The organism is Rhizobium sp. RU33A (genome assembly GCF_900156055.1).
GTDB lineage: Bacteria > Pseudomonadota > Alphaproteobacteria > Rhizobiales > Rhizobiaceae > Allorhizobium.
This window is the reverse complement of record NZ_FTMQ01000002.1, coordinates 800,495-856,268: the sequence shown is the minus strand read 5'-3', so window position 1 is coordinate 856,268 and position 55,774 is coordinate 800,495. Positions and strand designations below refer to the sequence as shown.

At 61.7% G+C, this 55,774-nt stretch carries 54 protein-coding genes; 22 read left to right on the top strand and 32 right to left on the bottom strand.

What is annotated here, in order from left to right; all coding sequences use genetic code 11:
• The first annotated feature begins 18 nt into the window (after positions 1–18).
• Both BW978_RS10020 and BW978_RS10015 read left to right on the top strand, forming a co-directional pair.
• Positions 19–294: a hypothetical protein gene (locus BW978_RS10020; protein ID WP_076394569.1), complete on the top strand. Its 276-nt coding sequence runs from the start codon at positions 19–21 to the stop codon at positions 292–294.
• Between the two features lie 128 nt (positions 295–422).
• The gene (locus tag BW978_RS10015) at positions 423–623 is read left to right on the top strand and encodes a DUF1059 domain-containing protein (RefSeq protein ID WP_076394567.1); all 201 of its coding nucleotides are present in this window, start codon (positions 423–425) and stop codon (positions 621–623) included.
• 63 nt (positions 624–686) lie between these two features.
• On the opposite strand, the gene BW978_RS10010 is transcribed toward BW978_RS10015, so the two are convergent.
• From BW978_RS10010 to BW978_RS09995, 4 genes are all read right to left on the bottom strand, one after another.
• Entirely contained in the window at positions 687–1,175 is a 489-nt protein-coding gene (locus BW978_RS10010; protein WP_076394975.1) for a fasciclin domain-containing protein, read from the bottom strand.
• Between the two features lie 175 nt (positions 1,176–1,350).
• The gene (locus BW978_RS10005) at positions 1,351–2,607 is read right to left on the bottom strand and encodes a CCA tRNA nucleotidyltransferase (protein WP_076394565.1); all 1,257 of its coding nucleotides are present in this window, start codon (positions 2,605–2,607) and stop codon (positions 1,351–1,353) included.
• A complete protein-coding gene (locus BW978_RS10000) occupies positions 2,604–3,227 on the bottom strand; it encodes a CoA pyrophosphatase (protein ID WP_076394563.1) in 624 nt (207 codons plus the stop codon). Before BW978_RS10000 ends, BW978_RS10005 begins: the two co-directional genes overlap by 4 nt.
• A 5-nt stretch (positions 3,228–3,232) precedes the next feature.
• Positions 3,233–3,856 carry a DUF1285 domain-containing protein gene (locus BW978_RS09995; RefSeq protein ID WP_076394561.1) on the bottom strand — a complete coding sequence of 208 codons (624 nt, stop codon included), beginning with the start codon at positions 3,854–3,856 and terminating at the stop codon, positions 3,233–3,235.
• A 160-nt stretch (positions 3,857–4,016) separates the two neighbouring features.
• Here BW978_RS09995 and BW978_RS09990 point away from each other — a divergent pair, with 160 nt between their 5' ends.
• Genes BW978_RS09990 through BW978_RS09975 form a run of 4 tightly spaced genes read left to right on the top strand, consistent with a single transcriptional unit; the run spans position 4,017 to position 10,860 of the window.
• A complete protein-coding gene (locus tag BW978_RS09990; protein WP_076394559.1) occupies positions 4,017–5,030 on the top strand; it encodes an AAA family ATPase in 1,014 nt (337 codons plus the stop codon).
• Positions 5,031–5,046: 16 nt separating this feature from the next.
• Positions 5,047–5,964, top strand: a complete 918-nt coding sequence (locus tag BW978_RS09985; RefSeq protein WP_076394557.1) for a DUF58 domain-containing protein — start codon at positions 5,047–5,049, stop codon at positions 5,962–5,964.
• A complete protein-coding gene (locus tag BW978_RS09980) occupies positions 5,964–8,786 on the top strand; it encodes a DUF4159 domain-containing protein (RefSeq protein WP_076394555.1) in 2,823 nt (940 codons plus the stop codon). The genes BW978_RS09985 and BW978_RS09980 overlap by 1 nt, the downstream gene beginning before the upstream one ends.
• Before the next feature lie 4 nt (positions 8,787–8,790).
• On the top strand, positions 8,791–10,860 hold the full coding sequence (locus BW978_RS09975; protein WP_076394553.1) for a hypothetical protein: 2,070 nt from the start codon (positions 8,791–8,793) through the stop codon (positions 10,858–10,860).
• Between the two features lie 39 nt (positions 10,861–10,899).
• Here the strand turns inward: BW978_RS09975 and BW978_RS09970 are convergent, their stop codons facing one another.
• Positions 10,900–11,412, bottom strand: a complete 513-nt coding sequence (locus BW978_RS09970; RefSeq protein ID WP_076394551.1) for a GNAT family N-acetyltransferase — start codon at positions 11,410–11,412, stop codon at positions 10,900–10,902.
• A 199-nt stretch (positions 11,413–11,611) separates the two neighbouring features.
• On the opposite strand from BW978_RS09970, the gene BW978_RS09965 reads away from it, so the two are divergent.
• Positions 11,612–12,031, top strand: coding sequence for a GNAT family N-acetyltransferase (locus BW978_RS09965; protein ID WP_076394549.1), 420 nt, complete (start codon positions 11,612–11,614; stop codon positions 12,029–12,031).
• Positions 12,032–12,237: 206 nt separating this feature from the next.
• On the top strand, positions 12,238–13,296 hold the full coding sequence (locus BW978_RS09960) for an AI-2E family transporter (protein WP_244551937.1): 1,059 nt from the start codon (positions 12,238–12,240) through the stop codon (positions 13,294–13,296).
• On the opposite strand, the gene BW978_RS09955 is transcribed toward BW978_RS09960, so the two are convergent.
• Positions 13,281–13,838, bottom strand: coding sequence for a GNAT family N-acetyltransferase (locus BW978_RS09955; RefSeq protein WP_076394973.1), 558 nt, complete (start codon positions 13,836–13,838; stop codon positions 13,281–13,283). The two genes, BW978_RS09960 and BW978_RS09955, sit on opposite strands and share 16 nt — an antisense overlap.
• Before the next feature lie 247 nt (positions 13,839–14,085).
• On the opposite strand from BW978_RS09955, the gene BW978_RS09950 reads away from it, so the two are divergent.
• The gene (locus BW978_RS09950) at positions 14,086–15,069 is read left to right on the top strand and encodes a glutathione S-transferase family protein (protein WP_076394545.1); all 984 of its coding nucleotides are present in this window, start codon (positions 14,086–14,088) and stop codon (positions 15,067–15,069) included.
• Positions 15,070–15,071: 2 nt separating this feature from the next.
• Here BW978_RS09950 and BW978_RS09945 read toward each other — a convergent pair whose 3' ends face one another.
• Positions 15,072–15,578 carry an NUDIX domain-containing protein gene (locus BW978_RS09945; RefSeq protein ID WP_076394543.1) on the bottom strand — a complete coding sequence of 169 codons (507 nt, stop codon included), beginning with the start codon at positions 15,576–15,578 and terminating at the stop codon, positions 15,072–15,074.
• Positions 15,579–15,619: 41 nt separating this feature from the next.
• On the opposite strand from BW978_RS09945, the gene BW978_RS09940 reads away from it, so the two are divergent.
• Positions 15,620–16,528, top strand: a complete 909-nt coding sequence (locus BW978_RS09940) for a metallophosphoesterase family protein (RefSeq protein ID WP_076394541.1) — start codon at positions 15,620–15,622, stop codon at positions 16,526–16,528.
• Positions 16,529–16,531: 3 nt separating this feature from the next.
• Here BW978_RS09940 and BW978_RS09935 read toward each other — a convergent pair whose 3' ends face one another.
• From BW978_RS09935 to BW978_RS09905, 7 genes are all read right to left on the bottom strand, one after another.
• The gene (locus BW978_RS09935; protein WP_076394539.1) at positions 16,532–17,308 is read right to left on the bottom strand and encodes an alpha/beta fold hydrolase; all 777 of its coding nucleotides are present in this window, start codon (positions 17,306–17,308) and stop codon (positions 16,532–16,534) included.
• A gap of 5 nt (positions 17,309–17,313) precedes the next feature.
• Entirely contained in the window at positions 17,314–19,029 is a 1,716-nt protein-coding gene (leuA, locus tag BW978_RS09930; RefSeq protein WP_076394537.1) for a 2-isopropylmalate synthase, read from the bottom strand.
• Positions 19,030–19,356: 327 nt separating this feature from the next.
• Positions 19,357–19,605, bottom strand: a complete 249-nt coding sequence (locus BW978_RS09925; RefSeq protein WP_076394535.1) for a type II toxin-antitoxin system BrnA family antitoxin — start codon at positions 19,603–19,605, stop codon at positions 19,357–19,359.
• The gene (locus BW978_RS09920; protein WP_076394533.1) at positions 19,586–19,855 is read right to left on the bottom strand and encodes a BrnT family toxin; all 270 of its coding nucleotides are present in this window, start codon (positions 19,853–19,855) and stop codon (positions 19,586–19,588) included. Before BW978_RS09920 ends, BW978_RS09925 begins: the two co-directional genes overlap by 20 nt.
• A gap of 52 nt (positions 19,856–19,907) precedes the next feature.
• Complete coding sequence (locus tag BW978_RS09915) at positions 19,908–20,132, bottom strand: hypothetical protein (RefSeq protein ID WP_076394531.1); 225 nt, start codon at positions 20,130–20,132, stop codon at positions 19,908–19,910.
• The gene (locus BW978_RS09910) at positions 20,129–21,310 is read right to left on the bottom strand and encodes a benzoate/H(+) symporter BenE family transporter (protein ID WP_076394971.1); all 1,182 of its coding nucleotides are present in this window, start codon (positions 21,308–21,310) and stop codon (positions 20,129–20,131) included. The genes BW978_RS09915 and BW978_RS09910 overlap by 4 nt, the downstream gene beginning before the upstream one ends.
• A gap of 100 nt (positions 21,311–21,410) precedes the next feature.
• Positions 21,411–22,595 (bottom strand): GGDEF domain-containing protein, encoded by a 1,185-nt coding sequence (locus BW978_RS09905; protein WP_076394529.1) that lies wholly within the window; start codon positions 22,593–22,595, stop codon positions 21,411–21,413.
• Positions 22,596–22,895: 300 nt separating this feature from the next.
• On the opposite strand from BW978_RS09905, the gene BW978_RS09900 reads away from it, so the two are divergent.
• Both BW978_RS09900 and BW978_RS09895 read left to right on the top strand, forming a co-directional pair.
• Positions 22,896–23,993, top strand: coding sequence for a carboxynorspermidine decarboxylase (locus BW978_RS09900; RefSeq protein WP_076394527.1), 1,098 nt, complete (start codon positions 22,896–22,898; stop codon positions 23,991–23,993).
• Positions 23,994–24,043: 50 nt separating this feature from the next.
• Positions 24,044–25,282, top strand: coding sequence for a saccharopine dehydrogenase family protein (locus BW978_RS09895; protein ID WP_076394525.1), 1,239 nt, complete (start codon positions 24,044–24,046; stop codon positions 25,280–25,282).
• A gap of 180 nt (positions 25,283–25,462) precedes the next feature.
• Here the strand turns inward: BW978_RS09895 and BW978_RS23530 are convergent, their stop codons facing one another.
• Together BW978_RS23530 and BW978_RS09890 are read right to left on the bottom strand one after the other, a co-directional pair.
• Positions 25,463–25,630 carry a hypothetical protein gene (locus tag BW978_RS23530; protein ID WP_175616865.1) on the bottom strand — a complete coding sequence of 56 codons (168 nt, stop codon included), beginning with the start codon at positions 25,628–25,630 and terminating at the stop codon, positions 25,463–25,465.
• Between the two features lie 60 nt (positions 25,631–25,690).
• Positions 25,691–26,155 (bottom strand): cupin domain-containing protein, encoded by a 465-nt coding sequence (locus tag BW978_RS09890; RefSeq protein ID WP_076394523.1) that lies wholly within the window; start codon positions 26,153–26,155, stop codon positions 25,691–25,693.
• A gap of 98 nt (positions 26,156–26,253) precedes the next feature.
• On the opposite strand from BW978_RS09890, the gene BW978_RS09885 reads away from it, so the two are divergent.
• From BW978_RS09885 to BW978_RS09875, 3 genes are all read left to right on the top strand, one after another.
• A complete protein-coding gene (locus BW978_RS09885; RefSeq protein ID WP_076394521.1) occupies positions 26,254–27,189 on the top strand; it encodes a LysR family transcriptional regulator in 936 nt (311 codons plus the stop codon).
• Positions 27,190–27,303: 114 nt separating this feature from the next.
• A complete protein-coding gene (locus tag BW978_RS09880) occupies positions 27,304–27,807 on the top strand; it encodes a hypothetical protein (RefSeq protein ID WP_076394519.1) in 504 nt (167 codons plus the stop codon).
• Between the two features lie 82 nt (positions 27,808–27,889).
• The gene (locus BW978_RS09875; protein ID WP_076394517.1) at positions 27,890–28,228 is read left to right on the top strand and encodes a hypothetical protein; all 339 of its coding nucleotides are present in this window, start codon (positions 27,890–27,892) and stop codon (positions 28,226–28,228) included.
• Positions 28,229–28,301: 73 nt separating this feature from the next.
• Here BW978_RS09875 and BW978_RS09870 read toward each other — a convergent pair whose 3' ends face one another.
• Entirely contained in the window at positions 28,302–28,886 is a 585-nt protein-coding gene (locus BW978_RS09870) for an ATP-dependent Clp protease proteolytic subunit (protein ID WP_054151449.1), read from the bottom strand.
• Positions 28,887–29,071: 185 nt separating this feature from the next.
• Here BW978_RS09870 and BW978_RS09865 point away from each other — a divergent pair, with 185 nt between their 5' ends.
• Entirely contained in the window at positions 29,072–30,415 is a 1,344-nt protein-coding gene (locus BW978_RS09865) for an HD-GYP domain-containing protein (RefSeq protein WP_076394515.1), read from the top strand.
• Positions 30,416–30,418: 3 nt separating this feature from the next.
• On the opposite strand, the gene BW978_RS09860 is transcribed toward BW978_RS09865, so the two are convergent.
• On the bottom strand, positions 30,419–30,850 hold the full coding sequence (locus BW978_RS09860; protein WP_054151446.1) for an Lrp/AsnC family transcriptional regulator: 432 nt from the start codon (positions 30,848–30,850) through the stop codon (positions 30,419–30,421).
• 146 nt (positions 30,851–30,996) lie between these two features.
• Here BW978_RS09860 and BW978_RS09855 point away from each other — a divergent pair, with 146 nt between their 5' ends.
• Together BW978_RS09855 and BW978_RS09850 are read left to right on the top strand one after the other, a co-directional pair.
• Positions 30,997–32,100: a saccharopine dehydrogenase family protein gene (locus BW978_RS09855; RefSeq protein WP_076394513.1), complete on the top strand. Its 1,104-nt coding sequence runs from the start codon at positions 30,997–30,999 to the stop codon at positions 32,098–32,100.
• A 253-nt stretch (positions 32,101–32,353) separates the two neighbouring features.
• Positions 32,354–33,721, top strand: a complete 1,368-nt coding sequence (locus tag BW978_RS09850) for a putative bifunctional diguanylate cyclase/phosphodiesterase (RefSeq protein WP_076394511.1) — start codon at positions 32,354–32,356, stop codon at positions 33,719–33,721.
• A 17-nt stretch (positions 33,722–33,738) separates the two neighbouring features.
• On the opposite strand, the gene BW978_RS09845 is transcribed toward BW978_RS09850, so the two are convergent.
• The 7 genes from BW978_RS09845 to BW978_RS09815 all read right to left on the bottom strand — a co-directional run bounded on the left by BW978_RS09845 (position 33,739) and on the right by BW978_RS09815 (position 42,210).
• Complete coding sequence (locus BW978_RS09845) at positions 33,739–35,178, bottom strand: coniferyl aldehyde dehydrogenase (RefSeq protein WP_139330418.1); 1,440 nt, start codon at positions 35,176–35,178, stop codon at positions 33,739–33,741.
• A 944-nt stretch (positions 35,179–36,122) separates the two neighbouring features.
• Positions 36,123–36,377, bottom strand: coding sequence for a GlsB/YeaQ/YmgE family stress response membrane protein (locus BW978_RS09840; protein WP_076394509.1), 255 nt, complete (start codon positions 36,375–36,377; stop codon positions 36,123–36,125).
• A gap of 415 nt (positions 36,378–36,792) precedes the next feature.
• Complete coding sequence (locus BW978_RS09835; RefSeq protein WP_076394507.1) at positions 36,793–37,092, bottom strand: addiction module antidote protein; 300 nt, start codon at positions 37,090–37,092, stop codon at positions 36,793–36,795.
• A complete protein-coding gene (locus tag BW978_RS09830) occupies positions 37,079–37,390 on the bottom strand; it encodes a type II toxin-antitoxin system RelE/ParE family toxin (RefSeq protein ID WP_083697549.1) in 312 nt (103 codons plus the stop codon). Before BW978_RS09830 ends, BW978_RS09835 begins: the two co-directional genes overlap by 14 nt.
• 62 nt (positions 37,391–37,452) lie before the next feature.
• A complete protein-coding gene (locus BW978_RS09825) occupies positions 37,453–38,817 on the bottom strand; it encodes an SNIPE associated domain-containing protein (protein WP_076394505.1) in 1,365 nt (454 codons plus the stop codon).
• Positions 38,818–38,990: 173 nt separating this feature from the next.
• Complete coding sequence (locus tag BW978_RS09820; RefSeq protein WP_076394503.1) at positions 38,991–41,552, bottom strand: GcvT family protein; 2,562 nt, start codon at positions 41,550–41,552, stop codon at positions 38,991–38,993.
• 226 nt (positions 41,553–41,778) lie between these two features.
• A complete protein-coding gene (locus BW978_RS09815) occupies positions 41,779–42,210 on the bottom strand; it encodes a pyridoxamine 5'-phosphate oxidase family protein (RefSeq protein ID WP_076394501.1) in 432 nt (143 codons plus the stop codon).
• A gap of 238 nt (positions 42,211–42,448) precedes the next feature.
• Between BW978_RS09815 and BW978_RS09810 the strand changes: the two genes are divergently transcribed.
• A complete protein-coding gene (locus BW978_RS09810) occupies positions 42,449–42,979 on the top strand; it encodes a DUF992 domain-containing protein (RefSeq protein ID WP_076394499.1) in 531 nt (176 codons plus the stop codon).
• On the opposite strand, the gene BW978_RS09805 is transcribed toward BW978_RS09810, so the two are convergent.
• On the bottom strand, positions 42,980–43,849 hold the full coding sequence (locus tag BW978_RS09805; protein ID WP_076394497.1) for a helix-turn-helix transcriptional regulator: 870 nt from the start codon (positions 43,847–43,849) through the stop codon (positions 42,980–42,982).
• A 106-nt stretch (positions 43,850–43,955) separates the two neighbouring features.
• On the opposite strand from BW978_RS09805, the gene BW978_RS09800 reads away from it, so the two are divergent.
• Positions 43,956–44,855 carry an SDR family oxidoreductase gene (locus BW978_RS09800; RefSeq protein ID WP_076394495.1) on the top strand — a complete coding sequence of 300 codons (900 nt, stop codon included), beginning with the start codon at positions 43,956–43,958 and terminating at the stop codon, positions 44,853–44,855.
• Between the two features lie 60 nt (positions 44,856–44,915).
• On the opposite strand, the gene BW978_RS09795 is transcribed toward BW978_RS09800, so the two are convergent.
• On the bottom strand, positions 44,916–48,905 hold the full coding sequence (locus tag BW978_RS09795; RefSeq protein WP_076394493.1) for a non-ribosomal peptide synthetase: 3,990 nt from the start codon (positions 48,903–48,905) through the stop codon (positions 44,916–44,918).
• A gap of 551 nt (positions 48,906–49,456) precedes the next feature.
• Positions 49,457–50,950, bottom strand: a complete 1,494-nt coding sequence (locus BW978_RS09790; protein ID WP_076394491.1) for a protein adenylyltransferase SelO — start codon at positions 50,948–50,950, stop codon at positions 49,457–49,459.
• A gap of 356 nt (positions 50,951–51,306) precedes the next feature.
• Here BW978_RS09790 and BW978_RS09785 point away from each other — a divergent pair, with 356 nt between their 5' ends.
• On the top strand, positions 51,307–51,810 hold the full coding sequence (locus BW978_RS09785) for a hypothetical protein (RefSeq protein ID WP_076394489.1): 504 nt from the start codon (positions 51,307–51,309) through the stop codon (positions 51,808–51,810).
• A 124-nt stretch (positions 51,811–51,934) separates the two neighbouring features.
• Here the strand turns inward: BW978_RS09785 and BW978_RS09780 are convergent, their stop codons facing one another.
• Together BW978_RS09780 and BW978_RS09775 are read right to left on the bottom strand one after the other, a co-directional pair.
• Positions 51,935–52,813, bottom strand: coding sequence for a CsgG/HfaB family protein (locus BW978_RS09780; RefSeq protein ID WP_076394487.1), 879 nt, complete (start codon positions 52,811–52,813; stop codon positions 51,935–51,937).
• 10 nt (positions 52,814–52,823) lie between these two features.
• A complete protein-coding gene (locus tag BW978_RS09775) occupies positions 52,824–53,162 on the bottom strand; it encodes a hypothetical protein (RefSeq protein ID WP_069043641.1) in 339 nt (112 codons plus the stop codon).
• Between the two features lie 249 nt (positions 53,163–53,411).
• Here BW978_RS09775 and BW978_RS09770 point away from each other — a divergent pair, with 249 nt between their 5' ends.
• Positions 53,412–53,828 (top strand): hypothetical protein, encoded by a 417-nt coding sequence (locus tag BW978_RS09770; protein WP_139330416.1) that lies wholly within the window; start codon positions 53,412–53,414, stop codon positions 53,826–53,828.
• A gap of 48 nt (positions 53,829–53,876) precedes the next feature.
• Here the strand turns inward: BW978_RS09770 and BW978_RS09765 are convergent, their stop codons facing one another.
• Positions 53,877–54,956 (bottom strand): hypothetical protein, encoded by a 1,080-nt coding sequence (locus BW978_RS09765; RefSeq protein WP_076394483.1) that lies wholly within the window; start codon positions 54,954–54,956, stop codon positions 53,877–53,879.
• Positions 54,957–55,040: 84 nt separating this feature from the next.
• Positions 55,041–55,718 carry a hypothetical protein gene (locus tag BW978_RS09760; RefSeq protein WP_076394481.1) on the bottom strand — a complete coding sequence of 226 codons (678 nt, stop codon included), beginning with the start codon at positions 55,716–55,718 and terminating at the stop codon, positions 55,041–55,043.
• Positions 55,719–55,774: the final 56 nt, after the last annotated feature.

Sequence of the window (55,774 nt, the reverse complement as noted above, 5' to 3'; positions counted from 1 at the left end):
ATCGAGGAGGAGATTGCGATGACCCCATCCAGCTCAGTATCCGTATCCCGCGTCAGTAACCCCGCCGATCGTGCGCTCAAGGCACCCGAATTGATCGACCGGCTGGCGGAGCAAATGCGTCAGTCGAGTGATGTCGACTTGCCCCATTCTTATTTCGTTGAGCAGGTAAGCCTCGGTCTGGCGGGCAAGGATCTCGCCGACCGGCTCGCCGCAAACGACATCGAGACCGGCAGCCATCGGGGCAAGCGCCAACCCGCTCGCTCCGTATTCCATGCCTGGGCCATGCCCGATTGATCAGTCCGAATCCACCGCGTCGATACCCTTGGCCCGCTCCGTGCGGGCCATTTTTTTTGGCGTCAGCAGAACAATCGCGGCATTCTGCGGTTACGGGAAGAGTTGAGACGACGAAGGAGGAGACGATCATGAAGCGCTTCGAATGCGGAACTCTTGTCCCCGGCTGCGATTGGCGCACGCGGGCCGACGAGGAGGCAGAAGTCGTAAGACGGGCCGTCGAACACCTGAAGGTCACCCATGGCGAGGAGATCATCCGTCCGTCCATGGTGGACCACATCAAGGAACGGATCCGCGACGACCAGTCCCAGACGGCTTTAAACCTTAGGTGAGATGGCATGAACGGCAACGGAGCCCGACAGGCGGGCTCCGTGTCCAGGAGGAATCTGCGTGTCTCAGCTGCTCGGCAGCATGACCTTGTCGATCACGTGAATGACGCCGTTATCCGTGCGGATATCCGCAGACACGACGTTTGCGCCGTCGACGGTGACGCCCGAACCCGACTTGGACACCGCGAGCGTCCGGTCACCGCCGCTCTTGATGGTCCGGACATGGATCGTGCGCCCCGGCAGCATGGTCGAGGTCAATTCACGACCGACGACATGATAGCTCAGGATTGCGGCGAGCTGGTCCCTGTTCTCGGGCTTGAGCAGGTTCTCGACCGTACCGGCCGGAAGCGCTGCGAAAGCTTCATCGGTTGGGGCAAAGACCGTGAGCGGACCGCCGCCCGAAAGCGCGTCAACGAGACCGGCAGCCTGAGCGGCGGCCAAGAGAGTATTAAAGCTGCCGGCCTGCTGGGCGGTCTCGACAATATTGGCAGAATTCGCCGAGGAAGCGGCGACCGTCATGCCTGCGGCGACAATGGCAAATGCAATGCGTTTCATGGAAGTCCCTCCACTGAAAGGCCAGACCGACATCATGTCGATCATCTGAAGCCGGGAGAGATACGCTCCAGGGATCGCCGCTGGATCGCAGGCAAATGGACACTCTTTGTTGAGCTTGGCCTGATGAACCGAACATGCTTTCAGCCGTACCGGCTTCCCTAGATGCGCCGATTTTTCAAGGCTTCGCCAGCATCTCCAGCCGGGCGAGAAGATCCTCGCGGCTGAGGTTGAACTGCGATGCGATCCAGCCTTCCTCGAGCTTGCCGAGAATTTCCCCGACCTTCGGTCCGGCAGGAATACCAGCCGCAAGAACATCGGAGCCCTTGATCGGCAGCACCGGCCGCACAAAGCCCTCGCCACGCTTCAACAGCGAAAACAGCCTCGCACTCCGCGCCATCACCTTCTGGTCACCCTCTGTACGCGCACGGGCCGAGGCAAGCTCAAGCTTCAGCACCGAAATCATGCCGTCCTTGCCGAAGCGATAGAGATCGCGGTCGAAGGCAACGTCGGTGACTGTCTCCTGAGGCTTGGGCGCCCGCGCGAACCGGTCGAGCGCCAGCGCCTCGGCATTCGACAGCCGCAACCGCTCCGACAGCGTGACGAGCCGCGCCGCATCCTTCGGCACGATCGAGCAGAGACGAAGCAGCGGATCCGGATCCCAGCCCAAAGCCTGTTCGGCCGCGATCAGACCGGGGATCGCATCGATCCCCCATTTCTCCGTTTCCGGCAGGATTTCGGTCAGCACGCCCGATTGGCGCATCCAGAGGAGCGCCCGCCCCGGATCCCGCGCGGATAAGAGCTTCTTGATCTCGCTCCAGACGCGCTCGGCGGAGAGCGATTTCAGCTGGCTCCGCGCTCGCGCACAAGCCTTCAACCCATCCGTATCCGGACGCCCACTGCCATAATGGGCAAAGAAGCGGAAGAATCGCAGGACGCGCAGGTAGTCTTCGGCAATCCGCTGCTCGGCATCGCCGATAAAGCGCACGGTCTTCGTTTCAATGTCCTTCAGGCCGCCGACGAGATCGATCACCTCGCCATCGAGACCGACATAAAGGGCGTTGATCGTGAGGTCCCGCCGGTCCGCATCCTCCTGCCAGCTCGCGCCGAAGGCGACCTGGGCATGGCGACCATTCGTCTCGACGTCACGCCGGAGCGTCGTCACCTCATAGCCCTTGCCGTCGACGACAAGCGTCACCGTGCCGTGCTCGATCCCGGTCGGTACCGCCTTGATGCCTTTCGCCGCCGCCCGGCCACTCACCTCTTCCGGCATCAACGTCGTGGCAAGATCAATATCGCCCACGGGCAAACCCATAAGGCTGTTGCGCACCGCGCCGCCGACCACCCGTGTCACCGCGCCACCGCTGTTGAGCAGCGTCATCAGTGTCTTGAGGGCAGGCTCCTGGAACCAGTCGCGATCGGCCAAATTGGTCATGCATAGAGCCTTTCGTATAGCGTCCGGATAATACCGGCCGTAATGCCCCAGATATGCCGCTCCCGATAGGGCATGACATAGAAATGCCTGACGGAACCCTGCCACATCCGGCTGTCCTGCCGATGATTGGAGGGGTTCATCAGGAAGGAAAGCGGCACCTCGAAGACGCTGTCCACCTCGTCGGGATTGAGTGTCAGCTCGAAGCCGGGTTGCACGACGGAAAGCACCGGCTGGATGCGGAAACCGGTTCCCGAGAGATATTGCGGCAACCGGCCGACCGTCTCGACGAAACGACGTTCAAGGCCGATCTCTTCTTCCGCCTCGCGCAGCGCGGCTTCTTCCGGCGACCTGTCCGTCGCATCGATACCGCCGCCCGGAAAGGCGATCTGCCCGGCATGTTGCCGGAGCTTGCTGGTCCGCTGCGTCAGGATGATCCGCGCCTCGTCCGGATCGTCGATCACACCGATCAGCACCGCCGCATCCTTCAGCTTCAACTGCTCGTATTGCAGGATGGTGTCGGGATTCAGCGCGTGGTCGCCGTGGTCGCGCCAGGCATGCTCGAGCGGTGCACCCACCTGTTCCAAAGCCCGGCGGCGGAAATCCTCTGCGGTAAATGTCATCGATGTCACCGCGACAGTCGATCGAGTTCTTCGGCGGGCATGATCGGAAATATCGCGCCGCGAGAGCGCAGGGCAAACATTGCCTTGCCCTCGATCTCCACCACCTCACCCCGCTCGACGAGATCATACATGACCGCGCGCGAGACAAGCGCCTCCAGACGACCACGGACGGACAGGTAAGGCTTAAGCTCGTGATTGTCGCCAACGGTCTCGAAGCGCAGCGGATGCTCAGGCCCCGCCTCGACCACATCTCCGACATTGGTGCGGAATGTCAGCACTGACTCACCCGCCTCTCCCGTCACGCTCATCTCGACCGCGACGAAATGGGCGTCCTGGACACGAATACCGACCTTTTCCACAGGCGTGACGAGATAGGTCTTGCCGTCCTCATCCTTGCGCAGAACCGTCGAAAACAGGCGCACCAGAGGCTCCCGACAGATCGGCGTGCCCATGTAGAACCAGGTACCGTCGGCCCTGATTTCCATGTCGAGATGCCCGCAGAAAGGCGGTTCCCAGCGTTCCACCGGCGGTAGTGATGCCTTTCCGCCCGATGTTTGCGCTGACGCGCGCGAAATCAGCGCGGCGAGCCCCGCCGCATCTGTAGTCGCCTTCAGCGTATCGCCTGCCATCTTTGCGTCCCGGTTTTGTCTTTAGCCTATAACAGTCACGAGATAGTCATTCGAAACGTCCTTGTCAGCCGTCCTCTCGCCAATAAGTTAGTTTCAGTAACATGCACCTTACGCGTCCGTTCGATTCGCCGGACACGTCCAAAACCAATTGGAGCAGACCATGGGCATGATGCCAAATCCCGATGTTGCACTGGACGAGAAAGCGATCGTCGCCGAGGCCGAGAAGGCGCTCGCAGATATCGCGGCGATCCGCCAGGAAGTGGCCAAGGTGATCTTCGGTCAGGAAAAAGTCGTCGAAAACACCCTCCTTGCCATTCTCTCAGGTGGCCATGCTCTTCTGGTCGGCGTTCCCGGTCTCGCAAAGACCAAGCTCGTGACCACGCTCGGCTCGGCCCTTGGCCTCGATGCCAACCGTATCCAGTTTACACCCGACCTGATGCCCTCTGACATCATCGGCACGGAAGTCATGGACCAGGACGAGACGGGGCGTCGCTCCTTCCGCTTCGTCAAGGGGCCTGTCTTTGCCCAACTGCTGATGGCCGACGAGATCAACCGCGCAAGCCCGCGCACTCAGTCTGCTCTTCTGCAGTCGATGCAGGAATACCACGTCACCATCGCCGGCCAGCCCTATCAGCTGCCCGCTCCCTTCCACGTGCTCGCGACCCAGAACCCGCTGGAGCAGGAAGGAACCTACCCCCTCCCTGAAGCCCAGCTCGACCGCTTCCTGCTGCAGGTGGATGTTCTTTATCCGGAACTCGCCGCCGAACGGCAGATCCTGCTGGAGACGACAGGCGTCGGTGACCGCCGCGCCAGTGCCGTCATCGACAGCGCCCGCCTGCTGGAGATCCAGAAGCTGATCCGCCAGATGCCGGTCTCCGACACCGTGGTCGACGCCATTTTGACGCTCGTTCGCTCGGCACGTCCGGGCCACGGCAACGACGCGACCGACAAGAACATCGCCTGGGGTCCGGGTCCCCGCGCCGGACAGGCCCTGATGCTCTGCGCCCGCGCCCGCGCCCTGTATGAAGGCCGACTCGCCCCCTCCATCGACGACGTGTATGCGCTCGCCGAACCGGTGCTCGAACACCGCATGGCACTGACCTTTGCGGCGCGCGCTGAAGGCATGACCGTCCGCGACGTCATCGCGGCCCTCGTTTCCGACCTGCGCAAGTAAGGGAGGCCTTAACCGCGTGGCATCCATCGGCCAGATCGTCGAGCAGACAACAGGCAGCGAAGTACTGAAGCGCGCCCGCCAGCGTGCCGTGCTCGTGCCCGACTGCATGGTTGAGGCCCGCCGCATCGCCAACACTGTGATTGCCGGCTGGCACGGCCGCCGCAAGCGTGGCATCGGCGAAAACTTCTGGCAGTTCCGGCCCTATGCCGATGGCGAGAGCTTTTCGCGCATCGACTGGCGGCGCTCGGCCCGCGACGACCACATGTACATCCGGGACCGCGAATGGGAAGCGGCCCACACCGTCTGGCTCTGGGCCGACATGTCGCCGTCGATGATGTACAAGTCGACGCTTGCCTCTGTTTCCAAGGAAAGCCGCGCGCTAGTGCTGATGCTGGCACTCGCCGAAATCCTGGCACGTTCCGGTGAACGCATCGGTTGCCCTGGCATCATGGAGCCGATCTCCGCCCGCAACGCCGCCGAGCGTCTTGCCACCGCCATCATGCATGCGCCGCCGACCGAAGGCCTGCCCGACACCCGTATGATCCGCGGCGCAAGCGACATCGTGCTGATCGGCGATTTTCTTGACGATGCGGACCGGGTGATGGAGCGCATCACGCCGCTCGCCCGCCGTGGTCTGCGCGGCCATGTGCTCGAGGTCGCCGATCCGGCGGAAGAGACCTTCCCCTATACCGGCCGCACCGAATTCACCGATCCGGAAACCGGCGAAAAGCTCACCTCCGGCCGCGCCGAAACCCTCCGCGACGATTATCAGCAGGCCTATCTCGCGCGCCGAGGGTCCATGTCGGATCAGCTCCGCCGCATGGGCTGGAGCTTCACCCATAACCGCACCGATCGCCTCGCCTCCGAGGCCCTCGTCGCCGTCCACATGCACCTGTCGGGCATGCCGCCCGCCGTTAACAGGAGTGCGGGCTGATGTTCGGTATGCCACTCGCCTTCGGCGCTCCCGCCATTCTCGGCGCCCTGCTCGCACTGCCCTTGATCTGGTGGCTCCTGAAGCTCACCCCGCCGCGTCCGAAGGCGGAAGTCTTCCCGCCGCTGAAGATCCTGGCCGGCGTCTTGAAGCGCGAGGAGACGCCCTCGAAAAGCCCCTGGTGGCTGACGCTCCTGCGAATGCTGATGGCCGCGATCGTCATCTTCGCGCTCGCCGACCCCGTCCTCAACCCGCGCAACGCCACGCTTTCCGGCGACGGCCCACTGCTGCTCGTCGTCGACAATGGCTGGGCGACCGTCGGCGACTGGGATCGTCGTGTCGAAACCGCGACCGCCCTGATCGGCGATGCCGCTGACCGCAGCCTGCCCGTGTCGGTCGTCTTCACGGCGGAGGCAAACCATGACGCAATCCCCGGCACCGCCGCCGTGGCGCTCGAAAAACTTGCCGCCGCGACACCCCATCCGCAGCGCCCCGATCGGGCAAGGACCATCGAAGCCCTGCGCACCACCTTCTCCTCGGAACGCCCCGGCACCTTGGCCTACGTCTCCGACGGCATCGCCCGCGACGCGGAAGATCCGTTCCTCTCGGATCTCGCCAGCCTCTCGCCCGCCGAATTCCGCGTCGTCGAGGGTGATGGCGCAGCAAGCGTCGCCATCACCGGCGCAAACAACGGCTCGGATGCACTCACCGTCTCGCTCTCGCGCCTGAATGCCGCCGAACCTCGAAGCCTGATCGTCGATGCGCAGGACCGCCAGGGTCGTGTCATCGCCTCCGGCCAGGTGGATTTCGCCCCCGGCACATCAGAAGCTTCCGGGGAGATCGCCGCCCCCTTCGAACTGCGCAATGATTTTGCCCGCCTGTCGATTGCAGGCGTCGCTTCGGCCGGCGCCACTCACCTGCTCGACGACGGCTTCCGCCGCCGCAAGGTCGCGCTCGTCTCCGGCGACAGCGGCGACGGCTTCCAGCCACTCCTCTCGCCGCTCTACTACATCGAGCGCGCGCTTGGCCCCTATGCCGATGTGGTGAAGCCCGGCCAGACCGACCTCGCTGTCGCCATACCCGAGATCCTCAACCAGAACCCGTCCGCTCTGGTGCTCGCCGATGTCGGCCGTCTCCCGGCCGATGTCTATGATCCGCTTCAAGCGTGGATCAACCGTGGCGGCACGCTGATCCGCTTTGCCGGTCCTCGCTTGGCCGCAGCCCCCGCCGACGACCCGCTGGTCCCCGTGATCTTGCGCCAGGGCGAACGCGCGCTGGGCGGCGCCCTCTCCTGGGCCGAGCCTCAGCCGCTCGCCGATTTCCCAACCTTCGGCCCCTTCGCCGGCATGCCGCGCCCCGAGGGCATCCTCGTCAAGCGCCAGGTGCTCGCCGAACCGACACCGGATCTCGCTGCCCGCACCTGGGCAAGCCTTGCCGACGGCACGCCGCTCGTCACCGTCGAAGACAACGGCGCCGGCCGCATCGTGCTGTTCCACGTCAGCGCCGAGGCCACCTGGTCGGATCTGCCGATTTCCGGCACCTTCGTCGACATGCTCCGCCGTATCGTCCAGCTCACTCGCGTCGGCGCAGCTGAGGCTCAGGCCGGCCAGGCGACCGCCCCGTCGCTTCCGCCCTTCCGCCTGCTCAACGAGCGTGGTGCGCTGACGACAGAAGCCGGCACCGCAAAGCCGCTCTCGCTCGGCCCCGACCGTCCAGAAGCCGCCACCTTCGACAACCCGCCTGGCCTCTATGGCACGGAAGACGGCTTCACGGCACTCAACCTCCTGCCGGCTGATGCGACACTGCGCCCGCTCCCCTCGCCGGCAGGCCTCACCGTCGCCCGCGACCCGATGGCCGGCACGGCCGCCAGCCCACTGAAGCCAAGCCTGCTGACGCTCGCCTTCCTGCTTCTCGTCATTGACAGCCTGATCGTGCTCTTCATGGGCGGCGCCTTCTCGCGCCTGCCAAAACGTGCACCGGCCGCCGCCGCCTCGATCCTGGCGCTTGCCGTGGCGCTCGCTGCCGTCGCACCGTCAGGCCAGGCACTGGCCCAGTCAACTGATGCGAAACCCGGCGACGAACAGATCCTTGAGCGTCTCGACAACACCCACCTTGCCTATGTCATCACGGGCGACGCGGAGGTCGACCGCCTGTCCGAACAGGGTCTCGCGGGCCTCACCGACTTCCTGACCTACCGCACGACGCTCGAACCGGCACCGCCTGTCGGCGTCGACATCTCCAAGGACGAGCTCTCCTTCTACCCGATCATCTTCTGGCCGATCTCGGCTTCCGCGCCCATGCCGTCAGCAGCCGCGATCAGCCGTATCGACGCCTATATGCGCGCCGGCGGCACCGTGCTCTTCGACACGCGCGACCAGGGTTCGACACTGGGCAACGAAGTCGGGGCCTCTCCGAATGGCGAGCGCCTGCAGGCGATCCTTGCCAATATCGACATCCCGCCGCTTGAGCCGGTGCCTTCAGACCACGTGCTGACGCGCGCCTTTTACCTGCTGCAGGGCTTTCCCGGCCGCTACAGCGGCAGCCCGCTCTGGGTCGAATCCCGCCAGGAGGCCCAGTCGAGCAACAGCGCGGTCGCATCCTCCGGCGATGGCGTGAGCCCGATCATGATCACCGGCAACGATCTCATGGGCGCCTGGGCCATCGATGCCAATGGCGCAAGCGTGCTGCCAGTCGTCCCCGCCGACGAGATGCAGCGCGAAATGTCCTTCCGCTCCGGGGTCAACATCATGATGTACATGCTGACCGGCAACTACAAGGCAGACCAGGTTCACGTGCCTGCTTTGCTCGAAAGACTGGGGCAATGAGACCATGACGCTAGAATTCGCCCCCTTCATCCCCTGGATCGCCATCGCCACCCTTGCTGTGCTCGCCGTGGTGCTCTCCGCCCTCGGCTTCCTGCGCGGCGTACGCGGCACCGCCATCCGCCTCGCAGCTTCGATCGCCGTGTTGGCCGCTCTCGCCAACCCGCTGTTACTGCAGGAAGAACGCGATCCGCTGACCACTGTCGTGCCCGTCATCGTCGACCGCAGCCAGAGCCAGCAGATCGCCGGCCGCGCCGAGCAGACCGACGAGGCATTGCAGGGCATCCGCGACCGCCTCGGCCGCTTCCCCAATATCGAGCCGCGCATCATCGAAGTCACCGATCCCGGCGACAGCGATGCCCCCTCCACCAAGCTCTTCGAAGCGCTGGCTGCGGCAACGACGGACGTTCCGCCGGCCCGTGTCGGCGGTGCAATCTTCGTCACCGACGGCCAGGTGCATGACATCCCGTCCGAAAACCAGGCGCTCCCCTTTGACGCTCCGGTCCACTCCCTCGTCACCGGCAAGGCCAACGAGTTCGATCGCCGCATCGAAGTCCTGCGCGCTCCGCGCTTTGGCATCGTCGACGAGGAGCAGGAACTGACATTCCGCGTCTTCGACGACGGAGAAGCCTCCAACCAGCCGGCCGACGTCTCGGTCAGAATGAACGGCGAAGACTTGGGCACCATCCCTGCCGTTCCCGGGGCCGAGACCTCCTTTGCCTTCCGCGTGCCGCGCGGCGGCAACAATGTGCTCGAATTCTCGGTCGCCGCGACACCGGGCGAAGTCACCGACGTCAACAACCGCGCCATCCACCTGATCGAGGGCATCCGCCAGAACCTGCGCGTGCTGCTCGTGTCGGGCGAACCGCATGCCGGCGAACGCGCCTGGCGCAACCTCTTGAAATCGGACGCCTCGGTCGACCTCGTCCACTTCACCATTCTGCGCCCGCCAGAAAAGCAGGATGGCACGCCGATCAACGAACTCTCGCTGATCGCCTTCCCGACCCGCGAACTCTTCGTCGAAAAGATCAATGATTTCGACCTGATCATCTTCGACCGCTACCAGCATCGTGGCGTGCTGCCGATCCTCTATTACGACTACATCGCCGAATATGTGAGGAATGGCGGCGCGCTGCTGATCGCCGCCGGTCCGGAACATGCCGGCCAGGACTCGATCGCCCTCACACCGCTTGAGTCAGTGCTTCCGGCCACCCCGACCGGCGATGTCCATCAGGCCGGCTTCTATCCCCGCATTTCGGAGCAGGGCAAACGCCATCCCGTCACCCGTGGCCTCGATGGCTCCACCGTCGAGCCGCCACAATGGGGCCGCTGGTTCCGCAGCATCGATGTCGGCCGTCCCGATGGCGAAACCGTCATGACCGGTGACGGCGACCGTCCCCTGCTCGTGCTGAACCGCGCCAATGAGGGCCGCGTTGCCATGCTGCTCTCCGATCAGGGCTGGCTCTGGGCCCGCGGATTCGAAGGCGGCGGACCGCATGTCTCGCTCTATCGCCGCATCGCCCACTGGCTGATGAAGGAGCCGGAGCTCGAGGAAGAGGCGCTTAAGGCCCGCGCCACCGGCCGCACGCTGGAAGTGACCCGCCAGACCATCGGCGACGCCCCCGGCCCCGCCACGATCACCACGCCCTCAGGCGAAACGATTGCGTTGAACCTAAACGAGATCCAGCCCGGCCTCTATCGTGGCGAACGCCGCATGACCGAGACCGGCCTCTTCACCATCACCAATGGCGACTTCTCGAGCCTCGTCCATGTCGGCGCCGTCGACGCTCCCGAATTCCGCGCGATGATCTCAACCACCGATACACTCGCCCCCACCAGCGAGGAATCGCGCGGCCTCACAGCCCGCCTGGACGACGGAGACGCCTCTGTCCGCATCCCCGACATCCTGCCCGTGCGCGGTGAAGTCCGCGTCGCCGACGACCGCCGCATGCTGATCAAGCTGACCGACGAAACCGTGCTCAAGGGCGTCAACACGCTGCCGCTTTTCGCGGGCTTTGCAGGGCTCGGGATCTTGTTGCTGGCGGTGTCTGCGATGTGGTGGCGCGAGGGGCGGTAAGGCCGCTACCTTCCGTGACGCCGCATCCAGCCGGCACGCCTATTCCGATTGCTTTGGATAGTGACGGTATACCAGATCGCGCGGCGACGGCCGTGCCGCTCGCTGGTCCAGCTCGGCACCAAGCCGTGTGGCGAGACCGGCAGATCTGACATTGTCAGGATCGACATAGCTAACGAGGCTCGGCAACTGGCGCACCTCTCTCGCCCAATGGAGCAGCGCTTCAGCCGCCTCATAGGCATAGCCCCTGCCTTCAAATTCAGGATACACGAACCATCCCAACTCGAACTCCGGGAACAGCGGCCCCGCATTGATCCCCACCTGTCCCACACAGGCCCCGGTCGCCCGATCGTCGATCATCAGCGCCCCGCAACCAAACAGATCCCATTGGCCATGGTCACTGCAGAACATGCCCCAGGCTGCAGCATCCAGGAACGGGCCGCCCATGAATTGCGCCCGTTCCGAAGCCATCAGTTGCCTGTAAGCCGGCCAGTCATCGAAGCGCATGGCGCGTAGAACGAGGCGACCTGTTGTGAATGTCGGTATCGGATGCATCGGAATTCTCACTGCGAAATCGGTAGCTGGGCGGACCAGATCTAGCATATTCGACGGCGGACCAAAGATGCATCGTCGACCAGGCACCCTGAGGCAACTGGCACTTTGCGGCTGTCGTCACTCGGACTCCCCCCATGACCGATGTGGGCCAGCCGACCAGCACGTGGACAATGAAGCCAACGCAGCCTAACCTGCGCCCATGCCTGCATCACTCACCCTCTCCGACACCGTCCCCGAAACCGCCCGCGACGCGATCCTCGCCAGCATCAAGGCCCACAACGATGCCCTGCTCGGCCCGTCCGATAGGCGCGATCTCTTCATTCCGATTCAGGCAGATGACGGCTCCGTCGACGGTGGCCTCGTCGGCTATACCGGTCGCGGTTGGCTTTATGTGGAGTTGCTCTCGGTCCCTGAGCGCCTGCGCGGTCAGGGCATGGCCGGCCGATTGCTGACACTCGCCGAAGAAGAGGCGAAGGCGCGCGGCTGCATCGGCGCTTACATCGACACGATCAACCCGGCGGCCTGCCGTGCCTATGAGCGCGCCGGATACAGTGTCTTCGGAAAGATTGAGAATTTCAGTCAGGGCCAGGATATCTGCTGGCTGATCAAGCGCTTCTGAGCACCACATTCGCCGTTTGCCATGTGTGTGCGGTTTGCCGCCAACTAGTGGGCGCTCCGAGAAGATCGGAACATCGAGCCCTCCCCACTGTTCCCAGTCTAGGGTGCCGGCATGGCGCCAGCGACTTTGGCGAACAAGGGGCAATTCACATGAACCGAACGGACAGAGCATCAGGCCGCAATCAAGCGCGGGATAGAGGCGTGTCGATGCGCGTCCTGTCACTCGGCGTCCTCGCAGCGACGTTGATCCTGTTTCTCGTACTTCTGCCTGCAACGCTGCTGATGATTTTTGCCGGGCTGCTGCTCGCCGTATTCTTTCGGGCAGGAGGGCTCTGGATTGCCCGGCATCTGTCGCTGCGCCCGGCATGGGGTGTGGCGATCTTCCTCCTGCTGATCGTCGGTGGCTTTGCAATTGGCGGCACGGTCGCAGCGCCCGCCGTGTCGACGCAGATCGACCAGCTGTGGCGACAGCTCCCCGAAGCGGCACAGAGCCTTGCCGAGCGCATCGAGGAATATGCCTGGGGCCGCGAACTCCTCGATCGCATGGAGCAGACCGATCTCTGGTCCGGCGCTTTTGGCGGCGCCGCCACGCAGGCGCTTGGTTCCGCATTCGGCTATCTCGGCAACAGCGTCCTGCTGCTCTTCATCGCGCTCTATGGCGCGTTCGATCCCGGCACCTACAGAAGAGGCTTTCTGCGCCTGTTTGCGCCGTCGCTCCGTCCTGAGGCCGGCAACGTGATCGACGAGAGCATAGCGACGCTGCAGAGCTGGTTGTCGGCACAGTTGATCTCGATGTCCGTCGTCGGCATCCTGACCGGCCTCGGTCTCTGGCTGATCGGCATACCTCTCGCACTGGCACTCGGCCTGATCGCCGGCTTGCTCGCCTTCATCCCGAATGTCGGCCCCATCCTCGCCGCGATCCCCGGCTTGCTGCTCGCCGTGCCCGATGGGACAAATGCGGTGCTGATGGTGCTGGCCGTCTATATGTTCGTCCAGACACTGGAGAGTTACGTCGTCACGCCGATCGTGCAGAAAGAGAAAGTGTCCCTCCCTCCCGTCCTGGTGATCTCGTCGCAACTTGTCTTCGGAACGCTTTTTGGCCTCATCGGGCTCGCGATGGCAACACCGCTCACCGCCTTGTTGATGCAATTGGTGAACCGGGTCTACATCCGCGCCTGTCTTGAACAGGAAGGTGAACAACCAAACCCGGCACGCGAACGGCCGGGCCTTCCCTGGGAGCGGTCATCGCATCAGGCAGAGGCGTAGCACTTCGAGCCGTTGGCCGCGTCCGCGGCCTCGACAGGACTTGCGTCCCGCCAGGCGATCACGCCCTTCAAACGGTCGTGCACATCGCCCACCAAAGGCACGATCAGCACCCGGTTCGGATCGACAGGACCGGGGAAGTCGAGCGCCTTGTAGGCCACCTTCTCGAAGCCGAGCGGCATGTAATAGGGCGGGTCACCAATCAGAATGACGCCTTCCGAACCCTTCCGCCGCGCCGCCTCGATGGCAATCCGCACCAGTTCGCGGCCAATGCCCCGGTTCTTGTGGCTGGGTCTGACGGCGAGCGGTCCGAGCAGATGCCCTTGAACGCCGCCTGCCAGCACTGGCGTCATGCGCACCGAGGCAATCGTCTCACCATTGTCGGTGCAGATGAAGGAAAGTGACCGGTCATGCGGGCCCTGCTCGCGGATGCGCGCTGCCGCACGGGTATGCCGGCCGGGACCAAAAGCTTCTTCGTTGATGAGTTCAATGACTGCGTCGTGCGACGCATCCTCGGTGAGGTAGACAAGGCCTGAGTGAAACATGGATGACCGAAACCAATAGACAGACAGCAATAGGGTTCACGCGCACGAATATCGTGCGTTCGAGAGCGTCAGCGTCGTCGTGGGTTCCGTGCGAGGGTCATCGGGGCCTTCAAATCTTGGGTGTTGTTCCGATAGCAGCAAATTTTCTGTCCGTCCACGGAAAACGCACTGTTCAACCCATCACCCCTCGCAATTGCAGCCAGCAGCCGTATCTTGCCGGTCAAGTTGAAACGATAAGGAAGCGACGATGGGTAGACTGGTGGATGGCGTCTGGCAGGACGTCTGGTACGACACGAAATCGACCTCGGGGCATTTCAAGCGAGCCGACTCGAGCTTTCGCAACTGGGTGACGGCCGACGGCTCAGCCGGCCCTTCCGGCAAGGCCGGTTTCAAGGCAGAGGCAGATCGCTACCACCTCTACGTCTCCTATGCCTGCCCCTGGGCGCATCGCACCCTGATCTTCCGCGCCCTGAAGGGCCTCGAAGACCTGATCTCGGTATCAGTCGTCGATCCGCTGATGTTGTCGAACGGCTGGGAATTCCATGATCGTGATGGCGCCACGCCCGACCACCTCTTCGGCTCCGACTATCTCTGGGAGGTCTACGTCAAAGCCGACCCGAAATTCTCCGGACGCGTCACGGTGCCGGTGCTCTGGGACAAGCATCAGAACACGATCGTCTCGAACGAGTCTTCCGAGATCATCCGCATGTTGAATTCGGCCTTCGACGGCCTGACCGGCTCGACCCTCGACATGCACCCTCAAGACCTTCACGCCGAGATCGACGAGGTGAACGCCCGTATCTATGACACCGTCAACAACGGCGTCTACAAGGCTGGTTTCGCCACCACCCAGGAAGCCTATGAAAGCGCCGTCTATCCGCTCTTCGAGACACTCGACTGGCTGGAAGAGCGCGTCACCGGCCAGCGCTACCTCTTCGGCACACGTATGACGGAAGCCGACTGGCGTCTGTTCACCACGCTGGTGCGCTTCGACCCCGTCTATGTCGGCCACTTCAAATGCAACATCCGCCGCATCGCAGATTATCCCGCCCTATCGGCCTATCTGCGCGACCTCTATCAGACGCCTGGGATCGCCGAGACGGTCGAGATGCGCCACATCAAGCACCACTATTACCGCAGCCACACCATGATCAATCCGACCGGCGTCGTTCCCGTTGGCCCTGATGAGGACCTGATGAACCCGCACGGTCGAGAAAAGCTCGGCGCCTGACCTCACCAGTGGTGCGCGGGGGAGATTTCCCCGCGCAGTTCCGCGATCCGTCGCCGCGTCGCCTGGGTCACGCCCTCCGGCAGAGCGTCGAAGTGGAAGAAACCCGCCTCGGCAATTTCCCGGTCCGCCGGACGTGGCCCTGTCTGGCGCACGTTGACGCGGTAGAGCAAGACGTGATCGCGCCGGCTGATGCGCGCGTTGAAGTACACATGAAAGAGCGCGGGAGAGTCGACGGCTTCAAGATTGCCCTCCTCCCGCATCTCCTTCAGAAGCGCCTCCACCGCCGTCTCACCGCGCTCCACGCCTCCACCCGGCATATGCCAGCCCGGCACATAGGTGTGGCGAACGAGGAAGATCCGCCCCGCCTCGTCGAAACAGGCCGCCCGCACCCCGAGCGTCATGCCACGGCTAACGGCGAAATAGACATGCAGAAGACGAACGAGGAACCTCTTCGGCCATCCGAGCCTTTCGCTATCGGGGCCGGTTTCGGCCCCACCCGCTGGCTTCATTTTCCTTGCCCCTCGGTGTCAGCGCCGTTAAGAGAAGCGCCATGTTCAAGCTCGCCCACATCTCCGACGTGCATCTCGGCCCGCTGCCGAACCTGACGATCCGGGAATTGGCCTCGAAGCGGATTACGGGCTATGTGAACTGGCATCGCAACCGCCGCAAGCATCTTTTCCCCAATGCACTGGAAATGGTTCTGGACGGGCTGCGCGCCGAAAATCCCGATCATCTCGCAATCACCGGCGACCTCGTGAACCTCGCCTCGAAGCTTGAGGTCAAGCTGGTGGCGGAATGGCTGAGTGAAGCGGGCGCACCGCTGGACACCTCGGTTGTCCCGGGCAATCACGACGCCTATGTCCCCGGCGCGCACGAGCGCTCGGTCCATGCCTGGTACGACTATATGCGCGGCGACGACGACCCGCTGATCTTCCAGGACGATCATAAGCTCTTCCCCTATATCCGCCGCCGCGGGCCGGTCGCGCTCATCGGCTGCTCGACCTCCATCGCCACCCCGCCGTTTTCCGCCCAGGGCTATTTCAGCGGCCGCCAGGCGCGCGAGACCGCAGCGCTTCTGAAGGCCGCCGGCGAGGAAGGCCTTTTCCGCGTGGTGATGATCCACCACCCGCCGATCCGCGGAGCCGCCCCCCAGCACAAGCGTATGATCGGCATCCGCCGTTTCGCCGCTGCGATCCGCACAGGCGGCGCCGAACTCGTGCTGCATGGCCACACGCATCTCAACACGCTCTACTGGCTGACGGACCGCGAAAAGAAGGTCCCGGTCGTCGGGATAGCCTCGGCAAGCCAGGGGCCTGGCGCCAAGAAACCCGCCGCTGGCTACAATCTCTTCTCCATCGATGGCGAAGCTGGAAACTGGCAACTCGACTGGCAGCGCTACAAGATCGAGCGCGAGGACGAGCCGCTCAAACTTGATCACAGCGAGCGCCTGCTCGGCTGACCTCTAGGCCTCCGCCACCGCCGCTCGGATTGCCGCAGCCACCCTATCCGGCGCTTCGTCGATCAGCATGTGCCCGACATCCTCGATCAGAGCCACGTCAGCGCCAGGCCACACATTCTGCGCCTGCGCGACCGGCAAGATCGGGTCCTTGGTCCCCCAGATCAACCGTGTCGGGATGCCGAGACCGGTGAAAGAGGAAAGCGGCAACGTCCCCTGCCCGATCTGCCCGTTTGTTTCCACGAAGAAGGATTGGAGGATCTCCATCAGTCGATCCGTCGCCCCGGGAAGCCGCCGCGCATCCGCGAGCACATTGAGATCCGACATATAGGGCGCGGCAGCTGGCGCAGCCATCAGAGCCAACCCAGCTGCCAATTCTTCGGGTTCGACCGCCGAACCGTATCGGCGCAGGGCCTGATGATCGATCTTCGAGCCAAAGCCCCCGGGTGCCGCAAGCGTCAGCGAGAGCACACGATCGGCTGCCTTCAGCGCGATCAGGCTGGCTATCGCCCCACCCATGGAATGGCCACAGAGATGAAAGCTTGGAATCTGGCGCTTGTAGAGATCATCAAGAATAGCCTTGGCCATGACGCCGGCATGCCCCACGCCCTCGGCGTCAAGCGAGCGCCCATGCCCCGGCAGGTCATAGACGACAAGCGCCTGGTCTCGGTCGAGCCGCTCGATCACCGGCGCCCAGGAGGCGCCGATCCCGCCGAACCCATGCAGAAGCACGAGCGGAGCCTTCGCCGAGGACGGATGTCGAACCTCGGCGAAGAGCGTCATGGCGGTTAAGCCTTCTTCTGCTCGTCGAGCACGCGGTTGGCGGCCGAGACGATCGCCTCCAGCGACGCCGTCACGATATTGGTGTTGATGCCAGCCCCGAACAGCTTGCCGCCCGCATGCGCCATCTCAACATAGGCAATCGCCGCTGCATTCGAGCCATGCTGCAAAGAATGCTCGGAATAATCCTGCACCGAGAGGTCGATGCCGAGATAGGTCGACAGCGCATTGACGAAGCCATCGATCGGACCCGTGCCCTTGCCTTCGATCCGCTTCGTCTCGCCCTTGTCGGTAATCTCAGCGGCAACCACCCGAATACCCTTCTGGTCAGTCCCGGCCGGGTAGGTGTGGTGATCGACGAACTTGATGCGCGCGCCGGTCTGATCGACGTACCGCTCGATGAAGCGGTCGTAGATCTTCTTCGACGGCAGTTCCTTGCCTTCCTCATCGGTGATCCGCTGGATGTCCTCGCGGAACTCGATCTGCAGGTTGCGCGGCAGGTTGATGCCGTAGTCCTCCTGCAGGATATAGGCGATGCCGCCCTTGCCCGACTGCGAGTTGATCCGGATGATCGCCTCATAAGTGCGGCCGACATCCTGCGGGTCGATCGGCAGATAAGGCACTTCCCACACCGGATGATTAGCGGTCTTGATCGCCTTCATGCCCTTGTTGATCGCATCCTGGTGCGAACCGGAAAAGGCCGTATAGACCAGTTCACCCACGTAGGGGTGCCGCTCGGGAATGACCATCTCGTTCGAATATTCATAGACCGCCTTGATCCGCTCGATGTCGGAGCAGTCGAGCTGCGGGTCGACACCTTGCGTGAACATGTTCAGCGCCAGCGTCACGATATCGACATTGCCGGTGCGCTCACCATTGCCGAACAGCGTCCCCTCGACACGGTCGGCACCGGCCATCAACCCGAGTTCGGTTGCCGCAATGCCCGTGCCCCGGTCATTATGCGGATGCAAGGAGATCAGCACGTTTTCGCGGTTATCGATGTTGCGGCACATCCATTCGATCTGGTCGGCATAGATGTTCGGCGTCGCCATCTCGACGGTCGATGGCAGGTTTAGGATCAGCTTGTTGTCCGCGGTCGGCTTCACTTCGGCGATGACGGCGTTGCAGATCTCCAAGGCCACTTCCAGCTCGGTGCCGGTAAAACTCTCAGGCGAATACTCGAAGCGATAGCCGCCACCAGCCTTCGCCGCCATGTCCATGATCATCTTCGCCGCATCGACCGCGATCTGCTTGATACCGGCGACATCCTTGCCGAACACCACGCGGCGCTGCAGCTCGGAGGTGGAGTTGTAGAAGTGGATAATCGGGTTCTTGGCACCTTCCAGCGCCTCAAACGTCCGCGTGATCAACTCCGGGCGGCACTGTACCAGCACCTGCAGCGATACATCGGCGGGCACGCCGCCCTCTTCCACGCACCAGCGGGCAAAGTCGAAATCAGTCTGCGAGGCCGAGGGAAAGCCGATCTCGATTTCCTTGAAGCCCATGTCGAGCAACAGCTGGAACATGCGCGCCTTGCGGTCATGGCCCATCGGATTGACCAGCGACTGGTTGCCGTCGCGCAGGTCGACCGAGCACCAGATCGGTGCCTTGTCGATCACCTTAGACGGCCAGGTGCGGTCCGGAATGGCAATTTGCGGATAAGGGCGGTACTTGGTTGCGGCGTCCGGCATGCCCTGCTTCACGGTATGGGTCTTCAAAATCATCGTCTTCGTCTCTTCTCGTCCTCGTCGGCGTGAACGGCTGATAACAAATCAGCCTGGCTTTGACACGTCCGAACGAACCCTGTTCAGGGAATTACTGATCTGGATTAGGGAGTTTTCGAGGAGCAATCGCCAAACGGCTGACCCGGCCGCCGGGCGCTCCTCAATGGACCCGGCAACCGCGGATAAGGCCGAGAAGAAGAAGCGAGTTTGGCACCGACGCGACGAAGCTGGCCGCAGTGCGGGCCGTCATTTCAGTCGCAGCAATGGTCGTGCCGTTGATCTTCATAGGGTCAGGAATAACGCGATGAATTGAATCGCGCAAGAGTGTTATTCGGCGGCGGACCGGCGCTCCTGTTCGAGACGTTCGTCGACCCACCTTGAAATCAACTCATCGACCGACAACCCAAGACGTTTGGCCTCGGTGGCGATCTCCGTCGCACTGTTCTCGCCGAGTTTCACAAGAAAAAGGTTACGGCCAACATCGCCCGTCTTGGCCTGAGACCAATCCAGATCATCGTCGACATTTTCACCGCTATCGAATTTTCGATCGAACTCTTCAGCTGTCATCTTGGCCATAGGCCAGCCTTTCCGGTTTTCTGGCTCGCCTCACCGGGATGATCCTGATGCGGCGTCCACGAAGGGTAAACACACCTGTCCAGAGTGGTCCCTTGATGCTGCCGACCGTTAGAAACCGTACTTCTTCACGATAGGAAGCAGCGAGCGTTTTCTTGCTAGGATCATACCACAACTCCTGCGCCGCCGCGAAATCGATTCCGTGCTTCGCCTTGTTCGCCTCGCTCTTGGCCGGATCGAATTCGAATTCCATGCGCAAAACCTAGAGCAACCCTGGCGATTGCCCCAGATCCGACACACCTCACTCACCGCCGCCAGAACCGTGCGATCAAGGCCGCAGCGAGGAAGCCAAGCGCAATCACACCCCAGAGCATCCCGCCATCGGTTACATTGCTGCCGTCGGGCGTGACACAACTCGATTGCGAGGCCGCTATGCAGTCCCGCCAGATCCAGTAGCGCGTGTAGAAGACATAGCCGAATAAACCGGCAGCCAGTGCGAAGACGACAGTCCGAATGCGGAACCGCCTCATGCTCGAGCCTTGGCGAGCTTGACCAACCCCAGCATCGCCACCCCCGCGATCAGCCCCCAGAACGCCCCCGAAATCCCAAGAATGGAGATTCCCGACGCCGTGACGAGAAACGTCACCGCCGCCGCCTCCCGCGTCTCCGGCACCTGGAAGGCTGCAACCGAGGACCCCGAAAACGCCCCGATCAGCGCCAGACCCGCAACCGACTGGATCAGGATCGGCGGCGCGAGCGACACGAAACCGGTCACGGCACCGGCCGCGAGCCCGAGTAGCACATAGCCGATGCCGGCGATGATTGCCGCCCAATAGCGCCGCTTCGGATCCTGATGCGCGTCCTCGCCCGCACACATTGCCGCTGTAATCGCCGCAAGGTTCACCGCATGGCCGCCGAGAGGTGCCGCGAGTGCCGAAAACAGACCGGTGACCGCAAACATTGGCCCCGGCTGCGGGTCATACTTGTTGACCTTGAGGATCGCGATCCCGGGAATATTCTGCGAAGCCATGGTGACGATGAACAGCGGCAGCGCGATCGACACCAGCGCCGGCAGCGTGAAAGCGGGCAACACGAACTCGACTGGCGGCGCAAGTGATGCCGCCCAGCTGGCCATTGCTCCCTCCGGCAGGTCGACGCCGAAGACGATGACGACGACAAATGTCAAAAGCGCAGCCGGCACCGCATAAAGCCGCTTGAAGGCCGCGACGACAGCCCAGACGACAAGGATCGGCAGACCGAGCAAGGGATCGAAGGCGACGGCCTTGAACGGCGCAAAGCAAAGATTGAGGATCACGCCGGCCAGCATCGCATTGGCGATCGGCGCGGGAATTGCTGCAACCGCCCGCCCGAAGGGCCGGATGAGGCCCGCGAGTATAATCAGCGCCGCACAGACGAGAAACGCCCCGACGGCCGCCGGAAAACCGCCCAGCGGAATGCCCGCCGTCGCCATCAGCGCGGCCCCCGGCGTCGACCAGGCAACCGAGACCGGCAGCTTCGTCCACACACTCAGGACGATCCCGCAGATCCCCATGGCGACCGACAGCGCCATCAGCCCGGAAGCCGCCTCGTAGTCGGTGGCGCCCACCCCCTTCAGACCCTGCAGCACCACGGCAAAAGAACTAGCAAAACCGACAAAGGCGACAAGCACGCCCATGAAGGCGGCCTGGGGGGAGAAGTCTTTCAGCATGGCAGGACTCACAGCACCGGTCTCGATGGACGACAGCCGAAACAAATTTACACCCATCTGGCAAGGCAGGCGCGGCCACCGCAAGACCTGCAGCCGCTCTTCAGGCGCCGCTCGCGGCCATAATCGCGCTATCGCACGAGGCTTGCTCGGACGAGTCAGGCTCCTCGTAGAGCCGCACGCGGTTTCGCCCCGCCCTCTTGGCAACGTAGAGCGCATGGTCGGCGCGCGCAGCCAGCCGCTTGGTGGACATTTCTTCCCCTGCGACCGAGGCACCGGCACTCAGCGTCACGGGGATCGTCACGCCTTCATAGACGACGCTGAGGGCTTCCACCTCCTGGCGAAGCATCTCGCCGATCGCTAGCATGTCGTCTTCGGAGGCGCGGGGCAGATAGAGGCCGAATTCCTCGCCACCCGTCCGGGCAAAATAGGCGCCCTCACCCAGCCGCGCCGCCATTGCCTGAGCCGCACTCTTGAGCACCAGATCCCCGGCCAAATGGCTGTAGAGGTCGTTCACGCGTTTGAAGTGGTCGAGATCGATGACCATGAAACCACTGCCGTTGGGTGCGAACTTAGGCAGCCGATCCATCAGCCAGTAGCGGTTGTGGATGCGGGTCAGACTATCCGTCTCCGTCAGCGCGATCAGCCGCTGCTCTGCCCGCTCCTGCACAAGGATGAGAACGAACATGGCAATCGCAAACTGGCAGAGGATCAGCACCAGAAAGGTCGCCGCCGGCGGAAAGCGAAAGATCTCGGGGGTCACGATCCCCCCAATCGTTGTCAAAGCGATCAGCGCCTTGCAGGCCAGCGCAGCCGCGAGCCCATACCGGCTGCCAAGCCTTTCCTGTTTCGGATCCGACAAGGCGAACGCCGCGCTGCCAAGGGCATAGAGCCCCATGGCCGTCAGGAACGCCGAAGCGCGGTAGAGATTGACCAGATGAAATTGCGTGACGATGGCCGCAACGGTGAGCACGGCAGGCGCCAGCAGCAGCCACCACCAGCGCCCGGCCGATCGCTCTGTCAGAAGGTTTGCGAGGCCAATGAAGAACAGCGTGTAGGCCAAAGGCCCTGACACGAAGGATACGAAGGTCCAGGTCGCGTAATCGACCACGCCCTGCTCGCCAGCCCCGGCAATCAGAGATCCCAGCGCCAGCACCAGAAAGGCGACCGCCATCTTGCCAAGCCCCCGGTTTCGACGCGACCGGTAGCGCACATAGAGAAAGCAGATAGCACCGACCACCAGCGACAGTGGATGCAGGATCAGAATAGTCGCGAGGTCGAGATGCATGACGTGTCCAGGGCATAACCGTTACCCCAGCAACTAACAGCGCAGAGATTTCCGATTGCTGAACACTGCCCGTCGCCCAACGCATGGCTGCACTCGCAGGAATGCAAGGCGGCAGGCCGCCACGCGCCTAAGGCGCTGCGTCATCTGCCCTTCATGAAAATCGGGCAGGCAATCTCCATGCCGAAACCCTGAGCTTCCGCTTGCCTTTTTACCCCCTTTTGCCTATGGGACCCCTCCGACGCATTCGGGGCGTCCCGTTCACTTCCGCCAGATATGGCTGGGTTCACGAAGGATAGAGCCTTGATCCAGACTCCTTATTACCTGATCGACAAGTCCAAGCTGCTCCAGAACATGGAGAAGATCGCGACACTGCGCGAACTCTCCGGCGCAAAGGCGCTTCTGGCGCTGAAATGCTTCGCCACCTGGTCCGTCTTCGACTTCATGCGCGACTATATGGACGGCACGACCTCGTCGTCGCTCAACGAAGTCCGCCTCGGCCATGAGCGTTTCGGCAAGGAAACCCACGCCTATTCCGTGGCTTATGCCGATTACGAGATCGACGAAGTCGTGTCCCATGCCGACAAGATCATCTTCAACTCGATCGGCCAGCTGACCCGCTTCGAGAGCCAGTCCTCCGGCATCATCCGCGGCCTGCGTTTGAACCCCGGCGTTTCGTCCTCGAGCTTCGACCTTGCAGACCCCGCCCGCCCCTTCTCGCGGCTGGGCGAATGGGACCTGAAGAAGGTCGAGCCGGTCATGGACCTGATCTCCGGCTTCATGATCCACAACAACTGCGAAAACGGCGATTTCGACCTGTTCGACACAATGCTCGGCGACATCGAACAGAAGTTCGGCCCGCTGCTCAAGAAAGCAGAATGGGTCAGCCTAGGCGGCGGGATCCATTTCACCGGCGACAACTATCCGCTGGAGAAGTTCGCCGAGCGCCTGAAGCGCTTCTCCGGCGAGTTCGGCGTCCAGGTCTATCTGGAACCCGGCGAAGCCTCGATCACCAAGTCGACCACGCTCGAAGTCACCGTGCTCGACAGACTTTACAACGGCAAGGATCTTGTCGTGGTGGATTCATCCATCGAAGCGCATCTCCTCGATCTTCTGATCTACCGGGAAAGCGCGAAGGTCCATCCCAACCAGGGACCGCACCGGTACCAGGTCTGCGGCAAGTCCTGCCTTGCTGGCGATATCTTCGGCGAGTTCAATTTTGAAACTGAATTGAACATCGGCGATCGCATCTCGCTGCAGGACACCGCCGGCTACACGATGGTCAAGAAAAACTGGTTTAACGGCGTGCAAATGCCGGCAATCGCCATCCGCGAACTGGATGGCAGCCTCAGGACGGTCCGTGAGTTCGACTACACGGACTACGAACAAAGCCTGTCTTGAAATCCTTCAAGCCCAGGTTCTGACGATTGGACATAGGAGTTGGTCCCATTATGAAGAAGAACGTGCTCATCATCGGCGCCGGCGGCGTCGCCCAGGTGGTCGCGCACAAGTGCGCGCAGAACAACGACGTGCTCGGCGACATCCACATCGCTTCGCGCACCAAGGCGAAGTGCGACGCGATCATCGCTTCCGTGCATGAAAAGAAGGCGATGAAGCAGGAAGGCGTGCTCGAAGCCCACGCGCTCGACGCGCTCGACATCGAAGCCACCAAGGCCCTGATCAAGAAGCTCGGCACCGAGATCGTCATCAATGTCGGCACCGCCTTCCTCAACATGTCGGTGCTGCGCGCCTGCATGGACACCGGTGTGGCCTATATCGACACCGCGATCCATGAAGAGCCGAACAAGATCTGCGAGACCCCGCCGTGGTACGGAAACTACGAGTGGAAGCGTGCGGAAGAATGCGCTGAAAAGGGCATCACCGCCATCCTCGGCGCCGGCTTCGATCCGGGCGTGGTCAACGCCTATGCGCGCCTCGCCAAGGACGAATATCTCGACAAGGTGACCGACGTCGACATCGTCGACATCAATGCCGGCAGCCACGGCAAGTATTTCGCCACCAACTTCGACCCGGAAATCAACTTCCGCGAGTTCACCGGCGTTGTCTATTCCTGGCAGGGCGGCGAATGGCAGGTCAACAAGATGTTCGAGATCGGCAAGGACTACGACCTGCCGGTCGTCGGCACCCGCCGCGCCTATCTCTGCGGCCATGACGAAGTGCATTCGCTGGCAAAGAACATGGACGGCGCCGACGTGCGCTTCTGGATGGGCTTCGGCGATCATTACATCAACGTCTTCACCGTGCTGAAGTCGATCGGCCTCCTCTCCGAACAGCCGGTCAAGCTCGCCGACGGTTCCGAAGTGGTCCCGCTCAAGGTCGTCAAGGCCTGCCTGCCCGACCCCTCCTCGCTTGCCCCGGAATACGAAGGCAAGACCTGCATCGGCGACTACGTGAAGGGCTTCAAGGACGGCAAGGAAAAGACCGTCTTCCTCTACAACGTCGCCGACCACAAGGAAGCCTATAACGAAGTGGGCAGCCAAGGCATCTCCTACACCGCCGGTGTCCCGCCGGTCGCCGCCGCCATGCTGGTCGCGACAGGCGAATGGGACGTCAAGAAGATGGCCAACGTCGAAGAACTGCCGCCCAAGCCCTTCATCAACCTCCTGAACAAGATCGGCCTGCCGACGCGCATTCAGGACGAAGACGGCGATCGAGCTGTCGAGTTCTGAGAGCGCCGGGAAGCGCTTGATGATCAAGGGAATGCGGACCCCGCCGGAGAAATTCGGCGGGGTTTTTCTTTGGCCAAAAGGCCCACCGCCGTCATCCTCGGGCGCAGTCCCGAGGATCTACTGCCGTCAGCGGCAGGGTCGACGGTGCGGATGCCATGGCACAAGGCCGAGCATGACGACCTAGCCGTGCCCAGGCGCTTGCGGATAGCCCCACCGCAACCCCGACCACCATGTCAGATGCGCCGGCACGCCTGCGAGCACGCCGTTTCCCGGTGCAGCCATCGCGAAGCTGAGAGCCACGCCACAGAACACGTGAAGCGCGACGAAGAGAAGGAACAGATAGGGCATTGAGGATCCTGCCTCGCTCGATGGGAAGCGGGGCCCCGCCGTCGCGGCGGGGCCTGAGGTTCAAGCTGCCTGAGCATCAGTGCCGGCACTGATGAAGCGAATACCAAACCGCTCAGATACCGCCTGAAGGCCGGCCGGGCCGGCCGGTGCGGACTCGGCAACCGCCTGGAAGAAGCCTTCGAAGCCACCCGGCGTCACGATGATCATCAACCGGCCCATGCTGTCGCCGACATTCTGGAAGCGGTGCGGAACGCCACGCGGCAGCAGCACGCAGCCTCCCTCCCCGACTTCCGTCTGGCGCTCGCCGCAGACGAACAGGAAGCGGCCCGAGAGGACGCGGAAGAACTCGTCTTCCCGCTCGTGGACATGCAGCGGAGGCCCTTCACCTGCGGGGATCGACGCCTCGAACATGCCGAAGCTGTTCCCCGTCTCGTCTGCGGAAATCCGGATCAGGTGCGGGCCGAAGCCGAGTGCGATCCGGCCTTCGCCGGGCTGGGAAATGATGGGGGTATTGAAAGTAGTCATGTGCGTTTCTCCAGTTGGTTGAATGGAGATCATTTACGCCGGCAGAGACCGAGTGATAATCTCACGCATCTGCCCACACTGTTCGGATGTTTTGACGAATGAAGACCTCTGATCCTCTGAATGGTCTTGCCGTCTTCCTGGCGGTCGCGGAACATCTGAGCTTCACCAAAGCGGCCGAGATACTCGCCATGTCTCGTCCGACTGTAAGCGCGCAACTGGATCAACTTGAGCGCCGCTTGAACGTGCGTCTGCTACACCGGTCGACGCGGCACTTAAGCCTGACGGAAGCCGGCGCAGCCTTTCACGAACGGCTGAAGGACGTTACTGCCATCGTGCATGATGCGGAACGTGCGGCCATTCATCATCAGGAAGCACCCGTCGGTCGCCTCAAGATTGCCGCGCCTCCGGATCTCGGAACGAGTCACCTCACTCCGATGATCGCTGGCTTTCTTAAGGATCATCCCGAGATTGAAATCGAACTCGAACTGTCGAACACGCCCGTCAACCTGATCGAGCGCAAATTCGATCTGGCCGTGCGCGGCACGATCCGCATCGATGAAACACTGATCACTCGGAAATTGGGCCAGTCACCGGTCCTGATCTGCGCATCACCCGAATACCTGTCCCACCGTGGCGTACCACAAAAGCCCGAGGATCTGGAGGACCACGATTGCCTGCACTTCTCAGGTCTCCGATGGGGACGGACCTGGGAATTGCGGCGAGGGGACGATCTCCGCCGTATCCCGATCGCACCGAGCTTCGAGGTGAATGACGGCCGTAATCTCTGTTCAGCCGCCCTTTGCGGCCTGGGCATCACCCTTCTGCCAACCTTTGTTGTCGGCCCCCACATCCGCGCCGGACGCCTCGTCCGCCTGCTCGCCGATTGGCACATTGCCGAAGTGCCGCTCCATGCCGTCTATCCCGACAACCGTCTGATCGCCGCCAAGGTCAAGTCTTTCGTCAATTACCTTGCCGCCGAATTCAAGCGCGATCCGGATCTACAGGGGGAAACCGCGGCCAAGCCCGAGGCCTGACGCTAGGTCTGATCTGAGAGCAGGAGCCTTTTGGCCTCCCGCGGCCATATCCACCCCGCCCCCGCCATGCTACGAGGCCGCCACACACCACCCCACACCCCGAGACACCCGCCCATGCCCCCTTCCCTCCACACCGACCTCACCGCCGCCCTCCGCCCTCTCCTCACCGAACTCCAGCAAACCCCGGAACTCTTCCAGACCTGGGATGCCCACCTGGAGCTTGTCGCCGCCGGCGGGCGCGTCGTGGCGAAGTCGAAGCGGGCGAAGGGGCTGGTCGACAGCCTGTTCTGGGGCCGTGCGCCGGGATCGAGCGAAAACAAGCAGCTGCCCGAAGCGACCGCATTTGCCGCGATTGACCGTTTCCTCGGCCTCGGCGCCCATCTCGCGCTGGCAGATGCCCTGCCCGAACGTGCGGTGCTGGACGAAGCCTATCCCCATTGCGCGGTGAAAATCTCCTATCGCAAGAAGGGCGCCCCGAAGGCGAAATCGTTGTCGATGATCTTCATCGGCTTCAACGACGAGGCGGATGCCATCGCCTATGCGGAGCGTGCAGAGGGCACCCTGCCGCTGGTGACATCTCGGCCGCTGATGGCTGACAGGCTGCACGAGTGGCGATGAAATTTGCCGCATCGGTCTGAAACGATGGAACTTATATCGTCGGCCGGAGTTGCTCCGGCACGACAACGAAGAAAGTCACATCATGTCCGCAAAATTCCTGCGCGCCGCACTCGTCACCACGCTCGCCCTTGCCGGCTTTCCGCTCGCGGCCTCCTTTGCCGCCCCCGCCTCGGCGCAAGGAATCGAGCTGCGCATTGGTCCGGATGGTGTCCGCCCGATCATCCGCGACCGTGATCGTGACCGCCGTGACCGCGATCGCGGCTGCAGCCCGCGCGAAGCCCAGCGTGCTGCCGCTCAGGAAGGTCTGCGCCGTGCCGAAGTGGTGCGCGTCACCGATCGCAGCATCACCGTGCGCGGCTTCAGCCGCCGCGGTCCCGAACAGCTGCGCTTTGCCAATCGTCGCGGTTGCCCGCTGATCTGATCGAAAAAGCCTCAAACGACAAAAGCCGCCGGATCGCTCCGGCGGCTTTTTTGATGGCTCTTTGCGAGAAGCCTCAGCCGATGTCGGCGTGGCTCTCGATGATCCGGCCGACCAGGCCATAGGTGACGGCATCTTCGGCCGACAGCCAGTAGTCGCGGTCGATGTCTTTCGCGATCTTCTCCTGGCTCTGGCCGGTGGCCTTCGCGTAGATCTTGATCAGGCGCTCGTTCATCTTGATGATTTCGCGGGCCTGGATCTCGATATCCGATGCCATGCCGCGGGTGCCGCCAGACGGCTGGTGCATCAGGAAGCGGGTGTTCGGCAGGGCCAGACGGCGCTCCTTCGGAACCGCGACGAAAATCAGCGAGCCCGCAGAGGCGGCCCAGCCAGTCGCGATGATGAAGACCTTCGGCTTGATGAAGCGGATCATGTCGTGGATCGCGTCACCGGCTTCCACATGGCCGCCCGGCGAGCAGACGAACACGCGGATGTCTTCATCGGAAGCGGCAGCGAGCGCGACGAGCTGCGTGCAGACCTTCTGCGCCAGCTCCATGGTGATACCGCCATAGATGAAGATCGAACGCGACTTGAAGAGGTTCGCTTCCGTTTCCTTGCCGATCGGCAGTTCCTTGCTCTTGTCGTCTTCGTCTTCGTTCATCACAGGGGACAGTCCTCGTTGGTTTGGCTTATCCGCACATAGTGCGTCTCATGGCTTAAGACAATGCAGGAAAAAGACAAGCACGGAAGCGATGAACAGGAGGTTGACGCACATGCTTGGCCGACCCGTGTTCAACACCCGTTCTTAATATTAGCGGGATAATCTGCCCTGACGAAGGAGCGCCCATGACCAACACCATCCGTCTTGCCGAATTGATCGAGGCACTCAGCCACGCGCTCGACATGACGGAAGGTCAGCCCGCCGGCCATTGCGTGCGCTGCTGCTTCATCGGCACCCGCATCGGCCAGGCGCTCGGGCTTGGCGAAGAAGCGCTGCGCGATCTCTATTATACGCTGCTCTTGAAGGATCTCGGCTGCTCGTCGAATGCCGCCCGCATCTGCGAACTCTATCTGGCCGATGACCTGAAGTTCAAACACGATTTCAAGCTGGTCGATGGCTCCTTCCCGCAGATCCTGAAATTCGTGCTCTCCCACACTGGTATGGAAGCCGGGCTTGCCGAGCGCTTCCGCGGCATTTTCAACATTTTCAAGAATGGCGGCGAGATCTCGACCAGCCTGATCCAGACGCGATGCCAGCGCGGCGCCGAGATTGCCCGGCAGATGCGCTTTTCCGAGGAAGTGGCAAAGGGCATTCTCGATCTCGACGAACATGTCGATGGCGGCGGCCTGCCTCAAGGTTTGAAGGGCGAGGAAATCCACCTCTTTGCCCGCATTGCGCTGATGGCGCAGGTGATCGACGTCTTCTTCGTCCACCAGGGTCCCGAAGCCGCCCTCGTCGAAGTGAAGAAGCGCGCCGGCGGCTGGTTCGATCCGGAAATCGTGACCGTCTTCGAAGCATTGGCCACCCCAGTCTTCTTTGCCGAACTCGGCTCCGAGAATCTGGAAGCCTATGTGCTGGCGCTTGAACCGGGCCGCCAGGCCGTGATGGCTGACGAGTGCTATCTCGATGATATCGCTGCCGGCTTTGCCCGCGTCATCGATGCCAAGAGCCCCTATACCTCAGGCCACAGCGACCGCGTCGCCCTCTTCACCGACCTGATCGCCGAGGAAATGGGTATGGCATTGCCAGAAAGACGCCGCCTGAAGCGTGCAGCCCTGCTGCATGACATCGGCAAGCTCGGCGTCTCCAACAGCGTGCTCGACAAACCCGGCCGCCTCGAAGGCGAGGAATGGGAGCAGATGAAGCGCCACGCGGAATTCTCAGAGACCATCCTCTCGCGCATCGCCGCTTTCGCTGATCTGGCCTTGATCGGTGGCGCCCATCACGAAAAGCTCGACGGCTCCGGCTATCCGCGCGGCCTGAAGGGCGACGAGATATCCTTCGAGACCCGCATCGTCGCCACCGCCGACGTTTTCGACGCGCTGACCGCTGACCGCCCCTATCGCGCCGCCATGCCGGTTGCAAAGGCACTCGCCATCCTCTGGGAAGGCGCCGGCCGCCACCACGACGAAACCTGCATCGCAGCACTCGAGCGGGCACTGGCGAGGGCGGAGCTGAAGGCGGCGTGACACCTAGCGCGAAATCCGCGTCGACAGGATGATCGACGACAGCGTCCGCTCGACGCCGGACAATTCGCCGATCCGGTCGATCAACCGGTCGAGCTCCGAAATCGACGGGGCGGCGACAATGGCGATCAGGTCATAGGGACCGTTGACCGAATAGAGTGCGGTCACCTCGCGGATCGCATTCAGCTCTCCGGTCACCGCCGTCAGCGCCTTCGGCGCGATGGTGATCATCACATGCGCCCGGATAAGCCCACTCTGATAGGCATCGGAGAGCCGCACCTGATAGCCGGCAATCACCCCTTGCGCTTCCAGCCGCTCCAGCCGGGCCTGAACCGTGGTGCGGGAAAGATTGAGCCGCCGCGCGAGTTCCGCCACCGGCATCCGCGCATTCTCAGAGAGCAGCGAGAGCAACTCCCGATCCTTGTCCGTGATCTGCATTTCGCCCACTTCATTCGTCGATACGCCCGGATTGATACCGCAATCCGATCAGATCGTCACTTGGAATCGACAGCCTCCGCCCGCACACTGCTTTGACAAATGACATCTCGTCCGATTTGCGGACATCAGGCATGCGAGGGGCAACCATGAAGAACATCACCATCATCGGCGCGGGCAAGATCGGCGGCGCAATTGCCCGGATGCTCGCCGAAACTGGCGACTACACGGTGACAGTCGCGGACCGCAGCGCCGAACAGCTGACAAAGCTCGATGCACATCCGGCCGTCAAGACGCTGGAACTCGACATATCGGACGCGGCGGCACTCGACGCGGCCCTTTCCGGCCAGTTCGCCGTGCTCTCGGCCGCCCCCTTCCACCTGACCGGCGCGATCGCCGAAAGTGCCGCCCGCACCGCGACGCATTATCTCGACCTCACCGAAGATGTAGCGACCACCCGCAAGGTTGAGGAGCTCGCCCGCGGCGCACGCTCCGCCTTCATTCCGCAGTGCGGCCTCGCCCCCGGTTTCATCTCCATCGTCGCCAACGACCTGACTAAGCATTTCGACACGCTGGATACGGTCCGCATGCGCGTCGGCGCCCTGCCGCAATATCCGTCCAATGCGCTGAACTACAATCTCACCTGGTCGACCGACGGGCTGATCAACGAGTACATCGAGCCCTGCGAGGCGATCGTCGAGGGCAAGCTGACCATCGTGCCAGCCATGGAAGAGCGCGAGGAATTCTCGCTCGATGGCGTCACCTACGAGGCCTTCAACACCTCGGGCGGTCTCGGCACGCTCGCCAAGACGCTCGAGGGACGGGTTCGCACGATGAACTACCGCACCATCCGCTATCCCGGCCATCAGGCGATCATCAAGGCCTTGCTCAACGACTTCAACCTGAAGAACCGCCGCGATGTGCTGAAGGACCTCTTCGAGAACGCCCTGCCCGCCACCATGCAGGACGTGGTTGTCGTCTTCGTCACCGTCTGCGGTTGGAAGGACGGGCGCTACCTGCAGGAAACCTATGCCAACAAGGTCTATGCCGGCGTCGTCGCGGGCAAAAAGATGAGCGCCATCCAGATCACCACGGCCGCCGGCATCTGCACCGTGCTTGACCTGCTCGCAGACGGCACGCTGCCCCAGGCCGGCTTCGTCCGCCAGGAAGAGATCGACCTTCCCGCCTTCCTCGCCAACCGCTTTGGCCGCGTCTACGATCCCGACGTCATGAAGGTCGCCAAGGCGGGCTGAACAATCGGGCTGAATAGCCTCCGGGGGGAGGTTGGACCGTCAAGGTCCAAAGGGGCGGTTCATCGCGAGATGGGCCGCCCCGCACCTTGTCCGGCCCGAAAAGCTTCGCGACGAACAGAAAAACTTGATCATCGAGATACATGGTTTCTTTAGCGGGCTAAGTTAGGGTATCCTGAATTTCAGCCTCCGGACGCACTTGATCACCGTGCCAGAGAGGCCTAACCGGGGCCCCAAGGGGACGATTGGGCACAAGATGTTCGGCAAGGGCAATCAGGAGCACAAGGCGGATCGTGTGATACGGGTCTATCAGGCCGTGTCGCTTGCCGTGGGTGGCTTCGCGCTGTTCTGGACGGTGATATTCCTGGCGAGAGGCTATACTTTGCTGGCCTTCGCCGAATTCTTTCCGGTGATCGCCGCCCTTGTCTGCTTCGCGCTCGTCACCCGCCGCCGGCTCGATCTCTTCCTTCTGGTTGCGCAGATCAGCTTTCTCTTTTTCGTCATCGGCTTCTGCCTGATGTTCGACGTGCCGCAGAATGGCGCGCCGCGCGTCACCCATCTCTTCCTGCCTGTGCTCGGCATGCTCGCCTACATCAATTATCTGCGCCGACCGTCCCGTCTGCAGCTGTCGGTGATCGCCGCAAGCCTCGTCTCCTTCGTCGTCCTGCATGCGGCCGATCTGCGGCTGCCATTCGCCCAGCCGGTTCCCCCGGATCTGCACCGCATCGGCGTCTGGCTCAATCCGGCCATGGCCGTCCTCATCTTCTGCGGCGCGATCTACGTCCTGCAGCAACGGCTTTCGGCGCCCCACGGCATCGCCCGCGATCTGGTGGCAGCACTCCGGCATGGCGAGCTCAGCCTCGCCTTCCAGCCGCAGGTCGATGGGAAGGGCGACATCACCGGCGCCGAAGCCCTGCTGCGCTGGCATCATCCTGCCAAGGGCCCTATACCGCCTTCCACCTTCATCCCGGCCGCCGAGGAAGTCGGGCTGATGCCGCTCGTCGGCAATTTCGTGCTCGAAGAGGCGCTGGCGACGCTTTCCCGCTGGCAGGCCGATCCGAAGCTCGGGCGTCTCACCCTTTCGGTCAATGTCAGTGCCAGCCAGTTCAACGAGAGCGATTTCGAGATGACGCTGCGGGACTTGCTCGCCCGCCACCGCATCGATGCCACACGTCTGAGGCTTGAACTCACCGAAAGCGTCTTGATCGCCGGGCTCGAACCCGTCGCGGAGAAGATGGCGTCCTTGAAGAGGCTTGGCCTCACCTTCTCGCTCGACGATTTCGGCACAGGCTTTTCCTCGCTTGCCTATCTGCGTCGCCTGCCGGTGAGCGAGTTGAAGATCGACCGCAGCTTTGTCACGGCCGCTGCCGAAAACGACCGCGACGCAGCCCTCGTTCGCTCGATCCGGGCGATCGCCACCGATCTCGGCCTCGAAACCGTCGCCGAGGGCGTCGAAACCCAGGCGCAGCTCGCCTTTCTGAAGACGACCGGCTGCCGGCTCTTCCAGGGCTATCTCTTCGGCCGCCCCATGCCGCTCGCCGATTTCGAGCTCTCGGTGCTGGCCCCGACGCCGAAGCCGGTGCTTGCCCCGGAACGGTCCTCGCCCCGCCTTGCTGCCGGCTGACCGGCAAACCTGACCACTCAGCCGAAGCGGCCGAGCAGTTTCAGCATCCACTGCGCCATGCGTCCATAAGGCGGATAGAGGAACTTCACCCCCGAAACCGTCGATTGCTTCAGCACCGGCTTCTCCTTGCTGAGCGCGAGAAACCCCGCTTCGCCGTGATAGGCGCCGTAGCCGGAGGCACCGACGCCGCCGAAGGGCAGGTCGTCCTGGGCGAGATGCAGGATCGTGTCGTTGATCGTCACGCCCCCGGCAATCGTGCCCGTCAAGACCCGCTCCCGCGCCTGCTTGTCCTCGCCGAACCAGTAGAGCGCCAGAGGCCGGTCGCGCCGGTTGATATAGGCGATGGCCTCATCCAGCGTGTCATAGGCAACGATCGGCAGGATCGGCCCGAAGATCTCTTCGGCCATGACGGTTGTGTCGTCAGGCGCACCGATCACGGCCACTGGCGAGAACACACGGGCCTCGCCGTCATGCGGACCGGCAAGCTCGACCACCTCGGCGCCCCTGTCTCGCGCCTCCTCGACGAGACGCATGAGCCGGGCGTAATGCCGGGGACTGATGATCGTGGTGTAGTCGGCATTGGCAGGCAGGCCGGGATATTGCCTGCTAACCTCCGCCTTCACGGAGGCGAGGAAGTCCTGGACCCGCTCGCGCGGCACCAGCGCATAATCGGGCGCCACACAGGTCTGGCCGGAATTCAACAGCTTGCCCCAGACGAGGCGCGGCACGGCCTTGTCGAACTGCACGGAGGAATCGAGGATGGCAGGCGACTTGCCGCCGAGCTCGAGGGTAACAGGCGTCAGGTTTTTCGCCGCCGCTTCCGCCACCTTGCGACCAACGGCGGTCGAGCCGGTGAAGATCAGATGGTCGAAGGGGGCGGATGTAAAGGCTGTCGCCACCTCCGGCCCGCCGGTCACCACGGCCACCTCGTCCTCGGCGAAGGTTTCCGCGACCGCTTTCGCCAGCACCTCGGAAAAGGCGGGCGTCAGTTCCGACGGCTTCAGCATCGCCCGGTTGCCGGCGGCAAGAGCACCGGTCAGCGGCGACAGCATCAGATTGAGCGGATAGTTCCAGGGGGCTACGATCCCGACCACGCCGAGCGGCTGGCGCAGAATGACGGCCGAGGCCGGCTTGCCGGTCCAGGCAAGCGACACGCGACGCGGCCGCATCCAGCGTTTCAGATGTTTGCGCGCATGGCGGATCGCGGCACGCACCGGCACGACATCGGTGAGGGTGGTGACCACCGCCGGCCGATTGCCGAAGTCCTGCGAGATCGCGGCGACGAAACGGTCCTGCCAGCCCTCGACCATGCGATCGAGCCGCACCAGGCGATCGTCGCGCGTGGCATGGCTGGGCGTGACGTCACGCGCCCAGGCCGCCTTTTGGGCGGCGAGCAGGGACGCAATGCGCGCGGCCGGATCCGCGATCTCTGCTTTCGGCGTTACCTGTCCGTCCATGGCGGTTTCCTCTCGGTTTTTCTTCTTGTTCAATGTGGGCAGTCTAAAGTGTTTTGTTCAAGAGAGAACAAACTGTTTTTGGTCTGTTTGCTGGCGATCAGCCTGCGTGCGAAGCCCTCATGCTGAGGTGCCCGCGAGCAGCGCGGGCCTCGAAGCATCCTGCGCTGGTGGCCTCGCCCTTCGAGGCCCGACAAGGTCGGGCACCTCAGGATGAGGGGTAATCACTTGCCCAAGCTCCGACTCCGGTCGGGATTGCTCCCTCCGGGTGGGCTGAAATTTGTCTCGGACGAGGCGCCAGAAGCAACCTGTCTAAGTATGTATGTGGCTCCTTCCGGCGCCTCGTTCGGCGTCTATTCCCGCTGCATGCGTCTCTCTGGCAAGGCGGCGACGGGCGTTGAAACGTGAGTTCCAACGTCGACCGGGCGCGGGTCCCGCTGCGGCGTCACCGTGAGATGACGCCTCAGCCTGGCCGGTGGCCCGGGAGGTTCCCGCCGGATGGTGCACCAATCCGACCGGGACCCTCGCCCGGGGGATGAAGCTTTGGTCATCGACCTCGGCCCGCATCCCCGCCGTTTTATTCGCCCCGCTGCCTGGATGTTCGCGACAGCATTGGCGCCTTGTCTGTGTGCCTCTCAGGCACGTCCTTCCGATCGGGGGTTTCAGGCGTCCAGCATCCGGATGTCCACCGTCACTTCCACCCCCTCGTCCGGAGGGAGACCGTTGCAGCGGGCCGGGGATTTGTGCCTGCGAGAGCACGCCACCCCGGCGCCGGCCCCGCCTCGCCTGACATCGCATCGTCAGGTGTATCCGAGGGCGGGACGGCTCCAAGTCTATGAGAGGAAAAAAGGGCGGGGATGAAAAAACATCTCCGCCCTTGTTTTCATTGGGGAATGTCTTAAGAGCATCCCCCTCGCTCCGCGAGATTGAGGGGGAATTGCTGCGATCTATCGTCGAACCATTCTGCCGACGGCAATCAGCATGCAGGCGCCGATGAAGCCGATGATCAGATAGGCGATCGCCCCGCCAAAGGCCACGTTGAAGACTGCTGCCAGAATGAAATTCAAGGCGATCGCGCCCACGATGCCCAAGAGGATATTCATGACGAGGCCCATATTGCTGCGCATGAAGCGCTCCGCCAGCCACCCGGCGAGACCGCCGATCACGATTGCGCCAATAAGACCTACGCCATTCAGTTCCATAGTCATTCTCCATCATCATTCGAATGATGGAACAATGGTTCCTGGGGGTAAATGTTCCTTGCCGGACACCACTCTATTATGCGCTTGGAAGAAGCGGGAGCCCTCCGCTGGCGCCGAATCCTCGGCTCTTGCCCCTCACCCTACCCTCTCCCCGCCTGCGGGGAGAAGGTGCCCCGAAGGGGCGGATGAGGGGCGAAGACCGCGAGCGCAACGCCATCTCCCCCCTTGCGGGGGAGAAAGCGAAATCGAGGAATTGGCCCGCCCAGGGCCAAACCTCAGATTTCGCAAGAGAGGGGCTCTGTGAGGTTTTCGCCCACAAGAACTTGCCCCTCTCCAGGAAAATCTGAAGTTTAGGCTACGTGCGCGCGCCTAAGCCTTCGATTTTCTGTCCTCCCCCGCAAGGGGGGAGGTAGGTCTACCCCTTGTCGATTGGCAAAGCCGAAAGCTTCAACCCCATGGCCTTCATTAGCTTGAGCACAGTCGAGAATTCTGGATTGCCGGTATCACTGAGCGCCTTGTAGAGGCTCTCGCGCCCGAGCCCCGCCTCTTCCGCGACGGCGGTCATGCCGAGGGAACGAGCGACGTTGTTGAGCGCCCGACGGATTTCGACGGCATCGCCCTCTTCCAGCGCTGCTGCCATATAATCAGCGCGCGCTTCCGGTGTATCGAGATAGTCGGTCGCATCGAAACGGGGCATGTCCTTAATGGAGGTCATTGGGCCAATCCTTCAATTCCGTTTCCAGCCTCTTCGCCGTTTCGATGTCGCGTACCTGGCTGCTCTTGTCGCCACCGCAGAGAAGGATCACGACCAGTGAACCACGTTGCGCATAATAGACTCTGTAGCCAGGACCATAGTCGATCCGTAGTTCCTGCACTCCGGCTCCCACACTCTTGTGGTCGCCAAAATTGCCATCCCTGATTCGTTCGATCCTCAGAAGTATCTTCGAGACAGCACGCCCGTCTCGAAGGGCACGCATCCAGCGATCGAACACCGGGTGTCTGCGGATGTCCATAATATGTATCCCATGGAATACGCGGCGACAAGCTTCAAAAACACCTACTATGACAGAACAATTCATATAGTGGCAGGAAAGCTCGCCTCTACTTGTTGATCAACGGCAATCAGAGCAGCATTTCGCCGCGCCAACGTTTCGCGATATTCCTGAGCCTCGACATCTTTGAAGAAAGCAGCTCCTGGCGCCAACCGAGCCAAGGCTTGCTCGACATCGTCAACGGACACGCGAAAGAACTCTTTGCGATAGTTTTGTAGATTGATACGTGCTGAATCAAACTCGGTATGAAGTGCTCTTTCCAGCGTAGGCGCGTTGTCGCTGTAAATGATCGCATGCACATCAAACAAAAAAGGAACACTTGCGTCGCCCAATTCACGGATACGATCCGATGGGTCCAGTCGGCGTGTTAGACCAATCTTGACAACTTTCTCCCCAAATGAGCCGACATTTGAGATCACATACACGTATCCGGATCGAGTTTTCTCAGCCATCGCTTGCGCTCGCTCGACCTTCGCATGCGCCTCGCTCAATTCCTTCTCAAGCATCTCGATCTTCTGGTTGAACAAGCCCAATTTTTCCCCGACGGCATTTGATGCCTCCGCTTTGGCTTTTTCCAACAGGCGTCGATAGCGATCCTCCTCTTCCTCTGCACGCTCCATGTCTCGAAGAAACTTCTGCTCTTCGCGCGCGGCCCTCGCCGCCTCGGCGCGCTGTTCTCGCTCTTCCTTCAATTTTTCTCGATACTCGTGGGTGAGATAGAGTTCATTGAGTTTCAGCTTCAGAAATTCGTTAGTAACGAAGATTGAATTCGACGCATTTAGCTTATCGATCTGCTCTTTCGCGGTTTGGATACGCTTTTCCATAGCGTTCGCATTATTCCAGCGAACGTTCGCGATAGAGGCATCGCATTCATTGTTGAATGCCCGCAACGTCAACCGAATATTCCGGTTTGTCATTGTCTGCCCCTTGGCCGCGCTCCCATCCACCTTCCACTCTGTGGTACAAATCACCGCGTTCTTATTCGCAATCAGACGTTTTTGTTTTTCGCGGTTGTCCAAGATGCTGGTTTTGTATGTCTCGCTGTCGGTAAAATCGAAATGTGGCGAGTAAACCCCCATCTCCGCAAAGGCGAGCTTTTCGTCGAAAATGGCGACTTGAGCCGACAAGGCGTCAAATATCGCCTTCTTCTCGTTGTATGAGGATCGCAAGGTAGACAGCTCCCCGTTGGCCGACGAGAGTCCCTGCTGGACACGAGCAATTTCGGCCTCGACATCCAAGACCCCACTGAACCGCTGTTGGATTTCGCTGATCTGACGTTGCAGATCCTTTTTCTTTCTGAGGTTCATGATCAGGCTGACGACCGCAATAATCGCGATCAGCGGCATTACAACCAAGAAGACAAGCGCCACAACTACGGTAGAGTTCATGCGAACCTCCTTAACCAAAGGTAGAATATCGCGCACGTTGTAGCTTTGCAAACAGTGTTCGACAGGCAAACGAAAGCCAGATCTGTGCGAAAACCAAGAAGCTCATCAGAGAACAAAAAACCCGCCGGCCTCGCGGCCGACGGGTGCATTCCCACTGAACCAGACGCAATGCCTCAGCTGCGCGGCTTCAAATTCTCCGGATCATACAGCGGCTTGTAGCCCACCGCCGCCACCTCGACCGGATAGGTCTCGGCGAAATACTCGACGTTCAGCTTCCGCCCCACTTCGCAATACTCCGCCGGCAGATAGGCGAGCGCAATGTTCTTGCCGATCGTCGGGCCATAGGCCACTGATGTCGTGTAGGAACGCCGGCCGAGCGCGTCGATCAACACCTCGCCGGTCGCGGCGTCCATGACCGGCATGGAGCCGACGGGGTAGCGCGCAACACCCTTGCTGTCGACATTGTCGGTCATGACGAGCGTGCAGAGCATAGCGGGCTGCTGGGCGCGCGCCTTGTATTCGAGATGTTTGGCCTTGCCGCGGAAATCGGCTTCCTTGACCTTCGGGCGGGCGAGATCGGCTTCGATCAGGTTGTACTGGGTGAGCAAATCGCCGTTCTGCAGGCGCAGGCTCTTTTCCATGCGGCGGGAATTGGCATAGGTCTCGACGCCGAAGGCCATGACGCCGGTGGCGCGGAGCGCATCCCAGACGGCAAGGCCGTCTTCGTATTTCATGTGCAGTTCCCAGCCCTGCTCACCGACATAGGAAATGCGGAAGGCGGTCACGGACTTGCCCGCGATTTCGATCTGCTTGATCGCGGCGAAGGGGAAGTTTTCCGGATCGAGTCCAGCCGGGTCGGCGACGGCCTTTTTCAGCGTGGCGCGGGCGTTCGGGCCCCAGATGCCGATGGTGATGTATTTTTCCGAGGTGTCGGTGATGGTGACATCGAGGCCGCGATCTTGCGCCACGCGCTTCATGTAGTGGAAGTCGCGCGGGCCGGCATCGGCGCCGTTGACCAGGCGGCAGCGGTCGGCGAGGCGGAAGACGGTGAAATCGGCGCGGACCATGCCCTCGTCGTCGAGGAAGTGGGTGTAGATTCCCTTGCCGATATTCGCGTCGCCACCGATCTTGGCAGCGCAGAGCCATTCCAAGAGCTCGACATGGTCAGGGCCTTCGATGTCGACCATGTGGAAGTGGGAAAGGTTGACGATGCCGCAATCCTCGCTCATCGCCAGATGTTCGGCGTTTGAGACGCGCCAGAAGTGGCGGTTGTCCCATTCGTTTTCGCGAACCGGAACGCGATCGGCATACTTTTCCAGCAGGTGCTCGTTGGCGGCATAACCATGCGCACGCTCCCAGCCGCCGAGCTCCATGAAGTAGCCGCCGAGCTCGACTTCGCGCTCATACATCGGCGAGCGCTTGGCGCCGCGACCGGAGGCATAGGGTTCGCGGGTGTGAACCGCGGGGAAGTAGATCTTCTGGGCGGCCTCGTAGCAGCGGCCGGCGATGAAGTCTTCGGTCAGCTGGTGCGGATAGAAGCGGGCGTAGTCGATCGAGTTGTGGTCGATCTCGGTGCGGCCGTCGGTCATCCAGTCGGCGATCAACTTGCCGTAGCCCGGACCGTCCTTGACCCAGATGGCGACGCAATACCAGAGACCGCGCACCTTCTGGCTTTCGCCGCAGGACGGACCGCCGGCAGCGGAGACCTGCAGCAGGCCGTTGAACGAATGGCTTTCGTTATAGCCGAGTTCACCAAGGATCGGGGTGAGCTCCATGGCGCGCTCGAGCGGCTCGATGATCTGCTCCATGTCGAGGTCGCGCTGTGAGGGCGAGAGGCGCGCCTCGTGTTTTTCGAGCAGTTCGCGCGGATGGCACATGCGCGGATTGTGCTGCTCGTAATAGCCCCATTCGATCTGGCCACCTTCCGAGGTCTTCGGGTCGCCGGTGTCGCGCATATAGGCGGAGTTGCCCTGGTCGCGCAGCAGCGGATAGCCGATGTCCTTGCCCGTGCCTTCGAACTCATTGTAGGGGCCGAAGAAAGTGAGCGGATGGTCGACCGGCATGACCGGCAGGTCTTCGCCGACCATTTCCGCGATCAGGCGACCCCAGAGGCCGGCGCAGACCACGACGTGATCGGCCATGATCGTGCCGCGATGGGTAACGACGCCCTTGATGCGGCCACCCTCAACGATGAGGGACTGGGCCGGCGTATTGCCGAACATCTGAAGCTTGCCGGACTTTTCAGCCGCATCGACAAGCTTGCCCGCGACGGTCTGGGAGCGCGGAATGACGAGGCCGGCATCGGGATCGAACATGCCGCCCATGACCTGATCTTCCTCGATCAGCGGGAAGAGTTTCTTGATTTCGGCCGGCGAGACATAATGCGCGCGGGTGCCGAACGCCTTGGCGGAGGAGAGCTTGCGCTTGATTTCTTCCATCCAGGTGTCGTCGCCGGTGCGGGCAACTTCGAGACCGCCGATACGGGCGTAGTGTCCCATCTTCTCGAAGAAATCGATGGAATACTGGGTGGTCCAGACCGAGAGATAGTCATGGCTCGTGGTGTAGCAGAAGTCGGACGCATGCGCCGTGGAGCCGATATCGGTCGGGATGCCCGACTTGTCGATGCCGACGATATCGTCCCAGCCACGCTCGATGAGGTGATGGGCGATCGACGCGCCGACGATGCCGCCTAGACCGATGATGACGACTTTCGCCTTGGTCGGAAACTCTGCCATAGCCTTGTGAACCCTGATGTCTGGGAGTGGATGATATGCGCCGATCTTAAGAGGGGTGCCGAGACAATTGCAGCCTGTCTGCGACATTCTGCAAGAGACCCACGACCCGTTTGCACTGCAAAATCCGTCTGATCGCGGCGGGATGGGCAGAGAGGATGTCGCGTCGGGAACGAGATGGGGCGCCGACTACAGTCGACGCCCCATCTCGCGCTGACGGACCTGGAGATCAGACGCGGATGACGCCATTGTCCTCGCCATCCCAATACTGGATGGTCTCGGCATGCACCTTGATCATCACGAGGCCGGGCGTATCGATACCTTCAGGGAACCAGCGATCGAGATCCTTGGTCCAGTGCGCCTCGAAGACGGCCTTGTCGGCAATCAGGCTGCCGCGGCCGGAGACGGCAACGAAGATGCCGGGCTTGCCGAGAAGGCTGGGCGCCGCGGTGAAGGTGAGCGACACGACGGGGTCAGCGGTCAGTTCACGGATCTTGCGGGTGTCGGTATAGGAGAAGAAGTAGCTGTCGCCGTCATAGTCGACATCGCCGTTATTGCTCATCGGCCGACTGGCGATGGCGCCGAATTCGGACTTGGTGATCATCATGCAGAAGTCGATCTTCTGCATCTTCTTGGCGAGGTCGGGAAGGGTGAGCGTCATGGGAGGCCTCCGGCTTGAGTGTCCGGGACAAGCGCCGAACGGGGCAAATGTTCCGGCAAGGGAAACCGGGCGCGACGCCGTTTCCTCTTAGGTCGATAAGACGGTGGATCGCCACCTTGCCGCCTATCTTCAGCCTCAGTTGGATCAATCTTTGCCGATAGGCGTTGTTCCACGCTACCCGAGAAGCCGAAAACGGCCACCCTCCCCGCGGGCAGCAGAACATGGAAGGAGAAATCCCATGAAGAAATTCGTTACGCTCACCCTCGCCGCCCTCCCCGTCCTCACCTCGGCCGGCATCACCGCCGCCGCAGACATGACCGGCGCGGCCCCTGCCCCCATAGCCATCGAAAGCGACCGTGTCGGCGGTGTCCGCATCGGCTACCTGGATTGCCAGATCGGCGGTGGCATCGGCTACGTCCTCGGCTCTGCAAAGACCGCCGATTGCGCCTTCACCTCCGTCATCGACGGCGAACCGCTCGACACCTATTCCGGTTCGCTCAAGAAGTTCGGCGTCGACCTCGGCTTCACCACCCAGAGCCGCGTGATCTGGGCCGTCTTCGCCCCGACCGCCGGTTACCACAAGGGCTCGCTCGGCGGCCTTTATGGCGGCGCAACGGCGGAAGCGACCGTCGGGGCCGGCATCGGCGCCAATGTGCTGTTCGGCGGCACGTCAGGCTCGATCCACCTGCAGCCGGTGAGCATTTCCGGCCAGATCGGCCTGAACATCGCGGCCACCGGCACCTCGATGACGCTGCAGCCTGCAAGCTGATTAGCCCCAAGTTTTACGCATTGCGAAAGGCGCCCCGCAACGGGCGCTTTTTTTTTGCTTTTGCGCCATGACCAGATGACGAATGCGGTCTGCTACAGCCTCGTCCAGCGGCGTATAGACCATGAGATTGAGATCCGGACGCCCATCGACGGCAAATGCGGAATATTCAAGTTCGATGGCGCCCAGCACCGGGTGGTCGAGATGTTTTGCCCCCTCGTCGGGCGTGCTGATCCGGTTCTCGCTCCACAACCGGCGAAAATCGGGGCTCGCCTCCGAAAGCTCGTGCACAAGCTCTTCCACTTCCGACATGGCCCCTGCCCGCGCCACATCGGCACGAAAGGCACCGACGGCGAAGCGGGCCATGGCTTCCCAATCATGTTGCTTTGCCCGAACCGCAGGGTCCGAAAACAGGAAGCGCAGCATGTTGCGCTCGCCTTGCGGAAGCCGCCCATAGTCGGAGAGCACGATGGTCGATGCCTTGTTCCAGGCCACCACCTCCCAGGTCGCCGTCTTGACCACGGCCGGACACGTATCGAGGCGATCGATGAAGCGCTGCAGGCGTGGATGCACACCCTCGACTTCTCTGTAGCGCGCCTCGGGCGGACGACCCAGGCCCAGCATGAAGAGGTGTTCGCGCTCGGCCTCGGTCAGAAGCATGGCGGTCGCAATGCGGTTCAGCACATCGGCGGACGCAGCGCCGCCGCGCCCCTGCTCCAGCCAGGTGTACCAGGTAGGGCTGATATTGGCGCGCTGGGCAATTTCCTCGCGCCTCAAACCCGGTGTGCGCCGCCGGCCGGAAAAACCGAAGGACGCCGGATCGAGCCGGGCTCGGCGATCCCGGAGATACTGCGCAAGTGTCGTTGCCGCCATGGAAAGCCTCGGATACTAGGAGTCATTATACCAGGATAAAGTCACTACTTTACCATGATAGTGGATCTGTCATGGCTTGTCGCGTTGAACTGCAAAGGAAACGCACATGCGCATATTTCTCACCGGCGCCACGGGCTTTATCGGATCGGCTCTGATCCCCGAACTCTTGTCCGCGGGCCATCAGGTGCTCGGACTGACCCGCTCTGCAGAGGGGGCAGCAAAGCTTCAGGCACTGGGCGCCGAGGCCCATCAGGGCACGCTGGAAGACCCGGACAGCCTGACGGCGGGCGCGTCCAAGGCAGATGCTGTTATCCACCTCGCCTTCGATCATGATTTTGCCAACTATCTCGCCAATTGCCAAAAGGATGCCGGAGCGATCGCCGCACTCGGACGCGGCATTGCCGGCTCAAACCGCCCCATGCTCATCACCTCCGGCATCGGCATTGGAAGTCCAGCCCCGGGAGAAATCGCGGTCGAGACTGTGCTGGACCTGAACCACCCGACGCCGCGCATTGCCTCGGAACTCGCGGCAAAAGATCTGGTTGAGGCAGGCCTCAATGTTTCCACCGTCCGGCTATCGCAGATCCATGACACCATTCGTCAGGGCCTTGTCAGCTATCTCATCGATATTGCCCGCGCCAAGGGCTTTGCCGCCTATGTGGAGGACGGTGCGACGTGCTGGTCGGCCTGCCATCTGAGCGATGCGGCCAGGCTCTTCCGGCTGGCGATCGAGGCGGCTCAGCCGGGGCAACGCTACCACGCTGTTGGCGAAGAGGGTGTCAGCCTGCGTGACATCGCCACTGCCATTGCCCGCAGCCTGGATATCCCCACTGTGTCGATCGATGCCGAAGAGGCAAAACTGCACTTTGGGTCCATGGCCGGTTTTGCCGGTCTCGATATGCGGGCGTCTTCCGTGCTGACGCAGCAGAAGCTTGGCTGGGCGGCCCAAGGGCCGAGCCTGATTGCATCTCTCGATGCGATGGATCGCCACCAACTAAGTCACTAAGCATCTCCCCATCAAAAAAGGGCGCCCCGCAACGAGCGCCCTTTCTTCGTCTTGGGGAGGTCAACCCGCGATGCGCTGCTTCTGCACCTCGGCAACGGGTCGCAGGACTAGGATTTCGCGCAGCAGTTCTGCCTGGATGACGGCGCCGATTTCGGCCGCCGGTTGCGGGTCGAGCATATCGTCATGGCCGCAATCGAGCGTGCGCAGATAGACCCGGCCACCCACATGCGGCAGCCATGCCTCGACGTCGTAGTCGATCACCCGGCGCGTGGCGGGCGCCGCCATCACCTTGCCGGCGCGGAAGAAATGCATATCCACGTCAATATGGCCCGGCACGAAGCGGCCAGCCATGTGGAAGTTGTCGAGGATGACCTGCCGCGCCCGATCGACAAGCTTGGGGTCATCGAGACCGGTATAGGAGAGATATCCGGAATTCTCGCGGTAGAAGCGATCCACGGCAAAATCACCCAGCTGCTGCAATGTCTCGATCCCAGCGGATTCGTCGAGCTCTGCCCCGAGGAAAGCCATGGCCGCTTCAGCCAACACCTTTTCCCCGAGCAGAGCACCACCAGGACGGAACTTGTAGCTGTCGAGCATGCCGAAAAAGGCAATCGCTTCGCCATCGGCTCTGAGGAGCCTGACGATTTCATGCGCCACCAACCCGCCAAGCGACCAGCCGAGAATATGATAGGGCCCTTGCGGCTGCCGGGCTCGGATGCGCTCCAGATACCGTCCTGCCATTGCCTCAAGCGTCTCTGGCGCGGCCGCCGGATCGGTCAAGCCGTCGGCTTGCAGGGCATAGATCGGCACATCCTCACCGACATGCTGGCCAAGCCCGAAGAAGCCCCAACCGAGACCGAGCAGCGGGTGGATGCAGAAGAGCGGCGCCCCATCACCCGTCGCCTTGATCGGCAGGACGGGCTGCATGAGAGAATGCGGCTCTTCGGCCACTTCAAGACGCTCAGCCAAGGCCGCAATCGTCGGGGTCTCGAAGACGGCCGCGAGCGGGATCACGCCGTCAAGTTTGCTGCGCAGGGCAGAGATCATGCCAGCCGCCGACAGCGAATCGCCGCCGAGCGCAAAGAAATCGTCATGCACGCCGACGGCCTCCAGATCCAGGACCTCGCACCACAGCTTGGCGAGCTTTCGCTCGGTATCGTTGCGCGGCAGGACGATGTCATCACCGGTTTTCGAACGCCATTCCGGCGCCGGCAGCGCCTTGCGGTCGATCTTGCCGTTGCCGTTGAGCGGCAGGGCCTCCAATTCAACAAAGGCGGCCGGTATCATGTGGCCGGGGAGCACGGCGGCGAGCCTGCGGGTGATGAGCTTCGGATCAAAGACCCCCGCCCCTTCGGCTCGCTCGACATAGGCGACAAGGCGCTTGTCCGTGCCGGGATCCTGGCGCAGCATCACCACGGCCTGGCGCACATCCTCCTGCCCGATGAGGGCGGCCTCGATTTCGCCGGGCTCGATGCGAAAGCCGCGGATCTTGATCTGAAAGTCGTTGCGCCCGAGATAATCGAGACTGCCATCCTCACGCCAGCGCACCAGGTCGCCAGTGCGGTAAAGCCGTCCGCCATGGCTGCTGAAAGTATCCGGAATGAAGCGCTCATCCGTCAGATCCGGACGGTTGAGATAGCCCTTGGCAACGCCCATGCCACCAATCAGAAGCTCGCCGATAAAGCCCGGCGGCACCGGCTGTCCGTGACGATTGACGACGTAGAGTTCGGTGTTGCGGATCGGGCGACCAATCGACGGATTGACAAGATCGCCGCCGCAGAGCGGCATTACCGTAGACCAGATGGTCGTTTCCGTCGGGCCATACAAGTTGAGCACGGGATGTCCGAGCCGCGCCATCTGGTGGGCGAGGTCTGCCGGCAGCGCCTCGCCGCCAACCAGCGGACGAAGACCTTCTATCCCGGTCGTGCCGTCCTGCAAGAGCGCGCGCCAGAGCGATGGTGTCGCCTGCAGCACGGAGATGCCCTCCCGAACAATCAACCGGCGCAGCTGGGCGGGATCGCGCACCTGATCACGCTTGGCAATGACAACTGTCGCGCCGGCCAGCAAAGGCAGGAACAACTCTAGTGCCGCGATATCAAAGGCGATCGTGGTGACCGCCAGCAAGCGATCGGATGGTTGCAGATCGACGATCTCCTGCATGGCAAGCAGGAAGTTGGTCAGACCGCGATGCGCAATCTCCACCCCCTTGGGCCGGCCTGTCGAGCCGGAGGTGAAGATGACATAGGCCGTATCCTGCGGGCCAGGATCAGCCGGGAGCGGAATCGTGCCGACAGCAGGGGGGTGATCGGCAAGGACGCGCGGCAGGGAGCCGAGATCGATGTCATCTTCAATGTCGGTGGTCGTGATGACAAGACGAGGGCGGGCTTCAGCAAGAATGGCGCTGAGGCGATCGCTGCGATCGGATGGGTCGAGCGGCAGATAGGCAGCACCAAGCTTTAGGATCGCCAACAAGAGCACGGGCAGCATTTCTGTGCGTGGCACGGCCACCGCTACGAGATCACCCGGCCTGACACCTTCAAACAACAGGTGACGCGCCCAGCCATCGGAAAGATCAGCAACCTCGGCAAAGGTCAACGCAGCATCGCCCACGACAGCAATCGCATGCGGACTGCGCCGAGCCTGTCGCTCGAACAATTGCGGCCAGCTGACCTGCTCGATCGGTCGACCCGTCGCATTCCACTGCACAAGCACCCGCTCGCGCTCCTCAGGCAAAAGGAGAGATAGCGCAATCATTGGCTCCCTGGGCGCTTCGATCAGGCCGTCGATCATCGCTTCGAAGCGGATCTGGTGATCCTGAAGCTCGCTGAGACTGTAGAGCGCTGGATTGGCATCGAAATCGAAGCGGACCGGGCTTCTGTCCCCGCGGTCATAGGCGAAGATGGTCAGATCCGTCATCGTACCGTTCGACAGATTGCGCGTACGGGCGGGAAGACCGGCGAAATCGAACGTGTAATTGAACGGCTCGATATTGACGCCGAGACGGGCTATCTGTTCCTCGCGGTGGGACAGGCCGAGATCGCGGCGCATATCCTCATATCGATAGCGCTGGTAGCGCAGGGCGCGCGCCATCTGCTGCGACGCCTGTCTGATCACATCGGCGAGTGTGGTTTCCGGCCGAAAGGTAAAGCGCAGGGGCACCGCATTCGCGACCATTCCGGGAATGCGACGCATGTCATTGCTGATGCGCGCCGTCACCATGGTCAGGATCGTCAGATCCTCGACATCCGTGGCACGGGCATAATAGGTCGCAACCAACGCAATCAACGTTTGTGGAAGACTGCCGCCAGCATTGCGACCAATGGCCTCCAGCGCATCGATGCGCGGACGGTCCATGTCGATGCTGTGGCGCAAAAGACCGCCGACAGGTTCCGCATTGCCACGCGCCAGGGTGACGGGATCCGGCAGGGCTTGCAACTGCTCCATCCAGTAGCGGCGGTCGCGATCGAAATGGATCGACTTGCGATAGGCATCCTCCTGCAGACGAAGGTCGTCGTGAGCGCCGAAGGAGCAGGAAACCGCAGGTCGTTCCTCCACGAGGGCGGCATAGAGTTCCGAGACGCGATGGGCGATGAGACCACCGGAAAAACCATCGAAAAGAATGTGATGGGCGCTGTGATACCAAACCCAGGTCGTCGCATCGATGCGCAACAAAGCGTTGCGCCACAGATCGTCCCGAGCGAGATCGAGCGGACGACGCAGCTCGGCATCCATCCAGGTTTCAGCCGCAGCGCGGGGATTGGCCTCCCCTTCGAGATCGATGATGGGGAAGGCGCCGGGGTACAGCGGCAAGAACACCTGTCGCGGGTGCCCGTCCACTTCACGGATCCGGGTTCGTGTCGCTTCGAGCTCATCCGATACTTGACGAAGCGCAAGAACAAAAAGATCCGGATCAAGTTGGCCCTCGATCTCGATGACCTCCGCCAGCATGAAACTCCAGTTTGGATCAGAGATTTTTTGCTTGAGCCACATACCAGACTGCGGTGAAGACAAGGGAACGACACGCCCCACACTAAACGTTGCTGAGTCCATTTCTCGTCAAAGCCCCCAATGCGAAAATTTTTCATAGCAATACCCACATCCCCCACAAAATAATGGGAGAAACAATACTGCCTATTTTTAAGGAAGAATCGAATTCGATTTAGAGTCGGATTAAATCCTGCGTTGCAGGCGGCCGACTGACGATTTCTATTCTTGTAAAGGTACGATAACAGACTTTTTTTGGATATAACAATCCAGGGGATCTATGAATTATGATCCCCAAAAACAATGTGTAAGACGCACAAAAATCCACTGCATTCCTGAGGGGCGCAAACGAGACATTCAGAAAAAACAATCCGTTGCTGCACAGACCTGCACAGATGCAAAAATGTGACGCAACGCACAGCACGTGTGCAGCGCAACTTCGCAACGCAGCATGACAAGGACCAGAACAGCACCAAGATTGGCACCGCACAGAAAAATCCTTGGTTATTGGAGGGTTAAGCTGGAACGACACCGGCAAGGATGCGCCACAACTTCGAAGCCGAGTTCAACGAGAGGAGCGCCGCTGCAAGTCCGGCTTCAATGGAGTGTCCCCGGCCTCACGTTCCGCAGAAGGTACGCGTGACGCGCTCTTCCGGCGTCGGGGGCACACGCAGATCGGCGGTGGCCGGGTCTTCGGCGAAAGGCTGGGAGAGCGCATCTACCAATCGGTGGAAGTTGGAAAAGTCGCCATAGATTGCTGCAGCGATCGCCTCCTCAATACGGTGATTGCGCGGGATCAGCACCGGATTGACAGTCTCCATCGCCATCTGCAAATCCGCGGGCAAACGACCGTGACCGATCCGCATGCGCCAGCGCGAGAGCCAATCGGACAGAGAGACCGGCGCATTGAACTGCTGGGTCAACACCTCGTCGCCGGAACCCCCAGCCACTTTGGAGAGCGCTCGGAAGGTCAGCGTGAAATCAGCTTCGCCCTGATGCATCAACTCAAGGAAATCGGTGATCAGCAGCCGGTCATCCGCACCCTCGCCTGTCAGACCGAGCTTGGACTTGAAGAGTTCGAGCCATGCCCCCTGGAAGACGTCGCCGAAGGCTTTCAGAACAGCGTTCGCCGCCTCGATCGCCTTCTCCTCATCGACATCGAGGAGCGGCAACAGGCATTCGGCAAGCCGGGCTATGTTCCACTGGCCGATCCCAGGCTGGTTGGCATAGGCATAGCGCCCGCGCTGGTCGATCGAGGAGAACACCTTGCGCGGGTCGTATTCATCGAGGAAGGCGCAAGGGCCGAAATCGATGGTCTCGCCCGAGATCGCCATGTTGTCGGTGTTCATCACCCCGTGGATGAAGCCGATCGAGAGCCAACGGGCGATCAGCCTTGCCTGGCGTTCGGCAACCATTATCAGCATGGCAAGGTAGGGATTTTCAGCGTCGCGCGCCTCAGGATAATGGCGATCGATCACGTGGTCTGCGAGCGTCTGGACTGCCGCCTCATCGCCCTGCGCGGCAAAGAACTGGAAGGTGCCGACGCGGATATGGCTTGAAGCGACGCGGGTGAACACGGCACCCGGCATCATGGTCTCGCGCACCACCTGTTCGCCAGTTGCGACGGCGGCGAGCGCCCGGGTGGCCGGCACGCCGAGCGCGGCGAAAGCTTCCGAGACAATGTATTCGCGCAAGACCGGGCCGAGGGCTGCCATGCCGTCGCCGTTGCGCGAGAAGGCCGTCGGGCCAGAGCCTTTGAGCTGGATGTCGCGCCGCCTGCCCGCACGGTCGATGACTTCGCCGAGCAGCAGGGCGCGCCCATCGCCGAGCTGCGGATTGAAATGGCCGAACTGATGGCCTGCATAGGCCTGGGCCAAAGGCTCGGCGCCAATCGGAATCACCTGCCCGCCAAAGATCTGCGCAAGCCGCCCCTCGTCTGTATCTGTAACATCGAGGCCGAGTTCATCGGCCAAGCCCTGGTTGAAGCGGATCAGCTTCGGGGCGGACGCGGCAGCAGGTCTTGCCGGTCGATGAAAACTCTGCGGCAATCGAGCGTAGCTATTGTCGAAGGAAAACAAGAAGGCACTCCTCGGCCGGCTGCGGCCGGACATCTGTTGGGCTTCCTCAGATATGGGATCAGCTTAGGGGTAAACAAGCTGAACCGCGGCTCAGCCGGTGTGTTCCGGCCAGAGCGAAGCCACTCATCCTGGGGCGAGCGGCGCAATGGAAGCAAGGGGGCGTTCAGACCGGGAAAGGCTCAAGCCAGGCTGGCAAACCTTTAACCGCAGGCTCCTGGCGAAAACGGCGGGATAGTCAAGAAACGCCAAGGCGGTCCAGCCCGTCGGTCGAAAAGACCAGGATTGGACCAGAACTTAGACCCGACAGGCCACCACACCATCTTGCGGGCCATGCACCCGACGCAGTACGACTGAAGACGTAAGCAAACACCCGTCTTGCGAGAACCATCATGCGCCCTGCCCGAGACCTGATCGCTGCTTTTCTTCTCCCGCTTGCGCTGCTCGCCGGCTGCACGACGACAGAGGATGCCAATCGCGCCCTGCAGTCGCGCTGGATCGGCCAGCCTGTCGAGCGCTTCTTTGCAGCCTATGGTCCGCCGGAGAGCGAATATCCGCTGTCATCCGGCAAGATCTATACTTGGCGTGGCGGCGACAAGACACGCTACATTCCGCCGACCTATTCGCGCCCAGAACCGACCCGCACCATCGTGCGCACGGAGACCCGCAACGACGGATCCGGCCAGACGGTCGTGACTCACACACGCGTGATGACCCGAGATCCCTTCTGGGAACCCGAGATGATCGCGCCGCCGCAATATCAGCAACTCTTCTGTGAGTTGCAGATCAATAGCAATACTGCAGGCGAAATCACCAGCATCCGTGCCAGCAACGACACCGATGGCGACGGCTTCAGCCTGTCGCGCTGCGCCGAAGTGCTCGGCGTGGAGAAGTGAAGATACGCCTGCGTCTTCAACGGATCGAGCCGAAATATTGAACAGAAACAATTGAACGATCTGACTGCCAGGTCATGCCGAACGGCGCCGCGGCGGCGCCACTCCTGATGCAGCCAGAAAGGGCTCAATTGGCCGCGGCGACCACTGTGGTCTCAGCCCGATCATCCTGGGACGCCTTGGGCAGATAGACGTCGCAAGCACCCTTATGCCCGGTCAATTCCTTGACGAGATCATAGGTTGCATCGGCCAGTGTCCAGCGAACTGCGGCCTGCAGCCCTTCCTGCGACTTCGTGCCGATTTTGATGTCGAACAATTCGTCGGAGAAGAAGCGGAAGACGGAGGCGAAGACTTCGCGCCCGACGGCCTGCTTCGAATAGGACTTGGCCCTGACGATGCGCGTCGACTTGGTGTCGGTGACCCGGATATCGACGGCCGCCGTCACGGCGAACCGGCGGGCGCCACCGCCGCCGCCACCCACGGTTGCCTCGATACCGCCGGAATAGGTGTTGAAGTCGAGCTGCGTGATCACACCATCGATGACATAATCGGAGCCGCGCAGCGCACCCTTGACGAGCGGGCGGAACGGCAGGCTTTCATCGCCGACAACGACATTGCCGCCGTCGCCGAGGATCTGCTCCCGGGCGCGGGCGATTTCCCATTCGGAAACCGCCGTGTTCGACCGGTTCACCTGCTTTACGCCAGCCTTCTGCAGCAGCGAGACCATCATGCCGGCGCTGTCGCGCGGCAGGTAATTGCCGGCTTCTTCGGACGAATAGCGGCCGGTCTGGTCGGTGATGACGTGCACGGCAAACATGCGCGGATAGCGCTGAACCTCGGGCGTCTTGCTCAGGCATTCAAGCGCTGCGTCGACCGGCGTGCGCGTCGCGATCGGAACGGGCCCCAGAAAAGGCTCCTTCGGGGCCTGTTCGGCGGTTTGCGACTGGCATGCAGCGAGCAACAGGACGGGAGCAAGCAGGAGGCTGCGGAATTTACCAAAAGTCATGCCCCAAGCCTCAATTGTTCAGGATGGAATTGTTGCTATCGGTCTGGGTGATCGTCTGATCACCGGAATTGTCCTGATCGACAGTAATAGTATTTCCAGAGCCATTAATCGTTATGGTTGTGGCGTTGCCGGTCTGCTGAGTGCCGAGACCGGCAGCCGATCCGACGCCGGTCGCCGGGAACTCGCCCTGCAGTTCGAGGCGGGTGCGCTCAAGATTGAGAAGCACCTGGCGCTCGTTGGGCGTTCGAAACTGGTAGGGACGATCCTCACCGAGGCCGTTCGCGACGGCAGCGGCAGGGCTTATGAGACCCAGCGCAAGAAGCCAGGCGACATGCCGAGAATTGATCATGAAACCCCCATAATTTTATAGGTTACCTATCTCATTCCACCCAATAACCAAGGGCTTGGATAGCACTAAAGCCAGCGAGAGACAGCGGAAATCTACATAAAAAACAACAGAGCAGTTAAGTGACCGCCAGTTCGTTGCTGAAAGACAACACCTCCGCACAACAACGGACACACGAATCACAACGCTGGACAATAGAAGATGGATGAAGCAAGAATCTTTAAACGACAAGCGATTGTATAGGCGATTCCATTGCGTAAATTTGCATATCTGACACTTGCAGTGGTCCTTGGGGCCTCACCGGCAGCGTCCGAGACGAACGCAGTGGAGAACATGGTGCGTGCCATGGTGGAGCTGAAGCGAACCGGCGCGACCTGCGAAACCTACGTCCGCGGCTCGCCGCAGAGTGTCATGACCGGGATAGACGCCTACTTTACGGCCCTTAACCAGCCCGTGCCGAATTCCGTGGATCAGGGCGCGAAGGACAGTATCGGCAAGCTGATCAAGCAACATGCCGCCTATATCTGCTCGACAAAACTGGTGAAGGCGCAGAATAACTACCTCCGTGCGGCCGCGTCCTACATGGAGACGAAGCCGGCACAATGGCCCGACGCGCCATGGATCGAGTTCCCGCAATGGTGCCAGGACCCGGCCTGCGCGGACTATTGATGTCACCGATAGGATGGATTACAGCCTGAACGCACAGCAATGAGGCGATCAGCGCTCTATCTCGACCGCGTTCCCGGTCTGCGAGACGGCGCCACCATTGGCGCCCTGGACGGCCTGCCCATATTCCGCTTTCTGCATCACGTCGACAACTTGCGACGTACCGTCCGGGAGCATCTTCTTGAGCACGATCACATTGACATAATTGTTCGAACTCTGGGTGATGTTCGGCGAGGTGATCGTCTGTGTCAAACCATCAAGGGTCATCTGCTCGACCCGGTTGTTGACAATCTGCTGACCGTTGCTCGAGGTCTGGCGGAGATATCCGATGCTCTCGGCCTCAATATAGTTGGCAATGTTGATGCCATTCTGACTGATTGACCCCCAGCGCGCGCCATTCTGCAGTGTCACGACATTGTTGATGATCTGATCACCCGAGAAGTCGCGCACGACCTCATCGACATTGCGCGCGATGATGATATTGCCGAGATTGGTCCCCTCCTGGACAATCGCCCCGCCGCCCCCGGCCCCCGCAACATTGAGCCTGTTGTCAACGACCTGCTCCGCCTGTTTGGTAAAATTCTGCGAACTCAACGCCACCGACTGCTCGGAAAAAACAAGATTCATAGTATTGAGGCCGACCTGGCGTACCGTGCCAGGCAATTCAGGCAAGATCAGATGGTTCATCGCGTGCTGCACGGAACCGTCGGCGAAGTATTGCTCGACATTGCCGATGTCGCCGCCAATCACGGCATTGCCGATATTGGAGGCATCCTGCTCGATCGACTCAAGGGCCGCAACGGTGTTCAGCACGATCTCATTCAGTGAAAGCTGACTTCCGTCAAAATCCTGACGTACGCTTTTCAGCGCCCTGTCATTGATATTGACAAGATTGCCCGAATTGCTGGCCGTCTGCCGAACTCCAACCGCCGATGACGGCGCCGTCCAGTTCAGCACCTGCGCCGCATCCTGACGACCCACGAAACGCTGAACGATCTGGGTTGAGCGCTCAACCTCGCTAGCACCCCACGGCTCCATTGGTTCCGCGGCCGGAAAGCCGGGCACCACAATGGCGAGCCCAAAGGCAACTGCGAGGGAAACTCGCAAACTCCGGAACATGAAGACACGCATCCCGGCTCGTCATGAACCGGACCCCCTCAGACAACTGTTGGAAAGAAATGGGGGCGAGTTAACACCCGCCCCCATCCAAATACGTCACTCGCTGGCGGTGATTGCACCGATCGAGTTGGCGACGTTCGTCGCGCTCTGGGTGATCTTCGATACGTTGTCGAGCGCACCGACATAGTTTGCGGCGAGCTGGCCGGTGGTGAAGGTCTGAACGATGTTCAGATCTTCACTGACGCTGCCGAGCGAGACCAGGTTGGCAGCATTCAGCGCCGTCTGCGTGACATCATAGATGTCATCACTGCCGTAACCGCCCTTCCCATGCTTCCAGCTATAGGAGCCGACGCCCTCAACGGCATTCAACGCGGCCTGACCGGCCGTCGTCGTCTGCGTGATCGAACCCGTCACAGACTCGACGGTGAGCGAGTTCAGAACGTTCGTCGCCGACTGCGTAACCTCCGACAGGTCTTCCGAGAAGTTCACATAGTTGGCTGCCAGCTGTACGCCGGCCGCCGTCTGCGCGACAACATCGAGTTCTTCATCAGGAAGGTTGATCAGGTTGGCCGCATTCAGAGCCGTCTGAGTGACGTCGTTTACGTCTTCGCCACCTTCAACCTTGTTCAGGGCGGCCTGAATACCCTGGAATACCTGATTCATGTTGATCTCAGGCGCCGGAACCGGCGGCGGCGGCGGCGGCGGGCCCCAGCCACGCGCCATTGCGGAACTGGCCATCAATGCAATAACCGATGCTGCGAGAATAGTTTTCATAGTCTCTCTCCTCTGTTTTAATCTATCGCCCCGATTTCAATCCGTACTCAACCACC

Excerpts from the sequence above, each read along its gene's own strand:
- BW978_RS10020 (WP_076394569.1), top strand. The coding sequence starts at position 19 with ATGACCCCATCCAGCTCAGTATCCGTATCCCGCGTCAGTAACCCCGCC.
- BW978_RS10015 (WP_076394567.1), top strand. The coding sequence starts at position 423 with ATGAAGCGCTTCGAATGCGGAACTCTTGTCCCCGGCTGCGATTGGCGC.
- BW978_RS10010 (WP_076394975.1), bottom strand. The coding sequence starts at position 1,175 with ATGAAACGCATTGCATTTGCCATTGTCGCCGCAGGCATGACGGTCGCC.
- BW978_RS10005 (WP_076394565.1), bottom strand. The coding sequence starts at position 2,607 with ATGACCAATTTGGCCGATCGCGACTGGTTCCAGGAGCCTGCCCTCAAG.
- BW978_RS10000 (WP_076394563.1), bottom strand. The coding sequence starts at position 3,227 with ATGACATTTACCGCAGAGGATTTCCGCCGCCGGGCTTTGGAACAGGTG.
- BW978_RS09995 (WP_076394561.1), bottom strand. The coding sequence starts at position 3,856 with ATGGCAGGCGATACGCTGAAGGCGACTACAGATGCGGCGGGGCTCGCC.
- BW978_RS09990 (WP_076394559.1), top strand. The coding sequence starts at position 4,017 with ATGGGCATGATGCCAAATCCCGATGTTGCACTGGACGAGAAAGCGATC.
- BW978_RS09980 (WP_076394555.1), top strand. The coding sequence starts at position 5,964 with ATGTTCGGTATGCCACTCGCCTTCGGCGCTCCCGCCATTCTCGGCGCC.
- BW978_RS09975 (WP_076394553.1), top strand. The coding sequence starts at position 8,791 with ATGACGCTAGAATTCGCCCCCTTCATCCCCTGGATCGCCATCGCCACC.
- BW978_RS09970 (WP_076394551.1), bottom strand. The coding sequence starts at position 11,412 with ATGCATCCGATACCGACATTCACAACAGGTCGCCTCGTTCTACGCGCC.
- BW978_RS09965 (WP_076394549.1), top strand. The coding sequence starts at position 11,612 with ATGCCTGCATCACTCACCCTCTCCGACACCGTCCCCGAAACCGCCCGC.
- BW978_RS09960 (WP_244551937.1), top strand. The coding sequence starts at position 12,238 with ATGCGCGTCCTGTCACTCGGCGTCCTCGCAGCGACGTTGATCCTGTTT.
- BW978_RS09955 (WP_076394973.1), bottom strand. The coding sequence starts at position 13,838 with ATGTTTCACTCAGGCCTTGTCTACCTCACCGAGGATGCGTCGCACGAC.
- BW978_RS09950 (WP_076394545.1), top strand. The coding sequence starts at position 14,086 with ATGGGTAGACTGGTGGATGGCGTCTGGCAGGACGTCTGGTACGACACG.
- BW978_RS09945 (WP_076394543.1), bottom strand. The coding sequence starts at position 15,578 with ATGAAGCCAGCGGGTGGGGCCGAAACCGGCCCCGATAGCGAAAGGCTC.
- BW978_RS09940 (WP_076394541.1), top strand. The coding sequence starts at position 15,620 with ATGTTCAAGCTCGCCCACATCTCCGACGTGCATCTCGGCCCGCTGCCG.
- BW978_RS09935 (WP_076394539.1), bottom strand. The coding sequence starts at position 17,308 with ATGACGCTCTTCGCCGAGGTTCGACATCCGTCCTCGGCGAAGGCTCCG.
- leuA (WP_076394537.1), bottom strand. The coding sequence starts at position 19,029 with ATGATTTTGAAGACCCATACCGTGAAGCAGGGCATGCCGGACGCCGCA.
- BW978_RS09925 (WP_076394535.1), bottom strand. The coding sequence starts at position 19,605 with ATGGCCAAGATGACAGCTGAAGAGTTCGATCGAAAATTCGATAGCGGT.
- BW978_RS09920 (WP_076394533.1), bottom strand. The coding sequence starts at position 19,855 with ATGGAATTCGAATTCGATCCGGCCAAGAGCGAGGCGAACAAGGCGAAG.
- BW978_RS09915 (WP_076394531.1), bottom strand. The coding sequence starts at position 20,132 with ATGAGGCGGTTCCGCATTCGGACTGTCGTCTTCGCACTGGCTGCCGGT.
- BW978_RS09910 (WP_076394971.1), bottom strand. The coding sequence starts at position 21,310 with ATGCTGAAAGACTTCTCCCCCCAGGCCGCCTTCATGGGCGTGCTTGTC.
- BW978_RS09905 (WP_076394529.1), bottom strand. The coding sequence starts at position 22,595 with ATGCATCTCGACCTCGCGACTATTCTGATCCTGCATCCACTGTCGCTG.
- BW978_RS09895 (WP_076394525.1), top strand. The coding sequence starts at position 24,044 with ATGAAGAAGAACGTGCTCATCATCGGCGCCGGCGGCGTCGCCCAGGTG.
- BW978_RS23530 (WP_175616865.1), bottom strand. The coding sequence starts at position 25,630 with ATGCCCTATCTGTTCCTTCTCTTCGTCGCGCTTCACGTGTTCTGTGGC.
- BW978_RS09890 (WP_076394523.1), bottom strand. The coding sequence starts at position 26,155 with ATGACTACTTTCAATACCCCCATCATTTCCCAGCCCGGCGAAGGCCGG.
- BW978_RS09885 (WP_076394521.1), top strand. The coding sequence starts at position 26,254 with ATGAAGACCTCTGATCCTCTGAATGGTCTTGCCGTCTTCCTGGCGGTC.
- BW978_RS09880 (WP_076394519.1), top strand. The coding sequence starts at position 27,304 with ATGCCCCCTTCCCTCCACACCGACCTCACCGCCGCCCTCCGCCCTCTC.
- BW978_RS09875 (WP_076394517.1), top strand. The coding sequence starts at position 27,890 with ATGTCCGCAAAATTCCTGCGCGCCGCACTCGTCACCACGCTCGCCCTT.
- BW978_RS09870 (WP_054151449.1), bottom strand. The coding sequence starts at position 28,886 with ATGAACGAAGACGAAGACGACAAGAGCAAGGAACTGCCGATCGGCAAG.
- BW978_RS09865 (WP_076394515.1), top strand. The coding sequence starts at position 29,072 with ATGACCAACACCATCCGTCTTGCCGAATTGATCGAGGCACTCAGCCAC.
- BW978_RS09860 (WP_054151446.1), bottom strand. The coding sequence starts at position 30,850 with ATGCAGATCACGGACAAGGATCGGGAGTTGCTCTCGCTGCTCTCTGAG.
- BW978_RS09855 (WP_076394513.1), top strand. The coding sequence starts at position 30,997 with ATGAAGAACATCACCATCATCGGCGCGGGCAAGATCGGCGGCGCAATT.
- BW978_RS09850 (WP_076394511.1), top strand. The coding sequence starts at position 32,354 with ATGTTCGGCAAGGGCAATCAGGAGCACAAGGCGGATCGTGTGATACGG.
- BW978_RS09845 (WP_139330418.1), bottom strand. The coding sequence starts at position 35,178 with ATGGACGGACAGGTAACGCCGAAAGCAGAGATCGCGGATCCGGCCGCG.
- BW978_RS09840 (WP_076394509.1), bottom strand. The coding sequence starts at position 36,377 with ATGGAACTGAATGGCGTAGGTCTTATTGGCGCAATCGTGATCGGCGGT.
- BW978_RS09835 (WP_076394507.1), bottom strand. The coding sequence starts at position 37,092 with ATGACCTCCATTAAGGACATGCCCCGTTTCGATGCGACCGACTATCTC.
- BW978_RS09830 (WP_083697549.1), bottom strand. The coding sequence starts at position 37,390 with ATGGACATCCGCAGACACCCGGTGTTCGATCGCTGGATGCGTGCCCTT.
- BW978_RS09825 (WP_076394505.1), bottom strand. The coding sequence starts at position 38,817 with ATGAACTCTACCGTAGTTGTGGCGCTTGTCTTCTTGGTTGTAATGCCG.
- BW978_RS09820 (WP_076394503.1), bottom strand. The coding sequence starts at position 41,552 with ATGGCAGAGTTTCCGACCAAGGCGAAAGTCGTCATCATCGGTCTAGGC.
- BW978_RS09815 (WP_076394501.1), bottom strand. The coding sequence starts at position 42,210 with ATGACGCTCACCCTTCCCGACCTCGCCAAGAAGATGCAGAAGATCGAC.
- BW978_RS09810 (WP_076394499.1), top strand. The coding sequence starts at position 42,449 with ATGAAGAAATTCGTTACGCTCACCCTCGCCGCCCTCCCCGTCCTCACC.
- BW978_RS09805 (WP_076394497.1), bottom strand. The coding sequence starts at position 43,849 with ATGGCGGCAACGACACTTGCGCAGTATCTCCGGGATCGCCGAGCCCGG.
- BW978_RS09800 (WP_076394495.1), top strand. The coding sequence starts at position 43,956 with ATGCGCATATTTCTCACCGGCGCCACGGGCTTTATCGGATCGGCTCTG.
- BW978_RS09795 (WP_076394493.1), bottom strand. The coding sequence starts at position 48,905 with ATGGACTCAGCAACGTTTAGTGTGGGGCGTGTCGTTCCCTTGTCTTCA.
- BW978_RS09790 (WP_076394491.1), bottom strand. The coding sequence starts at position 50,950 with ATGTCCGGCCGCAGCCGGCCGAGGAGTGCCTTCTTGTTTTCCTTCGAC.
- BW978_RS09785 (WP_076394489.1), top strand. The coding sequence starts at position 51,307 with ATGCGCCCTGCCCGAGACCTGATCGCTGCTTTTCTTCTCCCGCTTGCG.
- BW978_RS09780 (WP_076394487.1), bottom strand. The coding sequence starts at position 52,813 with ATGACTTTTGGTAAATTCCGCAGCCTCCTGCTTGCTCCCGTCCTGTTG.
- BW978_RS09775 (WP_069043641.1), bottom strand. The coding sequence starts at position 53,162 with ATGATCAATTCTCGGCATGTCGCCTGGCTTCTTGCGCTGGGTCTCATA.
- BW978_RS09765 (WP_076394483.1), bottom strand. The coding sequence starts at position 54,956 with ATGCGTGTCTTCATGTTCCGGAGTTTGCGAGTTTCCCTCGCAGTTGCC.
- BW978_RS09760 (WP_076394481.1), bottom strand. The coding sequence starts at position 55,718 with ATGAAAACTATTCTCGCAGCATCGGTTATTGCATTGATGGCCAGTTCC.